Raw genomic sequence first — 55,630 nt, forward strand, 5'->3', positions numbered from 1 at the left:
AGGTTTTTGACTTCAAGCAGCTTCGGGCTGGTCATGTTACTCACCGGAGCTTCGGGTTGAGGGCATCGCGCAGCCAGTCGCCCAGCAGATTGACCGCGAGCACCAGAACAGCGAGGACGATGCCGGGGAAAATGGTAATCCACCATTCGCCGGAAAACAGGAAATCGTTGCCGATGCGGATCAGCGTGCCGAGCGAGGGCTCGGTCGGCGGCAGGCCGACGCCGAGGAAGCTGAGCGTCGCCTCGGTGATGATGGCGAGCGCCAGGTTGATGGTGGCAATCACCAGCACAGGGCCCAGCACGTTGGGCAGCACATGGCGAATGGCGATCAGCGGGCCGGGCAGGCCGATGACGCGCGCCGCCTGCACATACTCCTTGCTCTTCTCCACCAGCACCGAACCGCGCACGGTGCGGGCATACTGCACCCAGTAACTGAGCCCGATGGCGACGACCAGCACGGCCTCGGCGAAATCGGAATGCCGCGCCTGACCCAGAATGCCGCGCGACACACCATCCACCAGCAGGGCGATCAGGATCGCCGGGAAGGACAGCTGCACATCGGCGACCCGCATGATGAAGCTGTCGACCGCGCCGCCGAGATAACCGGCGACAAGGCCGAGCGTGATGCCGACCGTCATGGCAAAGATCACCGCCATGAAGCCGACGACGAGCGAAATGCGCGAGCCATACATGATGGTCGACAGCAGATCGCGGCCCTGGTCGTCGGTACCGAGCAGGTATTTCGCCTCGCCGCCGTCTTCCCAGGCCGGCGGCTTGAAGGCATCCGACAGCTCCAGCGAAGCCAGATCGAAGGGATTATGCGGCGCCAGATACGGCGCGCCGAAAGCGCCGATGATGAAAATCGCCGTGATCAGCGCCGACACCATGACCAGCTTGGAGCGGGTGAAGCTCCAGTAGATGTCGCTGTCAGACGCCTTGCGCCAGAAATCGATGACGCGTGCAGTGGGCAGCATCATTTCGCACCTGCCTTGGCGCCCGAGCTGCGCAGGCGGGGATCAACCACGAAATAGAGGATATCGACGATCAAGTTGATCATCACGAACAGCATGCCGATCGCCACCAGGTAGGCGGCCATGACCGGGATATCGACCGCCTGCACCGACTGCAGGAACAGCAGGCCGACGCCGGGCCAGGAGAACACCGTCTCGGTGATGATGGCAAAGGCGATGATCGAGCCGAGCTGCAGGCCGGTGATGGTGATGACCGGGACCAGGGTATTCTTCAGCGCATGGCCGAAATGCACCGCGCGGTTGGTCAGGCCGCGCGCGCGGGCGAATTTGATGTAGTCGGTACGCAGCACTTCCAGCATCTCCGAACGCACCAGCCGCATGATCAGGGTCATCTGGAACAGGCCGAGAGTGATGGATGGCAGGATGACCGCCTTCCAGCCGCTGACGGTAAGAAAACCGGTGCTCCACATGCCGAGCTTGACCACATCGCCGCGGCCGAAGCTGGGCAGCCAGCCGAGCAGCACGGCGAAGATCAGGATCAGCAGGATGCCGATCAGGAAGGTGGGCAGCGAGATGCCGATCAGCGACACCGTCATCATGCCGCGGCTGAGCCAGTGGCGTGGATACAGGCCTGAGAAAACGCCCATCGGGATGCCGACGCAGAGCGCGACGATCATGGCCACGACACTGAGTTCCAGCGTGGCGGGCAGGCGCTCGAGGATCATCTTGCCGACTGGCTCGGCGGTGCGATAGCTGAGGCCGAACTTGCCCTGCACGGCATTGCCGACGAAGCGAGCGAAACGGACGGGTGTGGGGTCGTCCAACCCCAGGCTCTTGCGCAGTTCAATCCGTTGCTCGGCGGGCAGATCCTGGCCAGCAATGATGGCGACCGGGTCGCCAACGTAGTTGAACATCGCAAAGGCAATGAAGGCCACCGCAAGCATAACAAGCGCGGCCTGCACCAAACGGCGAATGATAAACGCGATCATGGGGGCAATCTGGAAACGGAGGGCGGCCCGAGTGTCTGGCCCGGGCCGCCCATCACCAGTGTATGGCTTACTTCATCTTCACGAAGCGCAGCGGGAAGTAGTTATCCGAGAGCTGGACAAGGTCGACATTGTCCTTGGCAGCCCAGACCACGACCTGCTGATGCAGCGGAATGTAGGCGAAGTCGTCGAGATAGATCTTGGTGGCTTCCTTGATCATCGCGTCGCGCTTGGCCTTGTCGGTTTCCTGCTCGATCTTGTCGGCCAGCGCATCGAACGCCTTGTTCGAATAGCCGCCGGCATTGAACAGGCCCTTGCCCGATGCCTTCGACGGGGTCTGGATGAGCGACTCAAAGACGTTGTGCACGTCGTAAGTGGCGCCCGGCGACCAGCCCAGCATGTAGAAGGAGATCTGCGGCGACTTCTCAATGTCAGAGGCCGTGCGCAGGATCTGGGCGAAGTACTTGGCGCGGGTCTGCGCAACCAGGTTGATCTTGATGCCAACCTTGGCCAGCATCGCCACGGTCGCCTGGCAGATCGCTTCGTCGTTGACGTAGCGGTCGTTCGGGCAATCCATGCGGGTCTCGAAGCCATTCGGATAGCCGGCTTCCGCCAGCAGCTTCTTCGACATTTCCGGATCGAACTTCGGACGCAGATCGGCGGCCTGGTCGTAACCGTTCAGGCCGGTGCCGATCATCAGGGCGCTGGGGCGCGACTGGCCGCGCATGACGGTGCGCTTGATCGCCTCGACGTCGACGGCACGATAGAACGCTTCACGGACCCTCTTGTCCTTGAACGGGTTCTTGCCCTTGACGCTGGTATCCGGCAGTTCGTCGAGCTGCTGGTTGAAGCCCAGGAAGACGATGCGGGTTTCCGGCGCCTCGAGAACCTTGCGGCCCGCGGTACGCTTGATGCGATCGGTATCCTGCGGCGGCACGGTGTAGACCATGTCGACTTCACCTGACAGCAGGGCGGCGATGCGGGTGGCATCGTTGGCAACGCGCTGGAAGATCACCTCGGTGAGGTTATGCTCCGGCTTGTCCCACCAGGTCGGATTCGGCTCCAGGATGGTACGCACATCCGGTTCGCGCAGCTTGAGCTTGAACGGGCCCGTGCCATTCGAGTTGCGGGTGGCGAAGTTCTCTTCGTTCTTCGTCATGTCCGCGGTGAACTGGGCGTTGTTCTTCTCGGCCCAGGACTTCGACATGATGCCGATCTGCGACAGCTTGTCGTTCAGCAGCGGGTCGGGATACTTGGTCTCGATTTCCACAACGGTCTCGCTGACCTTGCGGACTTCCTTCACCGACACGAAGTTGCCGGCAACATTCGAGCCCTTGCCGGCAGCGCGGCCATAGGAGAACACCACGTCATCGGCGACGAAGGGTTCACCACCATGGAACTTCACGCCCTGGCGCAGCGTCCAGCGCCACACGGTCGGGCTCGGCATTTCCACCTTGGTGGCGAGCGCCGGCTCGAGCTTCAGGTTTTTGTCGCGACGGAACAGCCCCTCATACATGTTGAGGTTAAAGCTGAGCAGGAACGTCTCGTTGCGGGCATATGGGTCCATTGAGTTGACGTCACCGTCATTGGCCCACTTGAACGTCTTGGCCGCGGCCGGCTGTGCGCCGAGCAGAGCAACCGTGGCAACTGCTGCGACCAGCGTCGCCTTCAAGAACTTGCTTCTTTGCATCGTCCCCTATTCCTTCTCCCAAACGGTGATATCAGCCCGTATTTTTCAGGCCGTAAGCTGACAAGTCCGCCCCCGCGGTCCTTGCAGCGCTGCCGGATCATAGGCGGCCAGACGTATATACGTCTACACCTGACTGTAAAAACATCATGGCCAAAAAACTGCCCCAGTGCCTGCCGTTAAGGCAGCCGATACTGGGGTGGAACAGCAAGGTTAATCGGACCAATTCCGCGCAGATTGGTCCGTGTTTTTGTTGCTGCCGTCTTGGCGATTCTTGCGTCGGCAACTACTGCAGGCGTCGTGCCAGCGAGACCACGTCCCTGCCCTTCACGATCCGGCGAGCCGGCATCACGATGGTGCAACCTTCGGCCGGCGCGCGGATTTCCTCGGTGCCATCGGTGGCAATCAGGGCACCGCCCGGCAGGTCTTCAAAGCCGATGAAATTGGCGGCGAAATGGAACTGGTCCGTCTTCGCCACTTTCACGTCGGTGACCTCGTAGCGCTTGGCCGGACCTGACTCGGGTTTGTATTGCGCTGCGAGATCGGCGGGGATCAGGCCGTAGAAATCGAGGAAGCGCATGGTGATCGAGATCGCGATCTCGCCGCTGCTGCGCGCAAAATGCTGACCACACTCAACCACTACTGCAAGCGGACTGGCATCGGGCCTGCCGAAAGCATCGTACTGGATCAGCGGTCGGCCGGGATGCTTCACGCCGGGCAGGATCACATGATGCAGGGGCGAGTGCAGGAAGCGCGTCAGCGGGTCGAGCTTGGCATGCGGCTCGTAGATCAGCATCGACGGCACCGCATAGGATGTCGAGTGCAGATCCAGCAGACCATCCGCCTCGGCATAGATATGGCGTAGCGCGCGGGCACGCTTCACATCCACGGTGGCATCCGGTCCTTCCAGCGTGTCGGCATCCCACACACGGTTGAAATCACGCTCGACGTAACGCGATTCAAACGGCTTGGCCGGATCGAAACGGTGATAGGCGTCGATATTGGCAAACGCCACGGTCAGCTTGCCGCGCACGGGCCGGATGCCCTGCTCCAGCAGATGGGTGACCGCGATCATGCCGCAGAATTCATTGCCATGGGTCAGACCATTGATGATCACATGCGGACCGGGACGGCCAGAGTCGAAGGTATGAACATACTCGACGCCGCGATTGCCAACGCGATACTGCGACAGATCCTTTGGCATCACTTCGATGGGCGGCAAATCCTGATGCTGATCCGTCATCACAATCCTCTGTTGAGCAAAATACTGCCGAAGCCATACAGGCCGAAGCCGAGCATGAGCAGTCCGGACAGTCCATTGATCCATTTCAGCCCGCCATTGCCAAGGCGTTGGCGGAATGCGCCGGCCAATCCGGCCAGCGACAGCCACCAGACCGAGGAGCCGGCGAAGACGCCCAGCACCAGCCACGCCGCCATGTCATGCGACAGGCCGAAGGACCCGATACCGAAAAAGGCGAAGATCCCGAGAAAAGCCACGATGGTGATCGGATTGGTCGCGGTCAGGATAAAGGTGGAAACAAAGCAGGCGATCGGCCTTTCGGTATAGCTGCCCGCCACAACCACCGCCGGCGCGGGATGCAGGGCGGCACGCAGCATGCGCCAGGCCATGAACAGCAGGAAAAGGCCGCCGCCGACACGGAACAGCGTTTCATGCGCCTGCAGCCAACCAGAGATCAGGCTGAGGCCGAAAGCGGCAATACAGCCATAGGCGGCGTCGGCAACGGCCGCCCCGAGACCTGACATCAGTCCCGCCACGCGGCCTTGCTGCAGGGTCCGTTGCACGCAGAGCACGCCCACAGGCCCGACCGGCGCAGCGATGATAAAGCCCGCCACAAGGCCCTTGCCCAGCATCAGCAGGGTGTCCCACACCGTGTCCGCACTCCGAAAGCTTGTTCAATCAAAGGCCTGCCGGCGGCGGCAGGCTGCAGAAACCGTCTGCGCCTGTAGCACGCCACCAATAACGGCGCAAACCGCAGCCAAACTTACTGGACCCATAAATATTATGAAAACTGGAACTTATTCAGGGTCCGCTTTCAGGCTATCCGCTGGGGTACAAGGAGTTGCCCCATGAACGCCCCCATGACCCCGCCCCCTGTCAAACCCGCCAGTGCCCGCACCCGGGTGAAGCGCCTGCCCAATCGCGGCCATTACGACACCGCCACCCTGCATGCGGTGCTGGATGCCGGCTATGTCTGCCATATTGCCTTCTCCGACAAGGACAAGCCGATCGTGATTCCCACCGCCTACTGGCGCGAGGGCGATCATCTCTACATTCATGGCTCCACCAAGAGCCGCATGGCGATGGCCCTGGCCAGCGGCATCCCGGCCTGTGTCGCCATCACCCTGCTGGACGGGCTGGTGTTTGCGCGCACGTCCTTCAATCATTCGATGAACTACCGCTCGGTGGTTGCCTTCGGTCAGTTCGAGAAGGTGCCCGACGATCACAAGCTGGCGTCGCTGGAAGCCTTCACCCAACGGATCGCGCCGGGCCGCTGGGCTGAAATCCGCGGCCCGAACAAGCAGGAGTTCAAGGCCACCATGGTGCTGCGCATGCCGCTGACCGAGGCGGCCGTGAAAATCCGCAGCGGCCCACCGAAGGACGACCCGGAGGATATGGGGATTCCGGCCTGGACCGGCGTGATACCCTTCCGCCAGGGCTTCGATGCCCCGCTGCCCGATCCCCAGATGAAAGCCGGCATCACTCTGCCGGGCTATCTCAAGGCTTTCGCCAAACGCTGAGCCGCGGCTTCCAGCTCGGCTTCGGGGAAACCCGCAAAGCCGAGCAGAAACCCGCTGACCGGCCGGCTGATGGCATAGCGCGACAGTGGCGTAACGCGAAGACCGGCAGCATTGGCGGCCAGTGCGGCGGCGCGGTCATCCCGGCCGTCGCGGAGTTCCGCCGCCAGGTGAAGTCCGGCTTCCGAAGCCCGGATATCGAACAGATCGCCGGCATGGCGTTGCAGGGCAGTCAGCAGCGCGGCACGGCGGCGGCGGTAGAGCACGCGCATGCGGCGCACATGCTGGGCCAGATGCCCCTCGGCGATGAAACCGGCCAGCGTGGCCTGGGACCAGGGCGGGGCGAAGCCGTCGGCGGTCGCCTTGAGGCGCAGGAAACCCTCCACCAGCGGTTCCGGCAGCACGACGTAGCCGAGCCGCAGACCGGGAAACAGCACCTTGCTGAAGGTGCCGACATAGAGCACGCGATCGGCGCCATCCAGGCCCTGCAGGGCCTGAAGCGGCGGACCGCTGTAGCGGAACTCGCAGTCGTAGTCGTCCTCAACGATCCACAGGCCGCGTGCCCGCGCCTCGGCCAGCAGGGCCAGGCGGCGGCTGAGCGGCAGGGTCATGCCGAGCGGGAACTGGTGCGAGGGCGTCAGCATCACCAGCTTGGGCGCCGGCTGCAGCCTGGCCAGCGCCGCCGGATCGAACCCCTGCTCGTCGACCGGTACCGGCAGCAGCCGGGCGCCGACACCGGCCAGGGCCTCGCGCATGCCGACATAGCCGGGATCCTCCACCGCCACCGCATCGCCGGGATCGAGCAGCAGGCGGCCGATCAGATCGAGGGCCTGCTGCGCCCCGGAAACGATGGCAATGGTGTCGGGCGTGCAGGCTACGCCCCGCGTCTCGGCCAGATAACCGGCCAGCACCTGCCGCAGCTCGGGCAGCCCCTGTGCCGGACCGGCGCCGAGCAGCCTTTCGCCCGTCCGCCGCAGGCTCTGGTTGGCCAGCCGCCGCCACAGGTCGAGGGGAAATTCATCCAGCGCCAGGGGGCCGGTGGCAAAGGGGCGTGCCGGCGAGGGCTCGCCTTCTGCGTGCAATGCTGCGAAGCGGTCCGACCGGCGGGACAAGGCCGGGGTATGGGCTGCGCGGCCGGCCGGCGGCGGCAGGATGCCCTCGACGGGCAAGTCGCGGGCGACGAACAGTCCGGCGCCCCGGCGGGCTTCCAGATAGCCCTCGGACGCCAGACGCTCCATGGCGACAATCACGGTATTGCGGCCGAGCCCCAGGTCGGCAGCCAACGCCCGGCTGGACGGCAGCCGCTCGCCGGCCGCCAGTTCGCCAGCCAGCACTGCCTGGCGGATAGCGGTATAAAGCTGCTCCTGCAGACTGGAACCGCCCCGTGTCCCATCACCAGCGCGGGCCGGCCGGAACCAGCCAATGAAACGTCCCGCTGCCCGACGCGCCATCAGATCCAATCTTTTAAATTAAAATTATAATTTAAATTATTATTATAATTACATTTTTTATATTCCATTACCAAAAAACTCCAGCTTCAAGGGTGGAGAGCCGGAGTTCCGAACAGCATCTCATGCGCCCACAAGATTAAGCCATAAAGCACTGCTGAAACTAGAATATTGCCCATTCCGACATCCTGCCAGCGCAGTCGCACGCGGCCCTGCAGCACCGCGGCCAGCGGCATGATCGAGGTTCTTTCGATAAACCTTTGCCATTCCTCGCCAAACTGGGCTGCCCGTTTGCGGTCGATCGAATACATCCCGTTCACCGCGGTGACCAGGATCGCGCCGGCCAAGAGCCAGTGGGCCAGGTCACCATTGGCGATCATGTGAGACACCGCCCACAGGCTGAACGCCCAGAGCATCGGATGCCGGGTGATGCGGGTGAAGCCACGCACCGGCAGAGGTCCCTTCAGCACCATGTCGGGGCCCGCCAAGGTGGGGCTGCTGGGTCGCAGGCTGCCAACCAGTAGCAGAAGAGCGATCGGCATCACCAAGAGCGGCGCCAAAGCAACCACAGACGTGGTCGGCCAGAATTCGATATAAGGCGCCTCGCGATAGGTCCAGATCAGCAGACCAAGGCTGCCCGCACTCAAGACCGAGAACAACCCTCGGTAGGCAGGCAAGCCCAGCCGGCTGACCAGCCGGGGCCGCAGTGGGCCGGCCAGGACCAGGTGCAGCAGCACCCAGCCCAGAGCGGCAGCAGCGAGTGCAATCATCACTCATCCTCCCTTTCGCGCTTGATCGCCGCGGCAAGGCGCCGGGCGGTCTGCGCAGCACGGTCCAGGTCCGCCGGCGGCAGTCGGCTTTCAATGTAGCGGCGGTTCCCCCCTGCCTCGGCAATGCCGAATTCCTCGGCCAGCCGCAGGTAGGCCCAGGCCTGCACCGGATCGGCCGGCCGGCCATCACCCTGGAAAGTCATGTCGCCCAGCACAAAGAGTGCCTCGGGGTGGCCCTGGGCGGCGGCCCGTGCGAGCCAGCGCTGAGCGGCTGCAGGGTCGGCCGCACCGCCATCGCCAGCCGACAGCACCCGGGCATACTGGAACTGCGCGTCCGCGTTGCCGCGCTCGGCGCCGGCACCATACCAGCGCCGCGCCGCCACCGGATCGGCCGGCACGCCCTCGCCGGCCTCGAGATAAGCGGCGTATTTGAAGGCGGCGGCGGCATGGCCATTCTCGGCAGCGCGGCGGAACCAGCTGATCGCCGCCGGCAGATCCTTGGGCGTACCCTGCCAGCCCTGTTCCTGCCACAGCGCCCAACGAAACTGCGACGGAGCGTACCCCTGTTCGGCCTGTGCCGAGATCAGCTTGCGGGCGCGCACCGCATCGGCCGGTCGGCCACGACCGCTGGCCAGGTAAGTGGCGAAATTGTTCACCGCGGCACCCTGCCCCGCTGCCGCAGCCTTTTCCCACCAGTCCATCGCGGTCTTCTGGTCAGCCGGGACGCCATCGCCGTTAAACAGCAGGGAGGCCAGCATGTTCTGCGCATCGGCCGATCCGGCCTCGGCGGCAACGCGCAGATAGGGCAGCGCCCCGGGCCGGTCGCGTGGTCCGCCCTCGGCACGATACAGCATGCGCCCCACCATCGCCGCCGCAGGCACATGGCCCATCTGGGCGGCGCGCAACGCGGTCTGCCGGGCCTGCACCAGATCGGGCTGGCCAAGCACGCCATCTTCCTGCAGCTGGGCCAGATTGAACCAGCCATTGGCTTCGCCCAACTCACCAGCACGGGCAAACAGGACAGCCGCCTGCTTCGGGTCGCGCGTCATGCCAGTGCCGGTCAGGTAATAGCGGGCCAGCTCGTTGACGCCTTCGGCCAGGCCGGCATTGGCAGCACGCTGCGCCAGTGCCAGACCCCGTGCCGCCTCGACCTCGTTACGCCCCTCCAAGATCAGATAGGCAAGATAGGCCTGCGCATAAGGAATGCCGCCTGCGGCCGCCTCATCCAGCAGAGCCCGACCGCGCGCCAGGTCGGCCGGCAACAGATCGCCCTCAATCAGGAAACGACCGAGCCGATAGCGGGCATTCATAGCGCCCGCCGCCACGGCGCGTTCCAGCAGGGCCATCGCCTGTGCCTGCTCGGCCGGACGATAGGCGAGGATCAGTTCAGCCAGGTTGGCCCAGGCCGCCGCCTCACCACGCTCGCCGGCCCGGCGCAGCGCCTGTTCCGCCGCCACCGGATCGGCCGGTCCACCGGCGCCCACCGCCTGCATGAAGCCGAGACTGGCCAGCGCGCGGGGATGATCCTGCGCCGCGGCCTTGGCAAACCACGCCCGGGCCGTCGCATCATCCCGCCGTGTACCGATGGAAAACTGGAAGGCGAGGCCAACCTGATACTGCGCCTCGGCCTCACCGGCTTCGGCCCGCTGCAGCAGGGCCGGCAGGCTGTCGACCGGGGCCGCAGAGGGGGCCTGTGGAGCGGAAAAGCGATCGCTGGGCCGCGCCAGAAGCTGAGGAGAAACCACTACGGCCAGGACAGAAACGGACATCGCCAGCAGGCTGGCGCGACGAAACAAACTCAAACGCATGCTCAATGCCTAATATCGAAAAGGGCGCGCCCCTGGGGCGTCAGTTTGCAGACCAGCCAGTCCGGTTTGATCGGGTTTTCAAACCACGGCTCGGCCCAGCCAGCCTTGATGCAGGATTCAATCGTATGGGTGCTGATCTGCTGGCCGTGTTCATCGAACAGCGGCAGCTTGCCGCCGGGCTGACGCAGACCGCGGCGCAGATAGCGCAGCTGTGCATCCGATGGCTTGCCCTGGTTCATGCGGACGAACCGGCTCGTATCGCCCATCGCCCCCTCCTGCTTTGGCCCATCAGCATAGGTTACCCGAGGGCCGGGCAGCAATCGCCCAATCAGGCATTCCACAGGGCGCTCCGGGGCATTTGCGAACGGCTTTCATATGGCTTATGGAGAGCCAGTGACCGACTCCGCCGCGCCAATCCTGGAACATTCGAGGCCAATGCCGCGCCTGCGTGGCCGCCATGGGCTGGTGTGGCTGGTATTTGCCTGCCTGGTCGCCCTGGTCATTGCCGCCCCGGTTTTTGCCATTCTGGTCAACCTCGCCCGGCCCGCAACAGAGGTCTGGCAGCACCTGATTTCCACCGTGCTGCCCGAGATGCTGCTGAACACAGTGCTGCTGATGATCGGGGTCGGGCTGGGCGCCATGGCGGTTGGCACCGGCTGTGCCTGGCTGGTCACCATGACCGAATTTCCCGGCCGGCGTCTGCTGTCCTGGGCGCTGTTCCTGCCACTGGCAATGCCGGCCTATGTGAGCGCTTTCATATACAGCGACCTGCTGCAATTCGCCGGCCCGGTGCAAACCGGCTTGCGGCGGCTGTTCGGCTGGCAGCGCGGCGATTACTGGTTTCCCGATTTCATGTCGCTGCAGGGCGCCATCGCACTCTTCATCTTCAGCTTCTATCCTTACGTCTTCATGCTGGCCCGCGCCGCCTTCCTTGACCAGTCGGTCTGCGTGCTGGAAGTTGGCCGCACGCTTGGCCTGGGGCCATGGGCCCGCTTTCGCCGCATCGCGCTGCCACTGGCGAGACCGATGATCGCCGGCGGTGTCGCCCTGGTGCTGATGGAAACGCTGGCCGATTTCGGTGCCGTCAGCTGGCTCGGCGTTCCTACCTTTACCACCGCGATCTATCGCACCTGGTTCGGCATGGGCGATGTCACTGCCGCGGCACAGCTCGCCGCCATGCTCCTGATCTTCGTGCTTGCCGTCGTCATGCTCGAACGCGCCGGCCGGCAGGCCAAACGCTTCCATCACACCTCGGCACGCACAAGGCCGTTGCCGCTGCGCCCATTGTCGGCACCGACCGCCACGCTCGCGATCCTGGCCTGCGCCCTGCCGATCCTGATCGGCTTTGCCCTGCCCGGCGGCTGGCTGCTGCATCTGGCCCTCAATGAGGGCGATGGCTTCAGTATCAGCCGCCTCGCCGGCTTTGCTGCCAACAGTTTCGTTCTGGCGGGCATCGCCGCGGTGATCCTGATCGCAGTAGCGCTGGGCCTGGCTTATACCCATCGCCTGGTCCCAAGCCGCTTGGGCAACTGGATGATCCGCCTGGCCACCATGGGCTATGCGGTGCCCGGCTCCGTCATTGCCATCGGCGTGGTGCTGCCGCTGGCCGCCGTCGACCATGCCCTGAACGCACTGACTGGTTCCCTGTTCGGCAAGGGCCCCGGACTTCTGCTGAGCGGCACCGTGATCGCCCTGTTCTATGCCTATCTGGTGCGGTTCCTGGCGGTGGCCTTCAATACAGTGGATGGCGGCCTGCACCGAATCAGACCCAGCCTGGATCAGGCCGCCCGGGTACTGGGCGAAACCCCGCTGGGCGTGATCCGCCGGGTCCATGCGCCCCTGCTGCGCGGCAGCCTGCTGACCGCGGCCATGCTGGTTTTCGTCGATGTATTGAAGGAATTGCCGGCCACAATGATCGTGCGACCCTTTGATTTCGATACCCTGGCGGTTCGGGTCTACCAGCTAGCCAGCGACGAACGGCTGGCCGAGGCATCGACCGGCGCCCTGATCATTGTGGCGGTGAGCCTCATTCCCGTAATCTGGCTGCATCATGTGGTGGCACGATCGCGTCCCGGCGAAAGTGAAACCGACGCAGCGTAACCCGCCGGACAGACCGGGCCGGCGGCAGGCAGGATTTTAGGATTATGGCGAATTCAGTCAGCGACATGCTTCTGCAGCAGGCCGGCATCGGCACCAATACCGATCCGGTCGCCGCCGCCAATGCCCTGGCTGGCCAGGGCGACCTCGATGGCGCGCAGCGCATCCTGCAGGATGTGCTGAAGCGTCTGCCCAGTCATGTGGAGGCCTGGTTCCGCCTCGGCCAGATTCATGCCCAGCGCGATGAGTTCAAGCCTGCCGTGCAGGCCTTCAAACGCGTGATCGGTCTGGCGCCAACAGCACCGGAAGGCTACGTGCATCTGGGCAACGCCTATCTGCGTAACGGACGCACCAACCAGGCCCTGCAGGCCTATCGCGATGGTCTGCTGTCAAACCCGACCTATGCCCTGCTGCATTTCAATGTCGGCGTCGCGCTCAAGCAGACCGGCGATCTGGCCGGCGCCATCGAGAGCTATCAGGCCGCGCTGAGCTTCAACCCCTCCTATGCGCAGGCCTATTTCAGCCTGGGCAACGCCTATCGCGAAAACAATCAGCTGCAGGAAGCCGAAGACACCTACCGCCAGGCCCTCGCGCTGCAGCCCAATTATGCGGCGGCGCATGTCAATCTGGCCGGCCTGCTGACGATGCGGGAAGATTACCCCGCCGCAGCCGAAGCAGCCTTTGCCGCACTGCAGCTGTCGCCCGACCAACCCGATGCGCTGCGTACCCTGTCGCTGTCACTGCACAAGATTGGCCGCTATGCCGAGGGCGCCGAGATTGCCGCCCGCGCGCTGGTCGTTTCGCCCAACGACACCATGCTGCAATACCATATGGGCGAGATGCTTTACGGCCTGGTACGCAACGGCGAAACCGCCAAGGCGCGGGAATATGCCGAACGCTGGAAAGCCGCCTTCCCCAATGATTCAGTGGCACAGCATATGGCTGCTGCGGTGCTGGGCGGCCAGGTGCCCGAGCGCGCCGGCGACGGCTATGTGCGCGAGACCTTCGACCGCTTCGCCAACGATTTCGAGAAAGTGCTGGGCGGCCTGGGCTATCGCGTGCCGGAACTGCTCTGCACGGCCATCACGGATCAGTTGGCCGGGCGGACGGGTCTGACCGTGCTCGATGCCGGCTGCGGCACCGGGCTCTGCGCACCGTTCCTGCGGTCGGTATCGAAGACCCTGGTGGGCGTGGATCTCAGCGGCGGCATGCTGGCCAAGGCACAGGAGCGCAAGATTTACGATGCGCTGCATGAGGCTGAACTGGGCGCCTTCCTCGCGGCAACACAGGACCGTTACGACATCATCGTTGCCGCCGACGTCTTCTGTTATTTCGGCGCCCTGGCCCCGAGCTTCACTACGCTGGCCGCCAGGACCGCGCCGCAGGGCCTGTTCGGGTTCACCGTCGAGGCCATGCCGTTTGATGCCGGCAGCAACGATGGCTATCGCCTTGGCCCCACCGGGCGCTACCAGCATGATGCCGGCTACGTGAAGGGCGCACTGCAGCAGGCCGGTTTCACCGTGATCAGCTTCGAAGATACCCATGGCCGCGAGGAAATGGGCCAGCCGGTGCCCTGTTTCATGGTGCTTGCCAAGCATGGCTGATCCGGTCTGAGTGATGCGGGTGCGCTTGCTGTTGCTGGTAGCCATTGGCGCCATGGCGCTGGTTGGCGGCATTGTCATTAATACCCTGCAGCCGGAATGGAGCCGCAAGCCGACCGTGACCGCCAGCCCGCAGACCCCGATCCACTACCGCTACATTCCCAATTACATTCCGGTATCGCCCTACAAGCGCGATATGAACGGACGCTTCCGCGTGGAACTGCAGACCCTGCGCGACCAGGTGATGGCGCTGCATCGCGATGGCCATGAACCGCTCTGCTCGACCCAGATCATGGGCGAGGCGCGCGACATGATGAATTACACCAACAATATCGAAGGCGTTCGCGCGCGGCTGGACGATTTGCGCGCCAGCCTGGCCGATCCGGACCAGGACCACGCCTTCAAGCAGTCGCCGGAGGACGGCTCCTGGGGCGGATGTTACAAGTCGTGGTATCTGCGGCTCGATGCCAGCGTCGATCCGCTGAAGGAGCTGGTCGAGGCCGGCAAGACACCGGAATACCCGCTGCACTTCTTCGAGCCGGTCAACACGCCGGAAAAGATGCGCAAATACCTTGAGGGTCTGCTGGTCTCCGATGTGAAGGCCACCGGCATCGATAACCGCAAGGAACTGAACTACGCCATCACCAGCCTGGCGCAGCTGCTGTTCAAGCCGAAGGTGGCTGCGCTGTTGCCCGCCGGTACGCCGGTGGTGGAACTGGCCACAACCCTGAACGACTTCCTCGACAAGACGGCACAGAATCCCGAAACCGGTTTCTGGGGCGCCTGGTACATGATCGATGGCGAACTGAAAAAGACCAACGATCTCAGCATCACCTTCCATGCCATCAGCTACCGGCCCAACGACCCGCCGCATATGCGCGAACTGGCCGATACGCTGTTTGCCATCCGCACCAGCCGCTATCCGTATGGCTGGCGCGACCAGGGCAAGCAGAACAACCATCATGCCTACGATGTCGCGCGCCTGCTACGCCGCGCCTGGCCCTATATGACGGCCGAGCAGAAGTCGCGTGCCACGGCAGAGCTGACCATCATGGTCGCGCGCTCGCTCAACGTGTCGATCCGGCCGGACGGCCATTTCGATGACGAGCCCTATGCCAGTCCGGCCGAGGCGTATTATTTCGGCGTGTCGTTCCTCGACGAGGTTGGATTCTTCCGCGCCAGCCGTCGGTTCTGGACGCCGCTGGAAGTGAGCGATTCCGAGTCATTGCGCAGCGTGATACGACAGCACTTGCTGAAAATGGATCAGCGCAATGCGATGGTCACCGCCGCCCTACGCAAGCTGAACGCCGAAGACTGAGGCGGTCCGGCATCAGTTGCGCGGTGCAGCCTGCCGCGCAAAATCCTTCACCCGCACATCCAGCGTGTTGAGTCGGCCGTTCATTTCAGCCAGATCCCCGGCAATGATTTCGGTATCGGTTGCCAGTGAGGCCACCATGTTAACCGTCGCCGCCGTCACCTTGTCGATGCTGGTATTGATGGCCTGGAAATCGCCCTGCTGCCCGCGGGCCGCATGCAGTCCGCCGATATAGCCCCCGATCAGGCCGCCGCCGAATGAAAACGACAGCAGTGCGGCGAGCGTGATTACGGTTCGGGTCATGACGGTCCTCCGGAAGAATCGGACCGCAGTTTATCCGATCCCCTGTTCCGTGCCACCGGCAACGGAAAAGGGCGGGGTTTCCCCCGCCCTTCTGTCCGGTGCAGTTTCGGCCAGACCGGTTACTTCCAGCCAGCCCGATCCATCAGCTTCAGCGCATCTTCGTTGTTGCGACCGAAGACGGCGGCATTGATCTGGTCTTCCTTGAACTCCGCCCAAGAGGCGATCACCGGGTGCAGCGGCACATTGGCGATCACCGGGAATTCGTAGTTGCCCTTGGCGAAGTAATTCTGCGCTTCGGCAGAGGCGAGATACTCGAGGAACTTGATCGCATTCGCCTTGTTCGGCGCGTATTTGGCCACGCCGGCACCGCTGACATTCACATGGGTGCCGCGATCGCCCTGGTTGGGGAAGATCACCGCCAGTTTGGCCACCACGGCCTTATCCTCCGGCTTGGCTGAATTCAGCAGGCGCGCGAAATAATAGGTGTTCGACAGCGCTACGTCGCCCTCACCGGCCGCCACCGCCTTGATCTGGTCGGTGTCGCCACCCTTCGGCGCGCGGGCGAAATTCTCCACCACATGCCTGGCCCAGACCTCGGTTGCCGGTGCCCCCAGCGTGGCAATCATCGAGCCGACGATCGACTGGTTGTACACGTTGGTGGACGAGCGGATCAGCAGGCGGCCCTTCCACTTCGGATCGGCCAGATCCTCATAGCGGGTCAGCTCGCCCGACTTCACCTTGTCCTTGTTCACCACGAAGACGCGCGCGCGTTTCGAGAAGCCGAACCAGTATCCCTCGGCTTCGCGCAGATGCGCCGGGATCGCCTTTTCCAGTACGGCCGACTTGGTCGGCTGCAGCAGGCCATTCTGCTGCGCGCGCCAGAGCCGCCCGGCATCCACCGTGATCAGCACGTCGGCCGGGCTCTTGTCGCCTTCGGCGCGCATGCGCTGCAGCAGCTGATCCTCACCGGCTTCGATCCGGTTGATCTTGATGCCGGTCTTCTTGGTGAAGGTCTCGTACAGCGCCTCGTCGGTGTCGTAGTGGCGCGAGGAATACAGATTCACCACCTTGTCCTGGGCCGTGGCAACCTGCGGCAGACCGAACACCGTGCTGGCCGCGAGCGCTCCCAACAGCACCAGGCGGCGCGAAGTTGTGGCGGAAATGGTGGTTTGCCGGCGCATATGATCCTCCAAAACGGGCTCTTGATAATGACTTTCACTCAAATTAGCACCAGCCCAGCCTGGCTGCAAGTGAGAGTAAAACTCACATAAATTTTATCCGCTCATCGCAACCATCAGCTGTCAAACCCGCCATAGACGCCACGGGCAAGCCCTCCAGTCCCGCCCCGACCAGCGCTTGATGGATCCAGGTATGGCCATTACAGGAAAGGATGAGGCCGCAAAAAACGGCTGATCAACCCGGGTGTCATCGCTGTGTTGTCCAAAGTAAATCCCGAGCCACTCGACTATCTTCTGATCCTGCGCGGTATCGCAATCATCGGTGTCTTGCTTGGCCACGCATTTGGCATAGGAGAATACAGTCTCGGAACCTTCATCTCGCAGAGCACTGTGGGGGTATTCATACATGGGAACCAGCATAAGAATTCTATTCTGGACGCACTCTTTGTCCTGACTCCATTGCTGGGTACAAACTTTGTTATTCTGTTCTTTGTGCAGAGTGGCTACCTCATGGGAAAGGTGTTTCACGAGGCCCGCTACGATGTCTCCAAGCATGGCATCGCTGCATTCTACAAGAATCGCTACTATCGGCTGGCGCCTCTTCTGTACTTCAATCTGGCAATATGCATTGGCCTGTATGGCGCTTCAGTCTTGTCGCTAAAAACTCTGCTGGGCGACCTGTTCTTCGTGAATAATTTTACGGGCCGCAGCATCAATCTTGTGACATGGTCACTGTCACACGAAATGCAATATTACCTTGTCGCACCCTTCGTGTTCTGGGCGTTTGGGCATCGACGGTTTGGTCTTCCCTTGTGTCTGGTGGCCATCGCGGCAGCATGGTGGCTCACCTCAACATGGCGGCATGGCGAATACTTCCAGTATGTCTATGCTTTCTTAGCCGGATACGCCGTCAACCTAGTCATCCGACTTCGGTCATTTCAGGTGAATGAAGGCCTAAAGCTGACCGCACTCTTCAGCGGGGCCTTAGTTATTCATCTGTTTTACAATTGGCTTGAATTGAACGGTCAGCGATCCTATGCACAATTCATCGTCGTGATAGCATCCGTCGCCACCGTATACGTGGTCGAATGTCGATCTGAAGACACTCTCGGCGCTCGATATCGTCTCTATCGGCATGCCGCCAGGTTCATGATGCTCACCGGCGCGATTTCATATAGCCTTTATCTTTGGCATTACCCACTCATCATGAGTCGGACTGGGCAATTCGCAGTCTGGACAGAACACATTGCCGAGCGCATTGGTATTGTCACTCACTGGAACAAAGTGCTCCTGTTCCACTCGATTCAATTGGGATTTATCCTGCCTCTAGCCTATGCAATCTCTATCGCCACGTTCACACTTCTGGAGCGAAAATTCCGCCCAAATCTGTACAAAAGCGTTGCCGGAAATTAACCGTCAGACTTTGGCCCTATGTCAAATCTCGACATGCAATATCTTTCTGTCCCACTGACCGAGACGTACCTGCCGGAACTGGCGCTGCTCAGTCTGACGGTGATCTTCTTCGCCAGCATCACGACCCTTACCCTGGCAGGCCGTATTGATGCCAGCAGCGGACAAACCCGCAGGGCTGGCTGCTCGGCGCCGCGATCGCCCTCGGCGGCGGCATCTGGAGCATGCATTTCGTCGCCATGCTCGCCTTCGACATGGACATGCCGGTGCGCTACGCACCCGGCCTCACCATCATTTCATTCCTGGTTGCGGTTCTCGTGGTCGCCTTCGGCCTCACGCTCGTCGCCTTCCGGCCGGGCAAGGTTTACAGCCTGCCTGTGGCGGGCATCATCGCCGGCCTTGGTGTCAGCGCCATGCATTACACCGGCATGGCCGCCGCCAGCTACATCCCCAGCCACGGCGCCCTCACCCCGACCGAAGGCGTGTCGTCGAAGATTCTGGCTGTTGCGGTAGCTTCGGCTTCCTTCGTCATTCTGCTCCTGGCATTGCTGGCCGCGATGTTCGACCAGACCCTGGCCAATCGGGCCCAAGCCGAGGCTCTGCGCCTGCTCAACATGAATGAAAAGCTGGAAGGAAGGGTGGCCGAGCGCGCCAGCACCGCCAAGACCGACTTTCTGGCCAGCAGGAGCCATGAACTGCGCACTCCGCTGAACGCGGTGATCGCGCTGACGGCTCATGCACTGGCGACCGATCGGGAGCGTAGCGTGGATGCCGGCTGCGTCGATTACGACACCAAGCCTGTAGATCTGACGCGCATGCTGGTGAAGATCGAAGCGGCCTTCAAGTCAACCGGGACATAAAAGCCTAATCGGCAGCGACCATGTCGGTGCCGTCGCGGGCTGCTTTCAGGATATTGCGCAGTGCGTCGAGGCTGACCGGCTTCTGCAAAACGCTGACGATATTGAGCCCGCGGCTACGGCCAATCGCAACAGCCGCGCGCGCAAAAGATGGGCTGTGTCCGGTGATGATGTAAATGGCGGCTCGGCTGTGCTCGGCTGCCAGCCAGTTTATCAACTCGATACCGCCTTCCGTCGGCATGACGATATCGAGGCAAACGATGGCTGGCTGCACTGCGTGGTACACATCCTTAAATTCCGCGCCGGAGGTAACGACGGTGACATCGAACCGACCTTGATGGCGACACGCTGCACGAAGTCACCGAATTCACGGTGATCATCGACCACCAGAATGCGGTCTGCCTGTGGCGCTGCATCTGAAGCAGGTGCGTCACTCATACCCCCCAGTTGTTTAGTGAGAATCAGTGTAAGCGCAACCAATTATGGGAAAACTTAGGCTTGGCGTGATAACCGCACAGAGTTACGCGTGAGAAACCCTGTGAATCTCGGTATTTTCATCACCTAAATCAACTTTTCGACGAACCCGGCCAGGGCTTTGAGGGTCGCAGCCGGCTGGTCGCGCTGGGGCGAATGACCACAGCCAGGCAGCAGGAAAGTTTCGACGCCGCCTTTCGCGTGACACGCGATGCTGTCGACCTGTGCCACCGTGCCGTATTCGTCATCCTCGCCCTGGATCACCAGCACGGGCACCATGATGCGCGCGACATAATCTTCGATATTCCAGTGCATGAAAGCCGGATCGAGCCAGGCATCGCACCAGCCACGGAAAGCGCAGTCGACGTTGTCACCGTGATACTTCGCCAATCGTGTACGCAGTTCACCGTCCGCATAGGCTTTGTCAGCCGCGCGGATCGAGGTGACGGAAACCTCTTCGCAGAAACTGTGCGGCGCCAGCACGGCCACGCCAAGCAGGTCGTCATGGGCTTTGGCGCCGGCATAGATCAGGGAGATCGAGGCACCATCGGAATGGCCGACCAGGATATGCTTCTGGATGCCAAGGGCGGCGAGCAACGCCGGCAATCCCGCCTCGCCTTCCTCATGCATGTAGGTGAGCGGTCGTGGCAAGACACAAGGTGACGAACCGCCATAACCGATGCGACTGTAGACCAGCGCCGGCAGGCCGGTTGCCTGTGCCAGCTGATCTGGGAAATCGCGCCACAGCGCAACGCAGCCCAGGCCTTCATGCAGAAAGACCAGCACCGGGAGCGCCGCATCATGTAGCGCCGAGCCGCGATGCCCCACCCAGCGATACTCGATGCGGCCGGCCGGCGTATCGACACCCTGCATGCCGCTTCCGGGCATTTCAGCCGCGCAGTTTGAACCGCTGGATCTTGCCGGTCGCCGTCTTCGGCAATTCGGCAACGAATTCGATCCAGCGTGGATATTTATAGGGTGCCAGACGATCCTTGACGAACATCTGCAACTCACCGACCAGGGCTTCTTCCGCGACGAACTCCGCCCGCAGCACCACATAGGCCTTGGGCTTCACCAGCTCATCCACATCGGCATGGGCCACCACGGCAGCTTCCTGCACCTTGGGATGGCCAAGCAGCGCGGACTCGACCTCGAACGGCGAGACCCAGATGCCACTGACCTTCAGCATGTCGTCGGAACGGCCCGCATACGTGTAATAGCCGTCCTTGTCGCAGATGTATTTGTCGCCGGTGCGCGTCCACGGGCCGTGGAAAGTGTTCAGGCTCTTGGCGCGATTGTTCCAGTAGGCCACCGCGCAGGACGGCCCGCTGACCAGCAACTCGCCGATCTCGCCCGGCGCAACGTCCTGGCCGGTCTCGCCCACCACGCGCAGGTCATAACCCGGCACGGCCTTGCCAGTACTGCCATAGCGCACTTCGCCGGGCCGGTTGGACAGGAAGATATGCAGCATCTCGGTCGAGCCGATGCCGTCGAGAATCTCGACACCAAACAGCTTCTCCCAGCGCTTGCCGATATCCTCCGGGAGCGCCTCACCCGCTGAGACACAGCGGCGCAGCTTCGCCGAACCACTGTCCTTCGTGATCGTGCTGTCGGCCAGGATGCCGCCATACAGCGTCGGCACACCATAGAAGATGCTGCACTGATAATCCTTCAGCCGCTTCATCACTGCCGCCGGGGTCGGCCGCTCGGCCATCAGCACAGCCGTAGCGCCAACATGCAGCGGGAAAGTCATGGCGTTGCCCATGCCATAGGCGAAGAACAGCTTGGCGGCGGAGAAGACCACATCGTCTTCCTGGATGCCGAGCACCTCCTGCGCATAGAGCACGGCGGTGTGTACCAGATCGCCATGCAGATGCATGGTCCCCTTGGGTGCGCCGGTAGAACCGGAAGAGTAGAGCCAGAAGCCGATATCGTCCGGCGTGGTGGCGGCAGGCTCCAGCTGGTCGGACTGCTCATCCAGCAGTCTGGCCAATGGCGTCACCGTCGGCGGCACCTGGCCGGAGATCAGCACATTCTGCAGATAAGGCTGACCGGAAATGATCGGACGGAACCGCTCCATCAGCGCATCCGACACGGCCAGCAGCACGGCACGGCTGTCGCGCAGCATGAAGTCGTAGTCCGGCGTGGTGAGCAAGGTATTCACCGGCACCGGCACAGCGCCGATTTTCATGGCGCCAAAAAACAGCGCCGGAAAATCGATACCATCCAGCAGCGCCAGCAACACACGCTGCTCCGGCTGCACGCCCTGGCTTTTAAGCAGATTGCCGGCGCGGTTCACCCGCGCGGCCAGATCGGCATAGGTGTAGCGGCCCTTGTCGTCGATGAAGGCAATCTTGTCGCCACGGCCCTCGGCGATATGGCGGTCGATGAAATGGGTCGCGGCGTTATACCGCCGCGGCAGCTCGAGAAAGCGCGGCATCGATTCCTCCCGGGAATTTTATAGTGTTCTTGCCGCCCGCCTGAGATCGCGGGCGGGTTATGCAGCCTTGGCCAACGGTTCGACCTGATCGGCCCATTCAATCGCCCAGGCCACGCCATCGTCTTCCGGCAGCGTGCCGCCCGAGGCGTTATGCTGCATGCGTTCGCCCACCATGCTGGCATTCAGGCTGCGCAGGGCATCCTCGAACTGTTTGCCGCCGTGGTTGAAGGTGTCCTGATAGGTAGTGTCACCCAGGCCGATGATACCGACATACTTGCCGCTCAGATCAGGCCGCACCGCCAGCAGGTCGGAATGAAAATCCCGCGCATTGTCGGGCACATCGCCCTGGCCGTAGGTGGAGGTGATGACAAGGAAGGCGCCCGGACGCTGGAACACGTCGGCCTTCAGGTTGTCCATCAGCAGGATATCGACGGCATGGCCCTTGGCTTCCAGGGCCTTTTTGACGTCGCCCGCCACGAGTTCGGCAGTCCCCGTCATGGTGCCGACCAGAATGGATACCTGCATGAAACGCTCCTCAACAGAACCTTGGTAGTGAGGCCGAACTATAACGCATCATCTTCTGGCGCTCCAGAGGAAATTGCACTATAATGCACTTCATGAGTGAAACACGGGATAAAACCGCGCCCGAGGACACCGCCTTCCTGCAGACGGTGGGGGAGCGTGTGCGCAACGCCCGCGCCCGCCGCGGCATGAGCCGCAAGATTTTGGCCAAGGATTCCGGGGTTTCCGAACGCTACCTGGCCCAGCTGGAAGGCGGCGCCGGCAATATCTCGATCCTGCTGCTGCGCCAGATCGCCCGCGCCATGGATCTGCCGATCACCGATTTTCTCGGCGATCGCCCCCCGCTTGGGGTCGACCAGGCGTTGCTGCTGCGGCAGATCGAGGATCTTGCCCCCGAACAGCTACAGGAATTGCAGGCCTTCGTGCGTGACCGCTTTGGCATCGCGCCGAGCATCAAGCGCCATATCGCGCTGATCGGCCTGCGTGGAGCCGGCAAGACCACGCTGGGCATGCAGCTCGCGAATGCCTTTGGCTTGCAGTTCGTCGAAATGGCCAAGGAAATCGAGGTCGAAGCCGGGCTCTCCCTGAACGAGATTTTCGATCTTTACGGCCAGGCGGCCTATCGCCGCTTCGAGCGCCGCGCCCTGGAACGCGTCACCGCCGATCCGGCACCGAAGGTGATCGCCACCGGCGGCAGCCTGCCGTCAGAGCCCGTCACCTACGCGCATCTGCTGTCGCAATGCTTCACCATCTGGCTGAAGGCCTCGCCCGAGGAACATATGGGCCGGGTGGTCGCCCAGGGCGACATGCGGCCGATCACCGGCCAGTCGGAAGCCATGGCCGACCTCAAACGCATCCTGACCCAGCGCGAGGCCCTCTATGCCCGCGCCGATATGAGCTTCGATACCGCCGGCAAATCCGCCAGCCAGGCAGCCGCCGATCTGGCAACCGCTCTGCGGGCCCATCCGGCCTGGCTTGCCCGGGAGGCGGCAGAGTAATCCTGCAAGATAATTCTTGCATCGGCTCGATAATGCATTATAATGCACATCGCAGTCAGGGAGGATTACAATGGCCGAACACCAGACCAATGGCGCCCATGCCCCGGTCGATTTCCGCACCGAACCGAGCCAGTACAAGCACTGGAAACTGAGCTTCGATGGCGCCGTCGCCACCCTGGCGATGGATGTACGCGAAGATGGCGGCCTGCGCCCCGGCTACGAACTGAAGCTGAATTCCTACGATCTCGGCGTCGATATCGAACTGCATGACGCGATCCAGCGCCTGCGCTTCGAGCATCCGGAAGTGAAGTCGGTGATCATCACCTCGGGCAAGGAACGCATCTTCTGCGCCGGTGCCAATATCCGCATGCTCAACCAGTCGGCCCATGGCTGGAAGGTGAATTTCTGCAAATTCACCAACGAGACGCGCAATGGCATTGAAGATGCCACCAACGAATCAAAGCAGACCTACATCGCCGCCGTGAACGGCCCCTGCGCCGGCGGCGGCTATGAACTGGCGCTGGCCGCCGACTACATCCTGATGGCCGATGACGGCAACACCTCGGTGTCGCTGCCGGAAGTGCCGCTGCTGGCCGTGCTGCCAGGCACCGGCGGCCTCACCCGTCTGGTCGACAAGCGCATGGTGCGCCGCGACCGCGCCGACTTCTTCTGCACCATCGAGGAAGGCATCAAGGGCAAGCGCGCCGTTGACTGGCGCCTGGTCGATGAAGTGGTGCCGCGCACCAAGCTGGCTGACACCGTGCGCGAGCGCGCGCAGGAAATGGCGGCGAAGTCTGACCGCCCGGCGAATGCCAAGGGCATCGCGCTGTCAAAGCTGGAGCGCAAGATCGAAGGCGACCGTGTGGCTTACAGCCATGTCGAGGCCAAGATCGACCGCGCCAAGGGCATCGCCGAAATCACCGTGCATGGCCCCAAGGTGGCACCGCCCACGACTGCCGAGGCGATCCAGGCCCAGGGTGACCAGTTCTGGTCGCTGGCCTTCGCCCGCGAGCTGGACGACCTGATCCTGCATCTGCGCACCAACGAAGAGACCGTTGGCATGTGGGTATTCCGCAGCGAGGGCGATGCCGACCTCGTTGCTGCATATGACGCAGCGCTCGAACAGCACAAGGCCAACTGGCTGGTGCGCGAGGTGCGCCTGTTCCTCAAGCGGGTGTTCAAGCGCGTGGATGTCTCTTCGCGCTCGATCTTCGCCCTGATCGAGCCGGGTTCGTGTTTCACTGGTACGCTGCTTGAACTCGTCGTGGCATCCGACCGCTCTTACATGCTGCACGGCCAGATGGAAGGCGATAACCGCCCGCCGGCCACCGTGCGCATGACGCCGATGAATTTCGGCGCCTACCCGATGGGCAACGGCCTGAGCCGCATCGCCAGCCGCAATCTCGACAATCCGTCGCAGGTCGATGAGTTGAAGAAACTGATCGGCAACGACCTGGATGCCGAAGCGGCCGATGAGGCTGGCCTGGTCACCTTCACACCCGACGACATCGACTGGGAAGACGAAGTGCGCATCGCCATCGAGGAACGCGCCGCCTTCTCGCCCGATGCCCTCACCGGCATGGAAGCCAGCCTGCGCTTCGGCGGACCCGAGACGATGGAGACCAAGATCTTCGGTCGTCTGACTGCCTGGCAGAACTGGATTTTCCAGCGTCCCAACGCCGTTGGCGACCAGGGCGCACTCAAGCTCTACGGCACCGGCCAGCGCGCCGCCTACGACCGCAAACGCGTCTAACGGATTTCAGGGAGAAACGGCCATGGCGATCGACTACAATTCCCGCATCCCGAATAACGTCAATCTCAGCGACAACCGCCGCCTGCAGCGCGCGCTGGAAGAGTGGCAGCCGAAATTCCTCGACTGGTGGGGCGATATGGGCCCGGCTGGTTTCCAAGCGCGGGAAGCCTATCTGCGCACGGCGATCAGCGTCGACAGCCAGGGCTGGGCGCATTTCGACTATGTGAAGATGCCTGACTATCGCTGGGGCATTTTCCTCGCCGAGCCCGAAGCCGAACGCAAGGTCAACTTCGGCGACCACAAAGGTGAAGCCGCCTGGCAGGAAGTGCCCGGCGAATATCGCGGTGTGTTGCGCCGTCTGATCGTGACGCAGGGCGACACCGAGCCGGCCTCGGTGGAGCAGCAGCGCCTGCTGGGTCAGACCTGCCCGTCGCTGTATGACATGCGCAACCTGTTCCAGGTCAATGTGGAAGAAGGCCGCCATCTCTGGGCCATGGTCTACCTGCTGGATGCCTATTTCGGCCGCGACGGCCGCGAAGAGGCCGAAGCCCTGCTGCAGCGCCGTTCGGGCGATGACGACAAGCCGCGCATTCTCGGTGCCTTCAACGAGGCAACGCCGGACTGGCTCAGCTTCTTCATGTTCACCTTCTTCACTGATCGCGACGGCAAGTTCCAGCTGGCTTCGCTGGCCGAGAGCGGCTTCGATCCGCTGTCGCGCACCTGCCGCTTCATGCTGACCGAGGAAGCCCACCACATGTTCGTGGGCGAGACCGGCATCAGCCGCGTGATCCAGCGCACCTGCGAAATCATGCGTGACTTCAAGACCGACGATGTGCGCAAGCATGGCGCTATCGACCTGCCGACCCTGCAGAAATACCTGAACTTCCATTTCTCGGTGTCGGTGGATCTGTTCGGCTCGGAAATCTCCACCAATGCCGCAAACTACTACACCATGGGCATCAAGGGTCGCTTTGACGAAACCCGCATCGGTGATGACCACAAACTGACTGATGCCAGCTACAAGGTGCTGGAAGTGCATGGCGACGGTTTCCGCGAAACCGAGGCCTCGGCGCTGACCGCGCTGAACGAACGCCTGCGCGACGACTATGTGGCCGACTGCGCCCGTGGCGTGATGCGCTGGAACCAGGTGATCAAGCGCCATGGCATCGACTTCGAGCTGAAGCTGCCGCACCGCGCCTTCCATCGCCAGATCGGCCAGTTCGCCGAGCTGCGCGTCGATCCGCAGGGTCGCGTCATCAGCCAGGCCGACTGGGACTCCCGGCATCACGACTGGCTGCCGACCGAGGATGACCGCCTGTTCGTCATCAGCCTGATGAAGCCGGTGACCGAGATCGGCAAATATGCCGCCTGGATCGCACCGCCGGCCCGCGGCATCAACAACCAGCCGATCGATTTCGAATATGTCCGCGCCTGAGGCCGGACTTCGTTAAAGAACCAAACGCCTCCCTGTTTGGGTGACTTCTGGGGCGTCCGGACCATCCGGGCGCCCCCTTCTTTTTCGCCGGCGCTTCATTTTTACGGGGCGGCTCCGTATGATCCCGGCCCATGACCGATTCAGCCGCTTACACCCCTGACCGCCCCTTCGCTGCCGCCCGCATCGTCCAATGGGGGGAATGCGACCCCGCCGGCATGGTCTACACCACGCAGTTCCTCGATTATGTGATGGAAACGCTGGAAGCCTTCTGGCGCGATGTGATCGGCTTCAGCTTCCTGCGCCTGCACAAGGAACTGGGCCTGGGCTCGCCCACCGTCAGCACGAAACTGGATTTCCAGCGCGCGCTGAAAGGCGGCGACCCCTTCACGGTCGAATTGCGCGTCGAAAAGCTGAGCCGCGCCACCATCACCTATGACTTCAAGGGCCGGAATGCCGCTGGCGAAGTCTGCTTCACCGGCACGCATGTCTCCTGCATCGTCGATGAGAAAATCCTGAAGTCAGTGGAAATCCCGCCGCATATCCGCGGTCCCATCGAAGCCTATCGCCAGGCAACCACCCCAGCATAAACCGGGACACCGCATATGACCGACACCCATGGCTACACCAAATTCTTCCCGGTCTCCTGGGAAGAGCTGCATCGCCACTGCAAGGCGCTGGCCTGGCGCCTGCTGGATGCGGCACAGAGCAAGGGTGGCCAGTATAAAGGCGTGGTGGCGATCACCCGTGGCGGCCTGGTACCGGCCGCCATCGTGGCGCGCGAGCTGAACGTGCGCGTAATCGAGACGATCTCCTGCTCCACCTATAACGAGCTGGAACGCGGCACCAAGGTGAATATCCTGAAGGAAGCCACCGCCGCCCTGCCCGATCAGGGCGAAGGCTGGCTGATCATCGACGACCTGGTCGATACCGGCATCACCGCGAAAGCCGTGCGCCAACTGCTGCCCAAGGCGCATTTCGCCACCATCTACGCCAAGCCCTCGGGCCGGCCGATGGTGGACAGCTACATCACCGAAGTGAGCCAGGATACCTGGATCCTGTTCCCCTGGGACATGGAAGCGGTGATGTCGAAGCCGATCGTAGAACTGCGCAGCAAGGGTTAAGCCCCTCCCGCTTCCGCAAGCGAAAGCGGCACCGGACTCAGGCGCCGTCTTTCTTCCCGGTCGCCATTACCCACTGTACGGTATCGCGCAGCACCTTGCCCAACGCGTCGTCGAAGGCCTCCACAACAGACAAGATGGCGGCGTTCTTTGCCGTCGCGCGCCGTTCGAAAGTGGCTGAAGCCACGATCTGCTGCTTCGGCTGGGCGATCAGCTTGACCTGCAGCACGATGATCACTTCCGGTGCCGCCTGCCCATCCTTCAGCACGGCCTGGAACTCGCGCAGATCGCTTTTCAGGTTGAAGTCCGAGCGCAGACCGACCGACTGTCGCCCGACGGCAACGATCTTGCCGGTATTCTCGAAGCTTTCCACCAGCAGGGTCTGCACCATGCGCGGTGCCCGTTCGGCCCAGCGCGCCTCGGCGTAATACTTCACCTCGTAAGGATTGGTGTAGATGGCGATCTTGTGGGTATCCAGGCCGCCGGCAGCATAGGGTTCCTCGACCACCAGCTGCCAGTCGGCACGCGGCAGGTCGGGCGGGAAGGTGGTTTTGGGCGACAGGTTATAGAGATTGGATGGCGGCGCCTGCGGGATCAGGCCGCCACAGGCCGCAAGGCCACCTGACAATGGCAGTGCAGCGGCAGCCAGCAGCAGGTTCCGTCTCGTGGTATCGCTCATCGCCGCGGCCCTCCCCCTTCATTGCGGTATTCGGCATCGCGGTTGCCGAACAGCACGGAACTCGGATTGTCCTCCAGCCGCTGCGCCACGCGCGCCAGACTGGCAACCAGGATACGCGTCTCCGACATCAGGCGGCGGAACTCGCCGAAACCGTCGGTCGTCATCGTGTTAAGCGGCGCGCGATTCTCCTCGATGATGCCGCTGACGCCGGCCAGCACCTCGTTCAGCTGCGCCATCGCCTTGCGCGCATCCTGTGCGGCGGCGGTGGCATCGCCTTCCAGCAGTCGATTGGTGGTTTTCAGGGTGGCTTCCGCCTCATTCATCACGCGGTCCAGCTTGCTGGCGATATCCTGCGCGGCCGATGCCGCCTTGGCGATATCGGTGCTGGTCTTGCTGAAACTGTCGACCGCGCCGGCAATCGCATCCTGGCGCGATACCAGGGTTTGCGACAACGCACGCAGGTCGGCAATAAAGCCGCCCAGATTTTGCAGGTTCTCGTCGCTCAGCACCTGGGCGGCGCGGGTGATCAGATCAGGTGCGGCTTCGAACAGTGCCTCGATGGCCGAAGCCTTCGAACGGATGGTCGGGTATTTGGACAGATCCCGGCCCGCCACCACCGGCAGGATCGGTGACTCGCGACTCCCCGGCGTGATCTGCACGAAGGATACGCCGGTAATGCCCTGCAGCTGCAGCGTGGCTTCAGAATCGGCGCGGATCGGCGTATCGGCATCGACCTCGGCCACCACGCGCACCCGGCTGGTATTCTCACGGTCGATCAGGATCTGCGAGACCGAGCCGACCTTGATGCCGTTGAAGCGCACATCGCCGCCGACCCCCAGGCCGGCAACCGATCCATTGAAGAAGATATTGTAGCGCGCGACTTCGCGGTCAACCTCGGACTTCGCCAGCCACAGCACGAAGGCAACGATGGCAACCAGAAAGGCCAGCATGAAGCTGCCGATCAACAGATGGTGTGCCCGGGTTTCCATGTCACATCCTCTCTTCCAAAGTCGCCGTAATGGCAGCGGCCCGGGCCCGTGGCCCGTGGAAATATTCAACCACCCAGGGATGCTTGTCTTTCAGCATGACATCCATCGGTCCGGTCAGCAGTACCTTCTTTTCCGCCAGCACGGCGATACGGTCGCAAATGGCATGCAGCGAGTCGAGATCGTGGGTCACCATGAACACGGTCAGGCCCAGCGCCTGCTGCAGGTCGCGCACCAGCTGATCGAAGGCCGCGGCGCCGATGGGGTCGAGGCCGGCGGTCGGTTCGTCGAAGAACACCACTTCCGGATCAAGCGCCAGGGCGCGCGCCAGACCGGCACGCTTGCGCATGCCGCCTGACAGTTCGGCCGGGTACTTGGAGCCGGCATCGGGCGACAGGCCAACCATGAACAGCTTGGCAGCGGCGATCTCGTCCAGCAAATCCTGCGGCAGGTCGTAGAATTCCTTCAGCGGCACCTGGATATTCTGCGCCACTGTCAGTGACGAAAACAGCGCGCCGTCCTGAAACAGCACGCCAAAGCGCTGGCGGACCTTGCGCAATGCCTCGGGCGAGCCATGGACCATGTCGGTACCCAGCAACTCGATGCTGCCAGCCACGGCTTCGTTCAGCCCTATGATGGTGCGCAGCAGAACAGACTTGCCGGTGCCAGACCCGCCGACCACGCCGATCACCTCACCGCGATAGACATCGAGATCAAGGCCCTGATGCACCACATTGTCGTCGAAGCGGTTGACCAGGCCACGTACACGGATCACGACTTCCTTCTGCTGAGGACTACCCACCATGTTCACACCCCGAGGAAGTTGAACATGATGGAGAACAGCGCGTCGAAGACGATGACCAGGAAAATCGACTGCACCACGGAACGCGTGGTCAGGCGGCCGACACTTTCGGCATCGCGCTTGACCCTCAGTCCCTCGTAGCAGCCGACCAGCGCGATCAGTGCGGCAAAGACCGGCGCCTTCACGATGCCAACCAGGAAGGTGCGCAGCACCACGGCATCATGCAGGCGATGGAAAAACAGATCCGGGCTGATGCCAAGTGCATTCCAGGCCATCAGCGCGCCGCCGACCAGGCCCATGATATCGGCAAAGAAGGTCAGCACCGGTAGAGTCAGCATCAGGGCGAACATGCGCGGCAGCACCAGCACCACCACCGGATCAAGGCCCAGTGTGCGCATGGCGGCGATTTCCTCGTTCACCTTCATGGTGCCGATCTGGGCGGTGAAGGCACTGCCCGACCGGCCGGCGATCAGGATGGCGGTCAGCAGCACGCCCAGTTCGCGCAACACCGAAATGCCGATCAGGTCGACCACGAAAATCTCGGCGCCGAATTTCTGCAACTGGCTGGCGCCCTGATATGCCATCACCATGCCGATCAGGAAGGACAACAGCCCGACGATGGGCAGCGCCTTCAGGCCGGTCTCCTCCATATGATGTACCATGGAGGTGAATCGCATCTGCCGCGGACGAAACGCCATCATCACGGCGGTTTCGGTCACTTCACCGATGAAGCCGGTAAACCGTCGCGCCTCACGCAGGAAGAACATGGTCAGCCAGCCGAGATGCTGCACGGCGCCGGCCACGCCGCTGTCGGTGGCCGGCCATACGGTCACTGCCTCGCCACAGCCCCTGGCATAGTTGAACAGCGAGCGGTGTTCGTGCCGCGGCGCTGGCCAGTCGATGCTGAAGCCCTGATCCTCCAGCTGACGGTACAGCCGCACCAGCAACAGGGCGCCGGCCGTATCGAGCCGGTTGAGGCTGGTGGTGTCCAGACGGGCTTCGCGCGTGCCGCCATCATGCAGATGGCTGCCGGTCAGGCCGGCGGTCGCCAGGCCGCCCAGACGGCCCAGCAGGGTCGCGGCATGGGCCAGCGTCCAGTCGCCGGTCAGGCTGAGCCGCAGCACCGCCCCATCCCGTCCCGCCTGCAATTGCCCCTCGGCCATGCGCCCCCGAACCGAAAACAAGAAAGCTTGCCCAACAGTTAGCAGAAATGACAGTCTCGGAAAACCAATGCCCGATGTCAGATCGGCTACGCTGCCCCGGAAGGTTTCCGGGAGGCTTTTGGGGGGATCATGCCACGCTTTGCCGCCAACCTGAGCTTCCTGTTCCTGGACGAGCCCTTCCTCGACCGCTTTACCGCGGCTGCCGATCAGGGCTTCCAGGCTGTCGAATTCATGTTTCCCTATGAGCATTCCTCTGCGGCCGTCGCCTCGGCCATGCGGGCCGCGGGCATCCAGGTGGCGCTGTTCAACGCACCGCCGGGTGACTGGGCCAATGGCGAACGGGGGCTGGCCTCTCTGCCCAACCGGCGCCAGGACTTCCGTGCCGCGATGGCGCGGGCCTTTGAATATGCCGAAGCGATGAATTGCCCGCGTATCCATGTTGTGGCCGGCGTGGCGCCAGCCGGGGCCGACCGCCGTGCCATGGAAGCCTGTTACATGGACAATCTGGCCTGGGCGGCCGAGCAGGCCTCGGGGCTCGGCCGCATCCTGCTGATCGAACCGATCAACCGGCGCGACGTGCCCGGCTTCTTCCTCAGCGATTTCGATTTCGCCGAAAAGGTGATCGCCGATATCGGTGCGCCGAACCTGCGCCTGCAGTTTGACGTCTATCATGCCCAGATCATCCATGGCGATCTGGTCAAGCGCATCGAGCGGCAGATGCCGTGGATCGACCATGTGCAGATCGCCAATCCGCCGGACCGGCGCGAACCCGGCAATGGCGAGATCGAGTATCGCTACATTTTCGATACCTTCGACCGGCTCGGCTATGACGGCTGGATCGGCTGCGAATACCGCCCGGCTGGCAGCACCGTAGACTCTTTGGGCTGGATCAGGGACTACGGTGTGGTGCCGAAGAAAAAGACCTAATCCTTCAGTCCATCAAGGACGGCAGCCAGAGCACGATGGCGGGGAAGCCGATCAGCAGGCCGACGCGCACCAGATCGGCCAGCACGAAGGGCAGGATACCGCGGATCACGGTGTGCAGTTTCACCTGCCCCACGCCCTGGATGACAAACAAGTTCATGCCCACCGGTGGCACGATCATGCCGATTTCGACAATCGTGACCATGTAGATGCCGAACCAGATCGGGTCGATGCCCAGAGCCTGCACTGCCGGGAAGACGAATGGCAGGGTCAGCAGCATCATGGCCAGATCGTCCATCAGCGCGCCCAGCACCACGTAGAAGATGGTGAGCAGCACCAGGAACATTGTCGGGCTTAAGCCCAGCGCCTGGATCTGGCTGACGACGAATTGCGGCGCGTTGGTGATCTCAAGGAAGAAGTTGAACAGGCCGGCACCGATCAGGATCAGGAAGATCATGGCACTGGTCGCCGCTGTCTCGCGCAAGGAGTCCTTAAAACGGCCCAGGGTCATGGTGCGGCCAGCAAGCGCGAAAATCAGCGCGCCGACCGCACCGACCGAAGCGGCTTCGTTGGGCGAGAACACACCGATGAACATGCCACCGATGACGATCACGAACAGCAGGAAAACCGGCCAGACGTTTTTGAGCGTGCGGCCACGCTGCGGCCAGGGCATGCGTTCGCCCGCCGGGCCGCTGGCCGGATTAAGCCGCGTGGTTGCGGTGATGGCCAGCATATAGAGCGCCGTGCCCAACAGGCCCGGCAGCAGGGCGGCGACATACAGCTTGCCGAGCGACTGTTCGGTGAGCAGCGCATAGATCAACAGGATGATCGAGGGCGGAATCAGGATGCCAAGCGTGCCGCCGGCGGCCACGGTGGCAGTGGCGAGACTGTCGGCGTAGCCGCGCCGGCGCATTTCCGGCAGCGCGACACGGCACATGGTGGCGGCCGTGGCAATCGCCGAGCCGCAGATCGAGCCGAAAGCCGCGCAGGCACCGATGGTGGCCAGCGCCAGGCCGCCACGATAATGGCCGAGGAAGGCATAGGCGGCGTCATACAACTGGCGCGACAGACCGGCATAGGTGGCAAATACCCCCATCATGACGAACAGCGGCACGGTGGAGAGGCTGTAGGGGATCACCGACTCAAACGGCGACGAACCCATCACATAGGCCAATCCGTCCCAGCCCTGCAGCCACAGGAAGCCAAGGGCGCCAACCACGCCCATCGCCACCGCGACCGGCACCTGGATAAGCATCAGGCCAAGAACAAGGGCAAAGCCGATCACGCCGAAGAGCGTTGCATCCATCACAGCACCTCGCCTTTCGGCGCAGCGGGCGCAATGTCCCGGCCCGTGATGGCGACGGCGAGGTGCCGCAACACAATCAGAGCAATCAGCAGGGTGGCAAAGAACGAGCCGGCCAGCAGCGGATACCAGAACCAGATCATCGGCAATGCAATGGTCTGCGACTTGTCGCCCATCAGGGCCACGGTATTGGCCTGGCCGATGCCAAACCAGCCGATCGCCCACATCAGCGCGCCGCCAAGCAAAGCGGCGAAAGCCCGGCACAGGGCCTGTATCCGCAGCGGCAACCAGCCGATGCCGATATCGATCGAGACATGGCTGTCGGTCATGAAGCCATAGGGGATCGTCAGGAAGGCGCAGGCCACGATCATCAGCTGGGTGATATCGACGGTGCCGAGGATGCCCTGGCCGCCGAAATTGCGCATCACGATATCGAGACAGGTGAACAGGCCGGCGACCAGCGCACAGAAGGCACCGAGTTTTCCGGCCCAGGCGGCGGCCTGCTCGGCGATACGGTAAAGGGCAATCATCGCTTCAGACCCGCGAAGAAAAATGCCCTGCCGCCATCGATACTGGCGGCAGGGCGATCAGATATACGATCCCAACCGGATCAGCGCTTGCCTTCGTATTTGGCGATCCGTTGCTGCATTTCAGCGAAGATGGCGCGGGCATCCTTGACCCCGGCCCCTTCCAGATCGGTCAGCAGCTTTTCGGTGGTGGGCTTCAGCGTATCGCGCCAGCGGGTGCGTTCGGCATCCGACAGCGAGGTCATCGCATTGCCCTTCTTGTTCGCAGCCTCCAGACCCGGCGCATCCCACTGGTTCCACCAGTCGCCGAACTTCTCGGTCAGCGCACTGCCTGTCGTATCGTCGATCGCTTTTTTCACATCCGCCGGCAGACTGTCGTATTTGCGCTTGTTGATGATGAAATAGAAGCTCGCCGTGTAGGACCGCGCGTCGAGATGGAACTTGGTCACTTCAAACAGCCGGAAGGAATTGATCGGATCCCAGGGGAATACCGCGCCGTCGATCACGCCGCGCTGCAGGTTTTCATACACCTCGCCCGGCGGCAGGCCGACCGGCGTTGCACCCAGTTGCTGCAACATGGCGTTGATCTGCGGACTGGGCGAGCGGATGCGCAGGCCCTTGAGATCGTCCATGGTCTTGACCTGCTTCGATCCGGTGTGGATAAGACCGGCGTTGTGCGCGTGCAAGCCAAGTACCTTCACGGTGTCGGGGAATTCCTGCGCGAAATGCTTCGGATACATTTCCCACAATGTGCGGCTGGCCGCGTTGGCGGTCTCGACCAGGAAGGGGAACTCGACGATGCCCATGCGGCTGAAGCGGCCGGCGGGCACGCCCCGCAGGCCATGTGCGATATCGACCACGCCACTGACCGCCTGCTCGAGCTGACGTGCCGGGTTGCCGAAGGCGCTGCCGGCGGGAAATACCGTCAGTTTCACCTTGCCGTTGGTCCGCTTGGCCAGATCCTCGCCCCAGGGTACGAACCAGTCACGATGCATGCCGTGACCCGGCGGCAGAAAATGACTGAGCTTGAGTTCGATCTCCTGCGCCGCCACCGGCGATGCTGCAGTTGCGAACAGAAAAGCGGTCATAATGGCGGGCGCCGCTTTACCCATGAAACGAGTCAGCTTGACTGTCACGGATCGTCCTCCCAGACGGTTGTTATCAATTTTTCTACTGTTGCGCAGGATAGTTACAACTGTAACTAAGGTCAAGGCAGGCCCGCTTGCACCTGTCGGGGTTACTGGCTGAATACGTAGACGTGCCAGCAGCTTGCGGCCTATTGTTGCGCCCGGCAGCAGTTCGGTGGGTGGGGCTCACCGCGTGAAAGAAGGGTTTGATGGCGCGTCTGGTCACAGTGGCTGGCCTGGCCCTGGTATTGGGCATTCTGATCGGCATCGGTGCGGTCTCTCTGGATCGCGCCGCCAATGCCCCGGAGGCGCGCGCGATCAAGGAGCCCGATGTCGCACAGGGCAGCAACACCGCTGTAGTCGAGGCGCCGGGCGCACGCGTTGTGATCAAACTGGCCAGTGCCGCCCCCACATCGGCGCCGCAGATCGGCACCATGGCCGTGACCACAGCAGAAAAGTTGGCGACCGCGTCTGACGGCAATATCGAGATCAAGCTGTTCGAGCCCAATGCGCTGGCGCCGAATGCCGAGCTGTTCGACAAGGTTGCTGACGGCACGATCGATGCCGTGTGGTCGTCGCCGAACTTCTTCGCTGAACGTGATTCCGTTTTCTGGCTGTTCTCCACCGTGCCCTTCGGTCCCTCTGCCGGCGAGTATCTCGCATGGCTGTCCTATGGCGGTGGCCAGGATCTGATGGACAGCAGCTTTGCCCGCTTCAATATCAAGCCCATCGTCTGCACCGTGCTGCCGCCGGAATCCGGCGGCTGGTTCCGCCGCGAGATCACCTCGGTGAATGACCTCAAGGGTCTGCGCATGCGCTTCATGGGCATTGGCGCCAAGGTGATGCGCCGGCTTGGCGTCGATACCGTGACACTGAGTGGCGGCGACACCTTCTTCGCCCTGCAGAGCGGCAATATCGATGCGGCCGAATTCTCGCTGCCCTTCATCGACCTGCGCTATGGCCTCGACAAGGCCGCAAACAATTACTACTTCCCCGGCTGGCACCAGCAGAGTTCACTGATCACTCTGATGATCAACATGAAGGTGTGGGACGGCCTGACCGAGGCACAGCGGGCCACGATCATGAATGTCTGTGGCGACAATATCCGTGAAAGCCTGGCCGAGGGTGAAGTGCAGCAGGTGCAGGCGCTGCAGGAAATCCGCCAGCGGGGCGTCAATGTGCGCACCCTGCCTGTGCCAGTGATGGACGCACTGAAGGCGTCATGGATCCAGGTGGTAAAAGAAGAAAGCGCCGCCAACCCGGAATTCAAGAAAGTGTGGGAGTCCTACCACACTTTCCGCAAGTCCTACGCAGAATGGCGCGGCCTGGGCTACCTGCCCTGATCGTTCAGGCGCCGATGGAACGGCGTAATTGCCGTACCTGACGTTCCACCGAGATATCGATAGATGCCGTCACTTCCAGGCTGCGGTCTTCAAGCGCATCGCCGCGCGGATTGGCGCGACCGCGCGCCTCCACCGCGTCATCCCGGCGGCGGATCAGCTCGATGATTTCCGGCTGGAACAGGCGCAGCAGACCATTCAGCCAGCGATTCACATTGGATGAGGGCCACGCATGGCGCAGATGGAAACGGTCGAGCATGGCAATGACATCGCGTGCCGCGAACCAGGTTTCGTCAGTCACCCAGCGATTGACCGTGAACAGTCGGATCGGCTGGCCATAATGATCCATCGCTACGCCAACGATATGGGCCAGGGCCTGATCGCCGCGCGGCCAGTGTTCACCCAGCTTCTCCCTGGGTGAACAACGGCCGACGCCGGTTTTCAGATATTTGGCCGGCTCGAAAGCCTCGCCGAGAAATTGCGGGCGCTGAAAGACATGGAAGTGACCATGCTCACGGTCTTCGTTGCGGTGGGCATGGTAGTAATATTGTGCGCCGGTTTGCGGATCGAACACGTCGCCGGCCGGATAGTGCTGCTGCTCGAAGAAATCTTCCTCGCCATGCAGAAGTTCGGCCACCAGGTTGCTGCGTTTGCCTGCAAGATCCTGCTGGATCTTCAGCACATCGCTGCCCGCTGCCACCATAGCCTGCAGACGAGCCCGACCCAGATTCGCCATCATATTCATGCAACACGTCCCCAACCACTCAGGCGGGGCAGACTACGCAGCCGGCTGTTAAGCGGTGGTAAATGCGACAAGCCGCCACGCTTGTTCTTGCGAGTCGCTATGCTATTTTTTTCTCAGGCAGGTTTTCCGGCCCCATCCGAATCGCCAGCAGCCGTTTCCCAGCACTATCAAAAGACCCATTGAGGAGCCCCCGATGTCGCGAGTCCTTTTGTCCGCTCTCGCCGTTCTCACCCTGAGCCTCGGCATGACCAGCGCCCAGGCGGCCGGCAATCCCGAGGAAGGTAAGAAAGCCTTCGCCAAATGCCGCGCCTGCCACCAGCTTGAAGCTGGCAAGAATACCGTCGGCCCCAGCCTGAAGGGTGTGTTCGGCCGCAAGTCGGGCACCGTCGAAGGCTTCAAGTATTCCGATGCCATGAAGGCCAAGGCCGTGACCTGGGATGAGGCCACGATCGCCGCGTATATAACTGATCCCAAGGGCTATATCCCGGGCAACAAGATGGTCTTCCCCGGCATCAAGAAGGAAAGCGAGATCGCCGACCTGATCGCCTATCTGAAAGACGCCACCAAGTAAGCTGATCTGCCGCGTTCCAGAGCCTCCCATGATGGGAGGCTCTTTTATTTCACGAGCATATCTGTGTAATTCATATAACACATAGTGTGACGTCAATTACATTGCATTCCACAGTCCAGAAACCTATATTATCTTTATGTCCACCGCGACCGCACACACCGCCAGCAATACCACCCCGACTTCGGTTTCCGCCGAAACGGTGCGGGACTGGCTCGCCAATGGCGAAGCCCTGCTGATCGATGTGCGTGAACCCGACGAATATGCCGATGAGCATATCGAGGGGGCAGTATTGCTGCCGCTGTCCAGCCTGGATGCCGGCCAGCTGCCGGCCGTCAATGGCAAGCGCCGCGTGCTGCAGTGCCTGACCGGCAAGCGCTCGGGCATTGCCTTACAGAAACTGGCCGACCAGGGCGTGACCGATCTGCTGCATCTCGATGGCGGCCTGCTGGCCTACAAGAAGGCCGGCGGCGCCACGATCGAGGCCGACGAGGCCGTCGCAGCTTAAGCTGCCGCGCCTTTTTCCGTTCCCATCTGTTGGTTAAGGTCGTCCTGCAGAGATGGAGGACACGATGCCCGTGCATGGCCCCGACGTGGTGCTGAACGCCCCCGCCTATATCCACGAAAGCGCGCAGATTTACGGCAAGGTGCGGCTCGAAAAAGGCAGCTCGGTCTGGATCAACGTCGCCATGCGTGCCGAGAATTACGAGATCGTGGTCGGCGCCTATACCAATATCCAGGATTTCTCGATGCTGCATGTGGGCAGCCAGAGCGGTACCTATATCGGCGCCCATGGCTCGATCACCCATCACTGCACGATCCACGGCTGCACCATCGGCGACAACTGCCTGATCGGCATCGGGTCGACCATCATGGATGGCTGCGTGATAGGGAATAACTGCATCATCGGCGGCCACACCTTCCTCAAGGAAGGCACCGTGATCCCGGATAATTCGGTGGTGGTCGGCAGCCCCGGCAAGGTGATCAAGACGCAGAACAACTATGTGCGCTGTCGCCTCAACGCCTGGCTCTATTACCGCAACGCGCTGGCCTATCGCCAGGGCCAGTATCGGGACTGGGATCAGGCCGACATGGCCAAGGCCGTGGGCGACGAGATCGCCCGCCTGACCGAAGAACTAAAGGCCCTGGAAGCGGCCGGCCAAGCATAAAAACTATCCTGGCCCGAATTCCGCCCTTTTTGCGGCGCAGGAATCCTGCCAAGGCGCCGTATAGAGCTACAGACAATAACGGTATGAGCAGGACATTTGCATGTTCGCCTCCCTCGCCCTGCCACGCCTCGAAGCCGGGGTGCCCGGACTTTTGGGCGGTGAACGCGTGAGCGACGTCGATACGGCCCTGATGCACCGGGTCGCGCGTGGCGACCATGCGGCCTATCGTCTGCTGGTCGACAAATACCTGCGTCATGCGGTGACCGTGGCTTATCGCGTGCTGTTCAATCGCGGCGATGCCGAGGAAGTGGCGCAGGAAGCCTTCCTGCGCGTCTGGCAGCATGCCGCACGCTGGCGCGCCGATGGCGGTGCCAGCTTCAAGACCTGGCTCAACCGCGTGGTGGTCAACCTGTGCATCGACCGCAAGCGCAAGCCAACCATGGCCGTGCTGGATGACCAGCCCGAACCGGTCGACGAGGACCGTGCTACGCCCTATGAGGCACGGCTGGCCAGCGAAACCAGCGACCGCGTAGCGCTGGCCCTGCAGAAGCTGCCGGAACGCCAGCGTGCCGCCATCCTGCTCTGTTTCTGGGAAGGCGAAAGCAATATCGAAGCCGCCAGGGCGCTGGGTGTCACTGTAGGCGCCCTGGAGTCCCTGCTGATCCGCGCGAAGCGCAGCTTGCGCGATGATCTGAGTCCCGCCCTGGGTGCAAACCCGGCTGGCATGAAGGAGTGAAGCCATGACTCTCGAGCGTTTTATCGATCTGCTCGACGCCTATGGCGCCGATCTCGATCTCTGGCCCCAGTCTGAGCAATCTGCGGCCACCGCACTGCTGGCCGCATTGCCCGAGGCCCGCGAGGCCCAGCGCCGCGCGGCCACGGCCGATGCCCTGCTGTTCAATGCAGCGCTTCCAATGATCGAACCGAGCGATGCCCTGCGCCAGCGCGTGCTGGCCCAGGTTGCCATGCTGCCGGCGGCGAGCCCGGCATCCAACTGGCGCGGCCAGGTGCTGGAAGCGCTCGCGCTGCTCTTCCCCACTGGCCGTAGCCTGCCGCAATTCGCTGCGCTGGCCCTCGCCGTCGCCATCGGCATCAGCGCCGGCTTTGCCAATATCGGTTTTGCCGATGCGCAGGAAAGCGACCTGGTCAGCGTGCAGATCGCCAGTGCCACACCGCTGCTCAGCGAGGATTGAGAGTTATCATGGTCGATCCGGTTGCCCCCACCCCTACCCCGAAGTCGAAGCTCAATCGCTGGCTTGCCATCGGCCTGATCGCCTCGGTGGCGCTAAACCTGGGTTTTGCCAGCTTCGGTGCGGTGCGTTTCTTCAAATATCGCGAGATGGCCGAGAAACGCGGCGCACAGATCGAAGATCAGTTCGCCCGCCGCCTGCCCGACAATGCGGCCCGGGCGTTTCGGCAGGCTTTCGAGGAAGGCCGCAAGGGCGGTGCTATTTCGCACAACCAGATGCGCCGCGATCTCGGCGCCGCACTGAGCGCGGAGCCCTACGACCGCGCGCGCCTTGCCGCCGTACTGGGTGAACACCGCCAGCGGCTGGATCAGATGCAGCAGGGTCTGCAGGCCGGCCTGCTGGCAGCCGCCGATGCCATGACACCGGAACAGCGTCGCGAATACGCCGAACGCATGCTGCGCCGCGGCCCGCCCGGTGGACCCATGGGAGGTCCGCCACATATGCGCGGTGACATGCCGCCGCCCCCGCCACCCCGTAACTGAGGCTCTGCGCCGTTTGCCCGGCGCCCTTGTCTCTGGGCAGCAGGCTGTTTAGCGTGGGCGCTTTCCCGGAAAGCCACTGGGGGCGTCCATGCTCAATGTTGTCATCACCGGCGGTGCCGGTTTCATCGGCCAGAAACTTGCTGCCGAACTGCTGAAGCGCGGCACCCTGATCGGGCCGAGTGGCAAGCCGGAACCGATTGCGCAGATCACGCTGTTTGATGTCGTGAAGGCCAGCGGGCCGGAGGATTCGCGCATCATCGCGGTTGCCGGCGATATCGGCGACCATGGCGACGTGCTGAAGCTGATCGGCCACAACACCCATTCGGTCTTCCATCTTGCTGCCATCGTCTCCTCGGGCGCCGAGGCGGATTTCGAAGGCGGCTACCGCGTCAATCTGGAAGGCACCCGCCATATCCTGGAAGCCTCCCGGGCGATCCCCACACATACTCCGCGCCTGGTGTTTGCCTCCTCCGTCGCCGTCTACGGCGGCGACGATCTGCCCAAGACCGTGACCGACCAGACCGCCCAGCGGCCGACCACGTCCTACGGCGTGCAGAAGCTGAGTGGCGAGTTGCTGATCAACGACTATAGCCGCAAGGGCTTCGTCGATGGCCGCAGCATCCGGTTGCCCACCATCATGGTGCGGCCGGGCAAACCGAACAAAGCCGCCTCCACCTGGGCCAGCTCGATGATCCGCGAGCCGCTCTCGGGCGTCGATGCGATCTGCCCGGTGCGCCCCGACTCACCGATGGCCTGCCTGTCGCCACGCCGCACCGTGGATGCCTTCATCCGCGCCCATGACCTGCCGGCAGAAAGCTTCGGCAAGGACCGTGCCCTGCTGCTCAGCGGCATCCGCGTCACCGCCGGCGAGATGGCCGCCGCCGTCGAACGCGCCACCCCGGCCCTGAAAGGCGCCAACCGCAAGATCGGTACCATCCACTGGACACCGGATGCGGCAATCCAGAAGATCGTCGATGGCTGGCCCGGTGCCACCGCATCCGAACGTGCGAAAGCCATGGGCTTCACCGTCGATGCCGGTATCGACGAGATCGTGCAGTCCTTCATCGCCGACGATCTCGACAACCAGATCAAGAGCCTGCAGTCCAACTAAAAACAAAGAGTATCCCCATGACCAAGCCCTCCCCCGAAGCCCTGGCAATGATCAAGCAGCTGATCGAGATGCCGACCGTCAGCCGCGATTCCAATCTCGATCTGATTCACTGGATCCGTGACCACCTGAAATCACTCGGCGTCGATGCCACGCTGGTGCATGATGCCACCGGCAAGAAAGCCAACCTCTATGCCACCCTGGGGCCACAGGACAAACCGGGCATCGTTCTGTCGGGCCATACCGACGTCGTGCCGATCGACGGCCAGGAATGGGATACTGATCCCTTCAAGGTGACCGAGAAGGGCGGCAAGCTTTATGGCCGCGGCACCTCGGACATGAAAAGCTTCGTTGCCATCGCGTTGTCCTATGCGCCGAAATTCCTGGCGCAGAAACTGGATACACCGATCCACTATGCCTTCACCTATGACGAGGAAGTGGGCTGTCTCGGTGCCAAGCGCCTGATTGAAGTGCTGCGCGACATGCCGATAAAGCCCAAGGCATGCATCGTGGGCGAACCGACCGAGATGCAGGTGATCGCCCAGCACAAAGGCAAGAAAAGCTGGCGCGTCGATGTGCGCGGTTTTGAATGCCATTCCTCGCTGACCCATATGGGTGCCAATGCAGTGGAGGCAGCCGCCGAGCTGATCGCCTTCATCAAGTCGCTGGCCCGCAACAAGCGCGACAATGGCCCCTTCGATTCCGAATTCGCTCCGCCCTACACCTCGCTGCATACCGGCACGGTGAATGGCGGTACCGCGCTCAACATCGTGCCGAAGGACTGCAGCTTCCTGTGGGAGATCCGTTATCTGCCGCAGGACGATGTCGATGCGCTGTTCGCCGAAGTCGTCGCCTATGCAAAGAACAAGCTGGAGCCGGAGCTGAAGGCGATTGATCCGGCCTGTGGCTTCACCTTCACGCAGATTTCCGAATTCCCCGGCCTCGCCACCGACGACCGCGGCGGCGTGGTGGAACTGGCCAAGGCACTGACCGGCGCCAACCGCGTGCAGAAGGTGTCCTTCGGCACCGAAGCAGGTCTGTTCTCCGAGCTGGGTATTCCTACCATTGTGTGTGGCCCCGGCTCGATCGAACAGGCGCATAAACCCAATGAGTTCATCGACCTGGCCCAGATCGGCCTGTGCGAGGCCTTCATGGATCGACTGCTGCAGCGGGTGAAGGCTGGCGCTGCCGCTCTTCCGGTCTGAGTCTGGCGTCATCACAGGCAGTTATAATCCTGCCTAAATCCGCAGCAGGGACATCAATACTGCAAGGCTGCTTTGTGACCGGCGCCATGGTGCGGCGCAATATTTCCTGATAGACAGCGCGCCTCGTCCGGCAGCAGAGGCCGTCTATGTCCATGCGTTCAGCCCGTTTCGCCACCATGACACCGCACGCCAATCAGGATGCGGTGCAGGCAGCGTTGGCCCAGGCGCGCCACCCGATCGTGCGCGACTTCCTGACCTATTATGCCGGGATTCATCCGGCCGATGCCCTGCCGTCGCGCAACGCCTTCGATCCGATGGCGATTCCCCGCCTGCTGCCGCATCTGGTGCTGGCCGAAGTGGAGCACCAGGCCGATGGCCGGCCGGCCCGGTTTCGCATCAAGGTGGCCGGCGAAGAAGTGGTCGCCGCCCTGCGCATGCCGCTGATCGGCCGCTATATGGACGAGATCGCCAATACATCGGAACCGACAGCGCGCTTTCCCATCGAGAGCCGCCACAGCGTCGTGGAAACCGGCTGCATGATCTATCGCCGCGGTAAGCCTAGGCTGCGATTCCCGCTCGATTATGCCGAAGTCGAATATGCGCATTGCCCGCTGGCCGAAGATGGCGTTACCGTCGACCACATCATGACGGTCAATCATTATCAGGCCCTGGAGCCGGTCCTCCGCTGAGCAATATCGCGCCGCATCCCAATCTTGCTGCCATAGACGCCGCGCTCGCCGCGGCGAAAAGTCCGGTCACCCGCGACTTCCTGCAGCATATGCGCGAGATCCACCCGTCTGATCGGCTGCCTTCGCGTGCCGCCTTCGACCCGATGCGGGTGCCGCATCTGCTGAGTCACCTGGTGCTGGTTCAGGTCGAGCGTCCGTCTGCCGGGGCGATGAGATTCCTGGTTCGGGTTGCCGGTGAATCCGTCTTGCGCGCTGCACCCGTACCGCTGATGAACCGGTATATCGAGAGCAGCGTGAACCTGATCAAGGACGCACGGGACGACAGTGAGTCACGCATCGTCGACGTGCGGCGCCAGGTGGCGGAAACCGGCTGCATGCAGCACTGGTGCGGGCGGGTCAATATCCCCTTCCGCCTCAACTTCGGTGACGTGGAATATGCCCATTGTCCACTGGCGGAAGACGGCACCACGGTGGACCGTATCCTCTCGGCCCTCTTCTACCACGGCGCACCGGACACCTGATCAGGCCGCCGGATCGAGCACACGCGACGAAATCCCGGCACGTGCCTGGCGGCAGAGCATATGAATGAAGCCGAGCTTGCCGATGGCCGCCGGGCTCAGCACAAAGGGATACAGATCCTGTTGGCCCATTGAGCGATTGAGGCTGTTGACCGCAAAGGTGACCGGCAGGAAAGCATCAATCAGCTGTTCGATACTGTCGGCCCGGTAAGGATCGAAATCGACTTGCACGCCCAGTTCGTCTCCCCGGCTGATGCGCGGTTTGACCCGCAGGCCGAACGCGCTCGCCGTCTCCAGCGTATCGACGATATGCATGTAATGCGCCCAGGTCTCGGCGAAGTCCTCCCAGGGATGCACCGATGCATAGGCACTGACATACCCGTCCTGCCAGCCGGAACCGGGGCCATTGTCATAATGACGCTGCAATGCTTCGCCATAATCCTGTTGCTCGTCGCCGAACAGGGCGCGAAAGCCACTCATGGCATCGCTGGTGTCGCCGGCGCGACGCACCAGCCGCTCCCAGTAGTAATGCCCGACCTCATGGCGGAAATGACCGAGCAGGGTGCGGTAGGGCTCATGCATCGCGACGCGGATCTTCTCACGCTTGGCATCGTCGGCTTCGATCAGATTGATCGTGATCAGGCCGTTATCATGGCCGGTGATGATCCTTGGGGCTGACGGATCAGGCGGGTCGGCGAGGAAATCGAAGGCCAGTCCCTCTTCTACATCCTCATCACGCGTTTCATGCGGCAGCCCAAGCCGCAGCAGGCCATGAAACAAGCGGTGCTTGGCACTTTCGATACGGCGCCAGTTGGCCAGGTTTGCCGGTACCGACAAATCCGGCACGGTGCGATTATGGGCACAGGCCACGCAATAGGGTTCAGGATCGGGCACCTGCCCCTCGGCCTCGGCCGGCACCAGCCAGTTGCAGGCTTCGTGGTCGGCATTGCTGCAGAAACGGTAATGCAACTCAGGCGCCGCCAGCGCCTGCCACACCGCGCTGCCATCGCTGCGCGTCACCGGCTCCAGCGCACTGAGCACCAGGGCGTCGGACAGAAAACCGAGCCGCCGCCCGCAGCTTTCACAATGGGTGTTTTCAAAATAGAGCGGCTGACCGCAGCCCAGACATTCGAACAGGCGCATGAGAATCTCGTTGAATCGGGTCGCGTTCATCGCCCGCAGGTTTGAAGACGATCCGGCCGCGCATTGGTTCCGGAAAAAACCGCGGAACCCTCCGGCCCCGGACAAGTTCTGTACAGGACCCAAAAAGGAGTGCACATCATGGCGCCGCACAAGCCAATGCCAAAACCGAGCGACGAACAGATGCGCGAAGCGCGCCACAGCGATCAAAGCCAGGCGGAAAAGCAGGAAGATCTGGACATAGCGCTGCGGGACAGCTTCCCCGCCAGCGATCCGGTGGCGTTAACCCAGCCGACCACCGCCACGGCATCGCTGGACAGCGACAAGTCGGCCAAAGCGGGTGATCGAACCCGTGACAAGCTGCTGCAGAAGCATGATCGTGTGAATCTGAGCGATGATGACGAGGTCAAATACTGGACCGAGCGCCTTGGTGTTTCGAAAACCGCATTGAGCGAGGCCGTGCGCGAGGCCGGTTTCTTCCCGGCCGATGTGGCGCATCACCTCGGCAAGACGCTGTAAGCTACTTCGGCTCCCAGCGTGTCGCCTTCACCAGCAGGCCGGTGCTGACGCCGTAAACCACCATGGCAGCACCGGCCAGGGCGAACAGTGTCCAGACTTCGGCCCCACTCATCGTGAGCCACCAGCCGCCCAGCGCCACCATCACAAGCCGGATGGTGCCGCCCACCACCGGGCCAAGCACCTTGCCTGAGCCCTGCGAGGCGAAATAGAGGCACAGGCCGAAACCGAAGAACGGGAAACCGGCGCCGGCGGCGATCAGATACTGCCGCGCCGCCGCAATCACCGCGGCATCATCGGTGAACAACCGCGACCACAGATCGGGCGCGACGATAACGATCAGGCCGATCACGGCCAGCGCCACGGCGGCAACACTGCCGGCCATCCAGGCGACATGGCGCGCGCGCGCCACCTGCCCGGCACCGATCGCCATGCCGACCATCGGCACGCTGGCAACGCCAACAGAGAAGGCAATCGGGATCAGCAGGAACTCCAGGCGCGCGCCGATGCCATAGCCGGCCAGTGCAACCGTGCCGAAACGCGCCACCAGCCCGGTGAAAATCAGCACGGTCAGCACAGTCTGCAGCGAGGAAACGCAGGCCAGGGCGCCAACCCGGAGGATATCGAGGAACAGCGGCTTCTGGGCGACAAAGCCCACGGTGCTGAGCCGCAGGCGGGCACGATGGCTGCGCAGATAGACGAACAGCACCAATGTGCCAAGACCGAAAGCAAACACCTGGCCGAGCGCCACGCCAACAATGCCGAAACCCGGGATCGGTCCAAGGCCGAGACCCAGCACGCCACCGATGGCGATCTGCGCCACCGCGGCAGCGAGCCCGAGCACGGAGGGCACGTTCATGTTGCCGGTGCCGCGCAGCACCGAGGACAGCGTGTTGAATAGCCAGACGGCAATGGCGCCGCTGAACACCGTGTTGGAATACAGCACCGCCAGCTCCAGCGCCGCGCCACGCCCGCCGAGCAGGTGGTAGATCGCCGGACCCAGCAGCCAGAAGAACGCCGTGAAACAGGCGGCAGCCACCACGGCAATGATGATGGCATGCAGCGCCAGCGTATTGGCACGCTGCAGATCATTGGCCCCGAGTGCGCGGGCAATGGCCGAAGACACGCCGCCGCCCATGGCGCCCGCCGACATCATCTGCATCAGCATCACCATCGGAAAGGCCAACGCCATGGCGGCCAGCGATTCCACGCCCAGCAGGCCGACATAGGCGGTCTCGGCAATCGCGGCGAGCGCCGTGGCCAGCATCGCCACCGTGGTCGGCGCACTGAGTTTCAGCAACGTCGGCAGGATCGGCGCGGTGAGCAGCCTCTCACGCCCTGTCGCCGCGGCGACAGGCTTGCGGATGGTCTGGTCATTCATGTCAGGCCGCCTTTTCGATCGCGTTGAGCCGCAGATGCAGGCTCTGCCGTGCCGCATTCAAAATACTGTCGGACAGGGTCTGGTCCGCGACGGCGCGCGCCATGGCGACCGCACCTGCCATCTGCGTCAGCATGGCCAGCGCAAAACCCTGCGCATCGAAACCCTCGCGCTGCGGCAGGTGGCGCATATAGCGCGCGACAATACCTTCGATACCGGTGTCGAATGCGGCACGCGCAGACTTGTTCAGCCGCGCCAGGTCACCGCTCAGCGCCGCAACCGCACAGCCGTTGCCCGGATTGTCGCGATGCGCTGACGACAGATAAGAATCGATCCACAGCCGCAAGGCATCGATGCCGGTCGCCGCGCCGACGCGGCTTGCAAAGCGCGCACTGCCATCGGCGAACATGCCGCGGATCGCCTCGGTCACCAGATCGTCCTTCGACTCGAAATGCGCATAAAAGCCGCCATGGGTCAGGCCGGCAGCACGCATGATCTCGGCAACGCCGACACCCGCCGGGCCATGGGCGCGCATGGCCCTGGCGGCCTGCCGCAGGATCTTCTCGCGGGTCGCCTGTTTGCGCTCTGTTGGCATGGTGGCTGGGGGCATCGGCAATCCAAAATATGATGACCATCATATTTAGCGGCCGGAACCCCAAAGTAAAGCTTGCCGAATTCTGTGCTGATTCAGCCGGTTAGGTCATGCTAGGGTGTGGCCATGAGCGACCGTCACCGTCCCAGAATCGCGATCACCTACTGCACCCAGTGCCAGTGGCTGCTGCGCGCCGCCTGGATGCAGCAGGAACTGCTCTCCACCTTCACCGAGGATCTGGCAGAGGTGGCGCTGATCCCGGCCAGCGGCGGCACATTCGTCATCGCCTATGACGGCAACACGATCTGGGACCGCAAGCGCGATGGCGGTTTTCCGGATGTAAAGACGCTGAAGCAGCTGGTGCGCGACCGCCTCGATCCGGCACGCGACCTTGGCCATATCGATCGCTGACCGACCCATCGGTCTGTATGGCTCCAAATTTTCTGCCAGCGATTGCCGATCCCCTGCTTTGCGTATTGAATGGTTACCCAGTTCGTTGGTGAGCAGCACCGGAAGACAGTATGCAAACCTTTGCGCAGCTGCCACGCATCACACTCGATATTTCGCAGGGAACCGTCGATGCGATTCCCGATGAGCGATTGAGGGAGCTGGCGCACTATTGGTTTGCGCGCCGCCATGGCAATCAGGTGCCCAGCCGCGCCGATATCGACCCGCTCGATTTCCCCGCCCTGCTGCCCAACATCATGCTGCTGGATCGTGTCACCACGCCTGAGGGCGATCGCTTCCGCTTCCGCCTGTCCGGCACCGATATCGCGCTCTATACCGGCCGCGAACTGACCGGCAAATTCCTCGATGAGGTATTGCCGGCGACCTACCACGAGTATGTCGACCTGCTGAACCGCACCGTGTTGAAGACACAGTTGCCGATCTACACCTCCAGCCTCTATCACGACGAAGGCAATTTCGTGAATGGCATCACCTATCGCGTGGTGATGCCGCTGCGCAGCAGCAGCCTGCAGCCGGATCGCATTTTTGTCTGCCAGTTCTGGCAGCGCCGCGAAGACCGCGGCAGCTGGACCGGAAACTGGCTCAGTGCGCAGCCGGAAATCCGCGTGCTGCAGCCGCCACAGGCAGCAACAGATATCGCCTGAAACCCGGCAATTCGCGCCGCAAGGCCGTCATTGCCCGGCAGAAAATTCCGATTAATCCGCGTTTACCAAACTGCGCAACATTGTGATTTTGCTGTAATCCGCAACATCCTGTTACACGCGGCGGCCTGCAACCTCTGGCATGTCACTTGCTTCTTCCCTCGCAGAAAACGGGGAAGACGCGCACCAGCGCTCTGATCTCGATGAGCCCATCCGCCAGAAGGTGGAACAGACCATCAGCGCGCAGACCGGCAAAAACATCGGTGGCATCGCCAACCTAATGGTGTGAACCAACCATGAGCTCGATTTCATCCAGCTATTTCACCAATCCCTATTACGGCATCAACCAGGCCAGCGGTACGAAGCCGACCGAAGTTGCCAAGAATAAGGAAGACGTTGCCGCGGCCGGCGCCTCCGCCGTCTCGGCTGCACCGTTGAATGTCGGCGACGTCACGCAGGAATTCCTCGATTTCGCCAAGCTGTCGGTGCCCGAGCGCATCCGCAAGCAGTTCCTTGAAAGCCGGGGGCTGGACGAAAAGTCGCTGGCATCCTTGAGCGAGGAAGACCGCAAGAAGATCGAGGACGAGTTCCGCGATCTTCTGGAACGCAAAATGAAAGAGGGCATGAATATGGGCAGCAAGACCACTGGCCTCGTCGCCAATATCGTGGTCTGAGCCGCCTAGTTCAGGGTTTTCTTCAGCGTCAGTGCCGCTGCGGCTGCACCGAGCATGGCCGCGGCAGCGGCCACGCTGAACGCAGCGGCATAGTCCACGCCGCCGGAAACGGCGCCGAGCAGCGCGATACCGATGGCGAAGCCGGCCTGGCGCAAGGTTGTCGCCATCGCCGATGCCATGCCGGCGCGGTCTGGCGGCGCCAGCGCCACCAGTGCGCCCGAGACCTGCGAATTGGCCAGCCCCGCCCCGCTCGCCATCAGCAGCATGGCGCCCAGCGCAAACCAGAGCGTCGCCGTCTGCAGCACGGCAAGGACCAGCAGCACCAGGCCGCTGCCGAGCAGCAGCATGCCGCCCGTGAAATTCGCCTGCCAGCCATAGCGCTGCGTCGCCCAGACACCGACCGGCGGCAGGGCCAGCATCGGCACTGTCGCCGCCAGCATGGCCAGTCCGGCCTGCTCCATGCCGAGACCAAAAGCGGCCTGCAGATAGAGCGGCAGATAGATCAGCACGGCCCAGTAGCCCGCCGACAATGACAGCAGCAGGCAGCCGATGCCGATGGCTTCCCGCCGGCGAAACAGCATCGGGTCCAGCATTGGTTTTGCGCGGCGCTTCTGTTGCCACACCAGCACGATACCCAGCAGCAGGCCCGCAATCGTCGCCGCCCAGCGCCAGCGCAAATCGCCATCGCTGTGCAGCAGCGCCTGTACCGGCAGGGCAATCGCCAGCGTCAGCAGCAGCACCCCCGGCAGATCGAGCGCGCGGCCTTCCTCGTCGCGCGATTCTGCAATCACGCGGCGCACCGCCCAGTCGCAAAGGATGCAGATCGGCAGGTTGATCAGGAAGACCCAGCGCCAGCCAAAGCCGGCGGCAACAAAGCCGCCCAGCGTGGGGCCCAGCGCCATCGCCGCGCCGCTGGTAACGCCGATGATGCCAAAGGCACGCGCACGGGCAGCCGTGTTCGAGATGGGATAGGCCAGCGAAATCGCCGCCAGGCCGCCGGTGATATAGAAGGCTGCGCACAAGCCCTGCAGCGCACGGGCAAACCACAGTGTCGGCCCGTCCCAGGTCAAACCGCAGAGCAGCGAAGCGAGCGCGAAGCCGGCATTGCCGAGCAGCAGCATGCGGCGGCGGCCGAACCGGTCGGCCAGTGCACCGGCCGCGAACAACGAGCCGGCAAAGGCCAGGCTGTAGGCATCCATCACCCAGGCGGTGGCACTGATCGAGAAGCCGAGTTCGTCGCGTATGGCCGGCAGCACCACGGCAACGACGGTGACATCGAAGTTGGCCAGGCTGACCGACAGCGCCAGGATCCAAGCAACGGCCATCGGATGACGAAAACCAAAACGTGCCGAGTGAGTATGGGCGAGAGCGGACATGACGCTGGCATCGCATGCCGGCGCGCGCTGCACCAACGACATCGCTTCACAGTATCATGAATTTCATTCATAATAGGGTCATGCGCCCCCTGCCGCCCTTCGACTCCCTGGTCGCCTTCGATGCCGTGCTGCGCCATGGCAGCATGACGGCGGCGGCCAGCGAGCTGGGCATCACCCAGAGTGCGGTGAGCCATCGCCTGCGCCGGCTGGAGGCTTTCATCGGTACGTCTTTGCTGCTGCGGCGTCGCGCCGGCCTGTCGCCGACCCCGGCGGGTACGGCGCTGGCCGAAGGGCTGGGCGATGTGTTTGACAGCATGGCCGGCCTGCGCGACCGCTGCCGCGCCACCACGGCGCCGGCACGCCTGCGCGTCGGCATCAGCGCGGCACTGGCCCAGCTCTGGCTGGTGCGCCGCCTGCCGGCCTTTGCCCGGCGCCATCCCGGCATCGATGTCGAACTGGTGATTTTCACCAGCAAGGCGCAGGCCGAGGCCCGTTCCGGCGATATCGATATCCGCGTGCTGTGGAAGAAGCCGGATGAGGCGCGCAACACCAGCACCCAGCGCCTGCTGTTCCGCGAGCAGGTCTTCCCGGTCTGCGCCCCATCTGTGCTGGCCAAACCCCTGCGCGATCCCAAGGCCATCGCCAGCCTGCCGCTGCTGTACAAGGCGGTCGAGGAAGGCCAGACCCCGGAATGGGAATGGAGCACCTGGTTCAAACGCCTTGGCATCGCCGGCAAGCCGAAAACCAGCCTGCGCTTTGGCGATATCGGCACCGCGATTTCAGCCGCCCTAGAAGGCGCCGGCGTGGTGCTGGCGCGATCCCTGCTGGTGCATGATGCCCTGGGCGATGGCCGGCTGATCCGGCCGCTGGGTCCACAGTGGCAAATGCCCGCGGAAAAGGCCCATGTGGTGCGCTGGCCGGCGGCGCTATCGGGCGACCTGCGGGTACGGGCCTTTGCCGCCTGGCTGGCAACCGAAGCCGAGAAAACCGTGGCCGAGGGGGCACCGGCCGCCCCACCTGCAGCTAAGCTACCGATTCGGCAGCGTTAATTACTGGGCGGAGTGCCGACATGGCAGCCCTGCGCCAGCGTCATTGCGACGCAACAAATCTATCCTTGTAACAATCCGTCCCGGGCCGTATATACCCGCCCAACCCTAGCCGAAACCCAAAGGAATCGCGCCCGGCCAGCCCATGCTTGGGAATGACCGGGCCTTTCGTGTAAGCCGCATGGATATTCGCAATATCGCCATCATCGCCCACGTCGACCATGGCAAGACCACGCTCGTCGACGCCCTGCTGCGCCAGTCCGGCTCGTTCCGCGAGAACCAGCAGGTCGCCGAGCGCGTCATGGACAGCAACGACCTGGAGCGCGAGCGCGGCATCACCATTCTCGCCAAGTGCACCTCGGTCGAGTGGCACGGCACCCGCGTGAACATCGTCGACACCCCCGGCCACGCCGATTTTGGCGGTGAAGTCGAACGCATCCTCTCGATGGTGGATGGCGTGGTGTTGCTGGTGGACGCCGCCGAAGGTCCGCTGCCGCAGACCAAATTCGTGCTCGGCAAGGCGCTCGGCCTCGGCATGCGCCCGATCGTGGTCATCAACAAGGTCGACCGCCAGGACGCCCGTCCGGTGGAAGTCCATTCCGAAGTCTTCGACCTGTTCGCCGCGCTGGACGCCACCGAAGAGCAGCTCGACTTCCCCTGCATGTTTGCTTCGGGCCGCTCCGGCTGGGCCGATGACAGCCTGGAAGGCCCGCGCAAGGATCTCGCCCCGCTGTTCGATCTCGTCGTGCGCCATGTGCCGGCGCCGACCGCCGAGCAGAATGCGCCCTTCAAGATGCTGGTCACCACGCTGGAAGCCGACAACTTCCTCGGCCGCATCCTCACCGGCCGCATCTATTCGGGTAAGCTGAAGGTCAATACCCCGATCCATTCGCTGCGCGCTGATGGCAGCGAGATCGAGGTGGGCCGCGTCACCAAGCTGCTGGCCTTCCGCGGCATCGAACGCGTGCCGGTGGATGAAGCTGATGCCGGCGACATCGTCGCTATTGCCGGCCTGACCACCACCACGGTCGCCGACACCATCTGCGAACCCTCCGTCACCGAACCGGTGCCGGCCAACCCGATCGATCCGCCGACGCTGGCGATGACCTTCTCGGTGAACAACTCCCCGTTCGCCGGCAAGGAAGGCAGCAAGGTGCAGAGCCGCGTGATCCGCGACCGCCTGCTGCGTGAAGCCGAAGGCAACGTTGCCATCCATATCCGCGAAACCGAGGAGAAGGACGCCTTCCAGGTCGCCGGCCGTGGCGAACTGCAGCTCGGCGTGCTGGTCGAAGTGATGCGCCGCGAGGGCTTCGAGCTGTCGATCAGCCGCCCGCGCGTGCTGTTCCAGAAGGACGAAGACGGCAATCTGCTCGAGCCGATCGAGGAAGTGCATGTCGACGTCGACGATGCCTATACCGGCGTCGTGGTGGAGAAGATGTCCCTGCGCAAGGCCGAGCTGCGCGACATGCGCCCCTCGGGCGGCGGCAAGACCCGCATCACCTTCCATGCCCCCTCGCGCGGCCTGATCGGCTATCACGGTGAGTTCCTCACCGACACGCGCGGCACCGGCATCATGAACAAGCTGTTCCACGGCTACGGCCCGCATCGCGGCCCGATCCCGGGCCGCCGCAACGGCGTTCTGATTGCCAACGGCACCGGCGAAACCGTGGCCTATGCGCTGTGGTATATCGAAGAGCGCGGCACGCTGTTCGTCGATCCGGGCACGCCGGTCTACGAGGGCATGATCATCGGCGAGAACAGCCGCGACAACGACCTCGAAGTCAATCCGATGAAGGCCAAGCAGCTGACCAACATGCGTGCGTCGGGCAAGGACGAGGCCGTGCGCCTCACCCCGCCGCGCAAGATGACGCTGGAACAGGCGATCAGCTACATCGGCGATGACGAGCTGGTGGAAGTGACGCCGAAGAGCGTGCGAATCCGCAAGAAGCTGCTGGACCCGAACGACCGCAAGCGCGCCTCCCGCGCCGCCGACGTCGCCGCCTGAGCACAGCACTCCATTCCATGATCTGAAAAGGCCGGGTTTCCACCCGGCCTTTTTGCTGCTGCGGGACTGCAAATCCCTCCGCAAGCGGTTGAACTGCCGTGGTTTTTTGCGACAGAAACTGCAAATCAACGTTTATTGCAGTTCAGCAAATACAACTACAGACAGATATTCTCTTGATGATTGATTGCCATTTTGGCTAAATACTATCTCAGATAGTCGGCCTCCCCGCCCGCGTCTGCTGCAATATTCAGAGAGATCGCGATGACAAAACCGGCCCTGAACCTGCAAAGCCTCCGCTTCCTGGTGGCCGACGGCAACAGCTACTTCCAGACCATCCTCTACGGCATCCTGCATGCGCTGGGCGCCCAGCATATCGCTGTTACCGGTACCGGTGACGAAGCCCTGGCCCGCAGCCGCAGCGACGTCACCGACCTGCTGATCTGCGACTGGAGCCTGCCCGAAGTCGATGGCTTCGATCTGGTGCGACGCATCCGCACCGACAGCCACAATCCCAATCGCTATACGCCGGTGATCGTGCTGACCAGCCATGCCCAGGCCCATACGGTGGAGCGCGCCCGCGATTGCGGCGCCAATTTCGTGCTGGCCAAGCCGATCTCGCCCAAGTTGCTGTATGATCGTCTGCTGTGGATCGCCGAAGATCCGCGCCCCTTCGTGATGGCACCCGGCGGCTATAACGGTCCCGATCGCCGCTTCAAGAAGGATGGCGCCTCCTCGGTCGAGGTGGAGCGCCGCGGCAGGCCGCATGCTGCCGCCGCATCCCCGGTTACAGCACCGTCGCTGGGCCCAGCCGTGGCGGCGATGACCCTGCACTGAGGCCGGGATCGCCATGAGCGACAGCCAGGACAAAACCGAACCGGTCGCAGCCGATACCGCCAAGGCCGAGGTGCAGATCGTCAAGATCAAGTCGCGCTTTGCCATGCTGGCGCTGCGCGATGGCGGCAAATCCGCCGCGGCCCTGATCGGTGCTGCCGATGCTTTCCTGCAGACAGAACGTAACCGCTACCATGCCTGGGTGAGCGATGCCCTGCAGGCGCTGGATGTCACGCTCGACCAGCTGCCCGGCAGTATCCCCGAGGCACTGCAGGCGGCTTATGGCCAGGCCATGCAGATCCGCGACCTGGGCGGTACCTTTGGCGCACCACTGGTGACCGAGGCCGCCGACAGTCTCTGCGAGTTGCTCTATCGCCTGTACAGCGCCGAGCTGTACAGCCATGAAGCCATTGCCATGCATCAGTCGACCTTGCGCCTGATCTGCGCGGCC

The 55,630-nt window shown here is 62.8% G+C and carries 58 protein-coding genes and 1 pseudogene (1 of these 59 cut by a window edge); 32 read left to right on the forward strand and 27 right to left on the reverse strand.

What is annotated here, in order from left to right; all coding sequences use genetic code 11:
• Positions 1 to 40 precede the first annotated feature (40 nt).
• From AAG821_RS05730 to AAG821_RS05750, 5 genes are all read right to left on the reverse strand, one after another.
• Positions 41 to 976, reverse strand: a complete 936-nt coding sequence (locus AAG821_RS05730) for an ABC transporter permease (protein WP_341894599.1) — start codon at positions 974 to 976, stop codon at positions 41 to 43.
• Positions 973 to 1,959 carry an ABC transporter permease gene (locus AAG821_RS05735; RefSeq protein WP_341911748.1) on the reverse strand — a complete coding sequence of 329 codons (987 nt, stop codon included), beginning with the start codon at positions 1,957 to 1,959 and terminating at the stop codon, positions 973 to 975. Before AAG821_RS05735 ends, AAG821_RS05730 begins: the two co-directional genes overlap by 4 nt.
• Before the next feature lie 67 nt (positions 1,960 to 2,026).
• Positions 2,027 to 3,646: an ABC transporter substrate-binding protein gene (locus AAG821_RS05740; RefSeq protein WP_341911750.1), complete on the reverse strand. Its 1,620-nt coding sequence runs from the start codon at positions 3,644 to 3,646 to the stop codon at positions 2,027 to 2,029.
• Between the two features lie 283 nt (positions 3,647 to 3,929).
• Positions 3,930 to 4,886, reverse strand: a complete 957-nt coding sequence (locus AAG821_RS05745; RefSeq protein ID WP_341911752.1) for a succinylglutamate desuccinylase/aspartoacylase family protein — start codon at positions 4,884 to 4,886, stop codon at positions 3,930 to 3,932.
• Entirely contained in the window at positions 4,886 to 5,533 is a 648-nt protein-coding gene (locus tag AAG821_RS05750; protein ID WP_341911755.1) for a LysE family translocator, read from the reverse strand. Before AAG821_RS05750 ends, AAG821_RS05745 begins: the two co-directional genes overlap by 1 nt.
• A 210-nt stretch (positions 5,534 to 5,743) precedes the next feature.
• Here AAG821_RS05750 and AAG821_RS05755 point away from each other — a divergent pair, with 210 nt between their 5' ends.
• A complete protein-coding gene (locus tag AAG821_RS05755; protein ID WP_341911756.1) occupies positions 5,744 to 6,403 on the forward strand; it encodes a pyridoxamine 5'-phosphate oxidase family protein in 660 nt (219 codons plus the stop codon).
• Here the strand turns inward: AAG821_RS05755 and AAG821_RS05760 are convergent.
• The 4 genes from AAG821_RS05760 to AAG821_RS05775 form a co-directional block, all read right to left on the reverse strand.
• Positions 6,376 to 7,851: a PLP-dependent aminotransferase family protein gene (locus AAG821_RS05760; protein WP_341911757.1), complete on the reverse strand. Its 1,476-nt coding sequence runs from the start codon at positions 7,849 to 7,851 to the stop codon at positions 6,376 to 6,378. The genes AAG821_RS05755 and AAG821_RS05760 overlap by 28 nt on opposite strands.
• Positions 7,852 to 7,937: 86 nt before the next feature.
• Entirely contained in the window at positions 7,938 to 8,618 is a 681-nt protein-coding gene (locus tag AAG821_RS05765) for an NnrU family protein (protein ID WP_341911758.1), read from the reverse strand.
• Complete coding sequence (locus AAG821_RS05770; protein WP_341911760.1) at positions 8,618 to 10,426, reverse strand: tetratricopeptide repeat protein; 1,809 nt, start codon at positions 10,424 to 10,426, stop codon at positions 8,618 to 8,620. Before AAG821_RS05770 ends, AAG821_RS05765 begins: the two co-directional genes overlap by 1 nt.
• Before the next feature lie 2 nt (positions 10,427 to 10,428).
• A complete protein-coding gene (locus AAG821_RS05775; protein ID WP_341911762.1) occupies positions 10,429 to 10,692 on the reverse strand; it encodes a hypothetical protein in 264 nt (87 codons plus the stop codon).
• Between the two features lie 127 nt (positions 10,693 to 10,819).
• On the opposite strand from AAG821_RS05775, the gene AAG821_RS05780 reads away from it, so the two are divergent.
• The 3 genes from AAG821_RS05780 to AAG821_RS05790 are packed head-to-tail and all read left to right on the forward strand — an operon-like array spanning position 10,820 to position 15,442.
• Positions 10,820 to 12,526 carry an iron ABC transporter permease gene (locus AAG821_RS05780; RefSeq protein ID WP_341911764.1) on the forward strand — a complete coding sequence of 569 codons (1,707 nt, stop codon included), beginning with the start codon at positions 10,820 to 10,822 and terminating at the stop codon, positions 12,524 to 12,526.
• A 44-nt stretch (positions 12,527 to 12,570) separates the two neighbouring features.
• The gene (locus AAG821_RS05785) at positions 12,571 to 14,127 is read left to right on the forward strand and encodes a tetratricopeptide repeat protein (RefSeq protein WP_341911766.1); all 1,557 of its coding nucleotides are present in this window, start codon (positions 12,571 to 12,573) and stop codon (positions 14,125 to 14,127) included.
• 25 nt (positions 14,128 to 14,152) lie between these two features.
• Entirely contained in the window at positions 14,153 to 15,442 is a 1,290-nt protein-coding gene (locus AAG821_RS05790; protein WP_341911767.1) for a hypothetical protein, read from the forward strand.
• Between the two features lie 12 nt (positions 15,443 to 15,454).
• On the opposite strand, the gene AAG821_RS05795 is transcribed toward AAG821_RS05790, so the two are convergent.
• Both AAG821_RS05795 and AAG821_RS05800 read right to left on the reverse strand, forming a co-directional pair.
• Positions 15,455 to 15,742: a hypothetical protein gene (locus AAG821_RS05795; protein ID WP_341911768.1), complete on the reverse strand. Its 288-nt coding sequence runs from the start codon at positions 15,740 to 15,742 to the stop codon at positions 15,455 to 15,457.
• Between the two features lie 119 nt (positions 15,743 to 15,861).
• The gene (locus tag AAG821_RS05800; protein WP_341911769.1) at positions 15,862 to 16,923 is read right to left on the reverse strand and encodes a Fe(3+) ABC transporter substrate-binding protein; all 1,062 of its coding nucleotides are present in this window, start codon (positions 16,921 to 16,923) and stop codon (positions 15,862 to 15,864) included.
• Positions 16,924 to 17,175: 252 nt separating this feature from the next.
• On the opposite strand from AAG821_RS05800, the gene AAG821_RS05805 reads away from it, so the two are divergent.
• Both AAG821_RS05805 and AAG821_RS05810 read left to right on the forward strand, forming a co-directional pair.
• Positions 17,176 to 18,333, forward strand: a complete 1,158-nt coding sequence (locus AAG821_RS05805) for an acyltransferase (protein ID WP_341911770.1) — start codon at positions 17,176 to 17,178, stop codon at positions 18,331 to 18,333.
• Positions 18,334 to 18,545: 212 nt separating this feature from the next.
• Positions 18,546 to 19,190 carry an MHYT domain-containing protein gene (locus AAG821_RS05810; RefSeq protein WP_341911887.1) on the forward strand — a complete coding sequence of 215 codons (645 nt, stop codon included), beginning with the start codon at positions 18,546 to 18,548 and terminating at the stop codon, positions 19,188 to 19,190.
• A gap of 4 nt (positions 19,191 to 19,194) precedes the next feature.
• Here AAG821_RS05810 and AAG821_RS05815 read toward each other — a convergent pair.
• The 4 genes and pseudogenes from AAG821_RS05815 to AAG821_RS05830 all read right to left on the reverse strand — a co-directional run.
• Positions 19,195 to 19,527: pseudogene (locus tag AAG821_RS05815) on the reverse strand (response regulator); the annotation flags it as partial.
• A 221-nt stretch (positions 19,528 to 19,748) separates the two neighbouring features.
• Positions 19,749 to 20,534, reverse strand: a complete 786-nt coding sequence (locus tag AAG821_RS05820; protein ID WP_341911771.1) for an alpha/beta hydrolase — start codon at positions 20,532 to 20,534, stop codon at positions 19,749 to 19,751.
• 16 nt (positions 20,535 to 20,550) lie between these two features.
• On the reverse strand, positions 20,551 to 22,101 hold the full coding sequence (locus tag AAG821_RS05825; RefSeq protein ID WP_341911773.1) for a benzoate-CoA ligase family protein: 1,551 nt from the start codon (positions 22,099 to 22,101) through the stop codon (positions 20,551 to 20,553).
• Positions 22,102 to 22,158: 57 nt separating this feature from the next.
• Complete coding sequence (locus tag AAG821_RS05830; protein ID WP_341911774.1) at positions 22,159 to 22,626, reverse strand: flavodoxin domain-containing protein; 468 nt, start codon at positions 22,624 to 22,626, stop codon at positions 22,159 to 22,161.
• Between the two features lie 92 nt (positions 22,627 to 22,718).
• Here AAG821_RS05830 and AAG821_RS05835 point away from each other — a divergent pair, with 92 nt between their 5' ends.
• The 5 genes from AAG821_RS05835 to gpt all read left to right on the forward strand — a co-directional run bounded on the left by AAG821_RS05835 (position 22,719) and on the right by gpt (position 27,930).
• Positions 22,719 to 23,621 (forward strand): helix-turn-helix transcriptional regulator, encoded by a 903-nt coding sequence (locus AAG821_RS05835; protein WP_341911775.1) that lies wholly within the window; start codon positions 22,719 to 22,721, stop codon positions 23,619 to 23,621.
• 70 nt (positions 23,622 to 23,691) lie between these two features.
• A complete protein-coding gene (boxC, locus tag AAG821_RS05840; RefSeq protein WP_341911777.1) occupies positions 23,692 to 25,374 on the forward strand; it encodes a 2,3-epoxybenzoyl-CoA dihydrolase in 1,683 nt (560 codons plus the stop codon).
• Positions 25,375 to 25,396: 22 nt separating this feature from the next.
• Entirely contained in the window at positions 25,397 to 26,809 is a 1,413-nt protein-coding gene (boxB, locus tag AAG821_RS05845; protein WP_341911779.1) for a benzoyl-CoA 2,3-epoxidase subunit BoxB, read from the forward strand.
• Between the two features lie 131 nt (positions 26,810 to 26,940).
• A complete protein-coding gene (locus AAG821_RS05850; protein WP_341911781.1) occupies positions 26,941 to 27,396 on the forward strand; it encodes a thioesterase family protein in 456 nt (151 codons plus the stop codon).
• A 15-nt stretch (positions 27,397 to 27,411) separates the two neighbouring features.
• Positions 27,412 to 27,930 (forward strand): xanthine phosphoribosyltransferase, encoded by a 519-nt coding sequence (gene gpt, locus AAG821_RS05855; protein ID WP_341911783.1) that lies wholly within the window; start codon positions 27,412 to 27,414, stop codon positions 27,928 to 27,930.
• A 37-nt stretch (positions 27,931 to 27,967) separates the two neighbouring features.
• Here the strand turns inward: gpt and AAG821_RS05860 are convergent, their stop codons facing one another.
• The 4 genes from AAG821_RS05860 to AAG821_RS05875 are packed head-to-tail and all read right to left on the reverse strand — an operon-like array spanning position 27,968 to position 31,518.
• The gene (locus AAG821_RS05860) at positions 27,968 to 28,606 is read right to left on the reverse strand and encodes an ABC-type transport auxiliary lipoprotein family protein (RefSeq protein WP_341911785.1); all 639 of its coding nucleotides are present in this window, start codon (positions 28,604 to 28,606) and stop codon (positions 27,968 to 27,970) included.
• Positions 28,603 to 29,595 (reverse strand): MlaD family protein, encoded by a 993-nt coding sequence (locus AAG821_RS05865; RefSeq protein ID WP_341911787.1) that lies wholly within the window; start codon positions 29,593 to 29,595, stop codon positions 28,603 to 28,605. The genes AAG821_RS05860 and AAG821_RS05865 overlap by 4 nt, the downstream gene beginning before the upstream one ends.
• A 1-nt stretch (position 29,596) precedes the next feature.
• A complete protein-coding gene (locus tag AAG821_RS05870; RefSeq protein ID WP_341911789.1) occupies positions 29,597 to 30,397 on the reverse strand; it encodes an ABC transporter ATP-binding protein in 801 nt (266 codons plus the stop codon).
• Between the two features lie 2 nt (positions 30,398 to 30,399).
• On the reverse strand, positions 30,400 to 31,518 hold the full coding sequence (locus tag AAG821_RS05875; RefSeq protein WP_341911791.1) for an MlaE family lipid ABC transporter permease subunit: 1,119 nt from the start codon (positions 31,516 to 31,518) through the stop codon (positions 30,400 to 30,402).
• A gap of 168 nt (positions 31,519 to 31,686) precedes the next feature.
• On the opposite strand from AAG821_RS05875, the gene otnI reads away from it, so the two are divergent.
• A complete protein-coding gene (otnI, locus tag AAG821_RS05880) occupies positions 31,687 to 32,484 on the forward strand; it encodes a 2-oxo-tetronate isomerase (RefSeq protein ID WP_341911794.1) in 798 nt (265 codons plus the stop codon).
• A 4-nt stretch (positions 32,485 to 32,488) separates the two neighbouring features.
• Here otnI and AAG821_RS05885 read toward each other — a convergent pair whose 3' ends face one another.
• From AAG821_RS05885 to AAG821_RS05895, 3 genes are all read right to left on the reverse strand, one after another.
• Positions 32,489 to 33,787 (reverse strand): TRAP transporter large permease, encoded by a 1,299-nt coding sequence (locus AAG821_RS05885; protein ID WP_341911796.1) that lies wholly within the window; start codon positions 33,785 to 33,787, stop codon positions 32,489 to 32,491.
• Positions 33,787 to 34,314: a TRAP transporter small permease gene (locus AAG821_RS05890; protein WP_341911799.1), complete on the reverse strand. Its 528-nt coding sequence runs from the start codon at positions 34,312 to 34,314 to the stop codon at positions 33,787 to 33,789. Before AAG821_RS05890 ends, AAG821_RS05885 begins: the two co-directional genes overlap by 1 nt.
• Positions 34,315 to 34,394: 80 nt before the next feature.
• Positions 34,395 to 35,399 carry a TRAP transporter substrate-binding protein gene (locus AAG821_RS05895; protein ID WP_341911800.1) on the reverse strand — a complete coding sequence of 335 codons (1,005 nt, stop codon included), beginning with the start codon at positions 35,397 to 35,399 and terminating at the stop codon, positions 34,395 to 34,397.
• Between the two features lie 248 nt (positions 35,400 to 35,647).
• On the opposite strand from AAG821_RS05895, the gene AAG821_RS05900 reads away from it, so the two are divergent.
• Entirely contained in the window at positions 35,648 to 36,781 is a 1,134-nt protein-coding gene (locus AAG821_RS05900) for a TRAP transporter substrate-binding protein (RefSeq protein ID WP_341911802.1), read from the forward strand.
• 4 nt (positions 36,782 to 36,785) lie between these two features.
• Here the strand turns inward: AAG821_RS05900 and AAG821_RS05905 are convergent, their stop codons facing one another.
• The gene (locus tag AAG821_RS05905) at positions 36,786 to 37,523 is read right to left on the reverse strand and encodes a hypothetical protein (RefSeq protein WP_341911804.1); all 738 of its coding nucleotides are present in this window, start codon (positions 37,521 to 37,523) and stop codon (positions 36,786 to 36,788) included.
• Positions 37,524 to 37,716: 193 nt separating this feature from the next.
• On the opposite strand from AAG821_RS05905, the gene AAG821_RS05910 reads away from it, so the two are divergent.
• The 10 genes from AAG821_RS05910 (at position 37,717) to AAG821_RS05955 (ending at position 44,515) form a co-directional block, all read left to right on the forward strand.
• The gene (locus tag AAG821_RS05910; RefSeq protein ID WP_341911806.1) at positions 37,717 to 38,094 is read left to right on the forward strand and encodes a cytochrome c family protein; all 378 of its coding nucleotides are present in this window, start codon (positions 37,717 to 37,719) and stop codon (positions 38,092 to 38,094) included.
• Positions 38,095 to 38,230: 136 nt separating this feature from the next.
• Complete coding sequence (locus AAG821_RS05915) at positions 38,231 to 38,599, forward strand: rhodanese-like domain-containing protein (protein ID WP_341911808.1); 369 nt, start codon at positions 38,231 to 38,233, stop codon at positions 38,597 to 38,599.
• A gap of 64 nt (positions 38,600 to 38,663) precedes the next feature.
• Positions 38,664 to 39,260: a gamma carbonic anhydrase family protein gene (locus AAG821_RS05920; RefSeq protein WP_341911810.1), complete on the forward strand. Its 597-nt coding sequence runs from the start codon at positions 38,664 to 38,666 to the stop codon at positions 39,258 to 39,260.
• A gap of 100 nt (positions 39,261 to 39,360) precedes the next feature.
• Positions 39,361 to 39,996 (forward strand): RNA polymerase sigma factor, encoded by a 636-nt coding sequence (locus tag AAG821_RS05925; protein ID WP_341911812.1) that lies wholly within the window; start codon positions 39,361 to 39,363, stop codon positions 39,994 to 39,996.
• Between the two features lie 4 nt (positions 39,997 to 40,000).
• The gene (locus AAG821_RS05930) at positions 40,001 to 40,453 is read left to right on the forward strand and encodes a hypothetical protein (RefSeq protein ID WP_341911814.1); all 453 of its coding nucleotides are present in this window, start codon (positions 40,001 to 40,003) and stop codon (positions 40,451 to 40,453) included.
• Positions 40,454 to 40,461: 8 nt separating this feature from the next.
• Positions 40,462 to 40,992: a periplasmic heavy metal sensor gene (locus tag AAG821_RS05935; RefSeq protein WP_341911815.1), complete on the forward strand. Its 531-nt coding sequence runs from the start codon at positions 40,462 to 40,464 to the stop codon at positions 40,990 to 40,992.
• Positions 40,993 to 41,080: 88 nt separating this feature from the next.
• Entirely contained in the window at positions 41,081 to 42,103 is a 1,023-nt protein-coding gene (gene denD / locus AAG821_RS05940) for a D-erythronate dehydrogenase (RefSeq protein ID WP_341911817.1), read from the forward strand.
• 17 nt (positions 42,104 to 42,120) lie between these two features.
• On the forward strand, positions 42,121 to 43,305 hold the full coding sequence (gene argE / locus AAG821_RS05945; protein ID WP_341911819.1) for an acetylornithine deacetylase: 1,185 nt from the start codon (positions 42,121 to 42,123) through the stop codon (positions 43,303 to 43,305).
• A 146-nt stretch (positions 43,306 to 43,451) separates the two neighbouring features.
• The gene (locus AAG821_RS05950; protein WP_341911822.1) at positions 43,452 to 43,994 is read left to right on the forward strand and encodes a hypothetical protein; all 543 of its coding nucleotides are present in this window, start codon (positions 43,452 to 43,454) and stop codon (positions 43,992 to 43,994) included.
• A gap of 89 nt (positions 43,995 to 44,083) precedes the next feature.
• Positions 44,084 to 44,515, forward strand: a complete 432-nt coding sequence (locus tag AAG821_RS05955) for a hypothetical protein (RefSeq protein WP_341911824.1) — start codon at positions 44,084 to 44,086, stop codon at positions 44,513 to 44,515.
• Here AAG821_RS05955 and AAG821_RS05960 read toward each other — a convergent pair whose 3' ends face one another.
• Complete coding sequence (locus AAG821_RS05960) at positions 44,516 to 45,655, reverse strand: putative zinc-binding peptidase (RefSeq protein ID WP_341911826.1); 1,140 nt, start codon at positions 45,653 to 45,655, stop codon at positions 44,516 to 44,518.
• Between the two features lie 138 nt (positions 45,656 to 45,793).
• On the opposite strand from AAG821_RS05960, the gene AAG821_RS05965 reads away from it, so the two are divergent.
• On the forward strand, positions 45,794 to 46,171 hold the full coding sequence (locus AAG821_RS05965) for a DUF3606 domain-containing protein (protein ID WP_341911828.1): 378 nt from the start codon (positions 45,794 to 45,796) through the stop codon (positions 46,169 to 46,171).
• Between the two features lies 1 nt (position 46,172).
• Here AAG821_RS05965 and AAG821_RS05970 read toward each other — a convergent pair whose 3' ends face one another.
• Together AAG821_RS05970 and AAG821_RS05975 are read right to left on the reverse strand one after the other, a co-directional pair.
• Positions 46,173 to 47,549: an MATE family efflux transporter gene (locus tag AAG821_RS05970; RefSeq protein ID WP_341911830.1), complete on the reverse strand. Its 1,377-nt coding sequence runs from the start codon at positions 47,547 to 47,549 to the stop codon at positions 46,173 to 46,175.
• Position 47,550: 1 nt separating this feature from the next.
• Positions 47,551 to 48,156, reverse strand: coding sequence for a TetR/AcrR family transcriptional regulator (locus AAG821_RS05975; protein ID WP_341911832.1), 606 nt, complete (start codon positions 48,154 to 48,156; stop codon positions 47,551 to 47,553).
• A gap of 108 nt (positions 48,157 to 48,264) precedes the next feature.
• Here AAG821_RS05975 and AAG821_RS05980 point away from each other — a divergent pair, with 108 nt between their 5' ends.
• The 4 genes from AAG821_RS05980 to AAG821_RS05995 all read left to right on the forward strand — a co-directional run bounded on the left by AAG821_RS05980 (position 48,265) and on the right by AAG821_RS05995 (position 49,921).
• A complete protein-coding gene (locus AAG821_RS05980) occupies positions 48,265 to 48,549 on the forward strand; it encodes a SelT/SelW/SelH family protein (protein WP_341911834.1) in 285 nt (94 codons plus the stop codon).
• Positions 48,550 to 48,659: 110 nt separating this feature from the next.
• On the forward strand, positions 48,660 to 49,250 hold the full coding sequence (locus tag AAG821_RS05985; protein ID WP_341911836.1) for a PAS domain-containing protein: 591 nt from the start codon (positions 48,660 to 48,662) through the stop codon (positions 49,248 to 49,250).
• 139 nt (positions 49,251 to 49,389) lie between these two features.
• A complete protein-coding gene (locus AAG821_RS05990) occupies positions 49,390 to 49,536 on the forward strand; it encodes a hypothetical protein (protein ID WP_341911838.1) in 147 nt (48 codons plus the stop codon).
• Between the two features lie 7 nt (positions 49,537 to 49,543).
• Positions 49,544 to 49,921: a hypothetical protein gene (locus AAG821_RS05995; protein ID WP_341911840.1), complete on the forward strand. Its 378-nt coding sequence runs from the start codon at positions 49,544 to 49,546 to the stop codon at positions 49,919 to 49,921.
• Positions 49,922 to 49,926: 5 nt separating this feature from the next.
• On the opposite strand, the gene AAG821_RS06000 is transcribed toward AAG821_RS05995, so the two are convergent.
• Entirely contained in the window at positions 49,927 to 51,246 is a 1,320-nt protein-coding gene (locus AAG821_RS06000; RefSeq protein WP_341911842.1) for an MFS transporter, read from the reverse strand.
• Positions 51,247 to 51,377: 131 nt separating this feature from the next.
• Here AAG821_RS06000 and AAG821_RS06005 point away from each other — a divergent pair, with 131 nt between their 5' ends.
• From AAG821_RS06005 to AAG821_RS06020, 4 genes are all read left to right on the forward strand, one after another.
• On the forward strand, positions 51,378 to 52,346 hold the full coding sequence (locus AAG821_RS06005; protein ID WP_341911844.1) for a LysR substrate-binding domain-containing protein: 969 nt from the start codon (positions 51,378 to 51,380) through the stop codon (positions 52,344 to 52,346).
• A 178-nt stretch (positions 52,347 to 52,524) separates the two neighbouring features.
• Positions 52,525 to 54,348, forward strand: a complete 1,824-nt coding sequence (gene typA / locus AAG821_RS06010) for a translational GTPase TypA (RefSeq protein WP_341911846.1) — start codon at positions 52,525 to 52,527, stop codon at positions 54,346 to 54,348.
• 261 nt (positions 54,349 to 54,609) lie between these two features.
• Positions 54,610 to 55,182: a response regulator gene (locus AAG821_RS06015; protein WP_341911847.1), complete on the forward strand. Its 573-nt coding sequence runs from the start codon at positions 54,610 to 54,612 to the stop codon at positions 55,180 to 55,182.
• Positions 55,183 to 55,195: 13 nt separating this feature from the next.
• Positions 55,196 to 55,630: the 5' portion of a hypothetical protein gene (locus AAG821_RS06020; protein WP_341911849.1), read on the forward strand. The gene runs 141 nt beyond the window's last position; 435 of the gene's 576 nt are visible here — the first part of the coding sequence; the start codon lies at positions 55,196 to 55,198; its stop codon lies off the right edge, out of view.

Origin of the sequence: Ferrovibrio terrae (assembly GCF_943372915.1) — a bacterium.
GTDB classification, from domain to species: domain Bacteria; phylum Pseudomonadota; class Alphaproteobacteria; order Ferrovibrionales; family Ferrovibrionaceae; genus Ferrovibrio; species Ferrovibrio terrae_A.

Coding starts and splice junctions, on each gene's coding strand:
- AAG821_RS05975 (WP_341911832.1), bottom strand. CDS start 48,156: ATGCCCCCAGCCACCATGCCAACAGAGCGCAAACAGGCGACCCGCGAG.
- argE (WP_341911819.1), top strand. CDS start 42,121: ATGACCAAGCCCTCCCCCGAAGCCCTGGCAATGATCAAGCAGCTGATC.
- AAG821_RS05970 (WP_341911830.1), bottom strand. CDS start 47,549: ATGAATGACCAGACCATCCGCAAGCCTGTCGCCGCGGCGACAGGGCGT.
- gpt (WP_341911783.1), top strand. CDS start 27,412: ATGACCGACACCCATGGCTACACCAAATTCTTCCCGGTCTCCTGGGAA.
- AAG821_RS05795 (WP_341911768.1), bottom strand. CDS start 15,742: ATGACCCGAACCGTAATCACGCTCGCCGCACTGCTGTCGTTTTCATTC.
- AAG821_RS05930 (WP_341911814.1), top strand. CDS start 40,001: ATGACTCTCGAGCGTTTTATCGATCTGCTCGACGCCTATGGCGCCGAT.
- AAG821_RS05740 (WP_341911750.1), bottom strand. CDS start 3,646: ATGCAAAGAAGCAAGTTCTTGAAGGCGACGCTGGTCGCAGCAGTTGCC.
- AAG821_RS05730 (WP_341894599.1), bottom strand. CDS start 976: ATGATGCTGCCCACTGCACGCGTCATCGATTTCTGGCGCAAGGCGTCT.
- AAG821_RS05755 (WP_341911756.1), top strand. CDS start 5,744: ATGACCCCGCCCCCTGTCAAACCCGCCAGTGCCCGCACCCGGGTGAAG.
- AAG821_RS05860 (WP_341911785.1), bottom strand. CDS start 28,606: ATGAGCGATACCACGAGACGGAACCTGCTGCTGGCTGCCGCTGCACTG.
- AAG821_RS05985 (WP_341911836.1), top strand. CDS start 48,660: ATGCAAACCTTTGCGCAGCTGCCACGCATCACACTCGATATTTCGCAG.
- AAG821_RS05950 (WP_341911822.1), top strand. CDS start 43,452: ATGTCCATGCGTTCAGCCCGTTTCGCCACCATGACACCGCACGCCAAT.
- AAG821_RS06000 (WP_341911842.1), bottom strand. CDS start 51,246: ATGGCCGTTGCTTGGATCCTGGCGCTGTCGGTCAGCCTGGCCAACTTC.
- AAG821_RS05890 (WP_341911799.1), bottom strand. CDS start 34,314: ATGATTGCCCTTTACCGTATCGCCGAGCAGGCCGCCGCCTGGGCCGGA.
- AAG821_RS05905 (WP_341911804.1), bottom strand. CDS start 37,523: ATGAATATGATGGCGAATCTGGGTCGGGCTCGTCTGCAGGCTATGGTG.
- AAG821_RS06005 (WP_341911844.1), top strand. CDS start 51,378: ATGCGCCCCCTGCCGCCCTTCGACTCCCTGGTCGCCTTCGATGCCGTG.
- AAG821_RS05825 (WP_341911773.1), bottom strand. CDS start 22,101: ATGCCGCGCTTTCTCGAGCTGCCGCGGCGGTATAACGCCGCGACCCAT.
- AAG821_RS05735 (WP_341911748.1), bottom strand. CDS start 1,959: ATGATCGCGTTTATCATTCGCCGTTTGGTGCAGGCCGCGCTTGTTATG.
- AAG821_RS05850 (WP_341911781.1), top strand. CDS start 26,941: ATGACCGATTCAGCCGCTTACACCCCTGACCGCCCCTTCGCTGCCGCC.
- AAG821_RS05925 (WP_341911812.1), top strand. CDS start 39,361: ATGTTCGCCTCCCTCGCCCTGCCACGCCTCGAAGCCGGGGTGCCCGGA.
- AAG821_RS05820 (WP_341911771.1), bottom strand. CDS start 20,534: ATGCAGGGTGTCGATACGCCGGCCGGCCGCATCGAGTATCGCTGGGTG.
- AAG821_RS05990 (WP_341911838.1), top strand. CDS start 49,390: ATGTCACTTGCTTCTTCCCTCGCAGAAAACGGGGAAGACGCGCACCAG.
- AAG821_RS05835 (WP_341911775.1), top strand. CDS start 22,719: ATGAGTGAAACACGGGATAAAACCGCGCCCGAGGACACCGCCTTCCTG.
- AAG821_RS05760 (WP_341911757.1), bottom strand. CDS start 7,851: ATGGCGCGTCGGGCAGCGGGACGTTTCATTGGCTGGTTCCGGCCGGCC.
- AAG821_RS05865 (WP_341911787.1), bottom strand. CDS start 29,595: ATGGAAACCCGGGCACACCATCTGTTGATCGGCAGCTTCATGCTGGCC.
- AAG821_RS05885 (WP_341911796.1), bottom strand. CDS start 33,787: ATGGATGCAACGCTCTTCGGCGTGATCGGCTTTGCCCTTGTTCTTGGC.
- AAG821_RS06015 (WP_341911847.1), top strand. CDS start 54,610: ATGACAAAACCGGCCCTGAACCTGCAAAGCCTCCGCTTCCTGGTGGCC.
- AAG821_RS05915 (WP_341911808.1), top strand. CDS start 38,231: ATGTCCACCGCGACCGCACACACCGCCAGCAATACCACCCCGACTTCG.
- AAG821_RS05830 (WP_341911774.1), bottom strand. CDS start 22,626: ATGCAGGTATCCATTCTGGTCGGCACCATGACGGGGACTGCCGAACTC.
- AAG821_RS05980 (WP_341911834.1), top strand. CDS start 48,265: ATGAGCGACCGTCACCGTCCCAGAATCGCGATCACCTACTGCACCCAG.
- AAG821_RS05920 (WP_341911810.1), top strand. CDS start 38,664: ATGCCCGTGCATGGCCCCGACGTGGTGCTGAACGCCCCCGCCTATATC.
- AAG821_RS05995 (WP_341911840.1), top strand. CDS start 49,544: ATGAGCTCGATTTCATCCAGCTATTTCACCAATCCCTATTACGGCATC.
- boxB (WP_341911779.1), top strand. CDS start 25,397: ATGGCGATCGACTACAATTCCCGCATCCCGAATAACGTCAATCTCAGC.
- AAG821_RS05765 (WP_341911758.1), bottom strand. CDS start 8,618: ATGATTGCACTCGCTGCTGCCGCTCTGGGCTGGGTGCTGCTGCACCTG.
- AAG821_RS05745 (WP_341911752.1), bottom strand. CDS start 4,886: ATGACGGATCAGCATCAGGATTTGCCGCCCATCGAAGTGATGCCAAAG.
- AAG821_RS05955 (WP_341911824.1), top strand. CDS start 44,084: ATGCGCGAGATCCACCCGTCTGATCGGCTGCCTTCGCGTGCCGCCTTC.
- typA (WP_341911846.1), top strand. CDS start 52,525: ATGGATATTCGCAATATCGCCATCATCGCCCACGTCGACCATGGCAAG.
- AAG821_RS05870 (WP_341911789.1), bottom strand. CDS start 30,397: ATGGTGGGTAGTCCTCAGCAGAAGGAAGTCGTGATCCGTGTACGTGGC.
- AAG821_RS05935 (WP_341911815.1), top strand. CDS start 40,462: ATGGTCGATCCGGTTGCCCCCACCCCTACCCCGAAGTCGAAGCTCAAT.
- AAG821_RS05770 (WP_341911760.1), bottom strand. CDS start 10,426: ATGCGTTTGAGTTTGTTTCGTCGCGCCAGCCTGCTGGCGATGTCCGTT.
- AAG821_RS05785 (WP_341911766.1), top strand. CDS start 12,571: ATGGCGAATTCAGTCAGCGACATGCTTCTGCAGCAGGCCGGCATCGGC.
- boxC (WP_341911777.1), top strand. CDS start 23,692: ATGGCCGAACACCAGACCAATGGCGCCCATGCCCCGGTCGATTTCCGC.
- AAG821_RS05775 (WP_341911762.1), bottom strand. CDS start 10,692: ATGGGCGATACGAGCCGGTTCGTCCGCATGAACCAGGGCAAGCCATCG.
- AAG821_RS05800 (WP_341911769.1), bottom strand. CDS start 16,923: ATGCGCCGGCAAACCACCATTTCCGCCACAACTTCGCGCCGCCTGGTG.
- AAG821_RS05965 (WP_341911828.1), top strand. CDS start 45,794: ATGGCGCCGCACAAGCCAATGCCAAAACCGAGCGACGAACAGATGCGC.
- AAG821_RS05910 (WP_341911806.1), top strand. CDS start 37,717: ATGTCGCGAGTCCTTTTGTCCGCTCTCGCCGTTCTCACCCTGAGCCTC.
- denD (WP_341911817.1), top strand. CDS start 41,081: ATGCTCAATGTTGTCATCACCGGCGGTGCCGGTTTCATCGGCCAGAAA.
- otnI (WP_341911794.1), top strand. CDS start 31,687: ATGCCACGCTTTGCCGCCAACCTGAGCTTCCTGTTCCTGGACGAGCCC.
- AAG821_RS05960 (WP_341911826.1), bottom strand. CDS start 45,655: ATGCGCCTGTTCGAATGTCTGGGCTGCGGTCAGCCGCTCTATTTTGAA.
- AAG821_RS05895 (WP_341911800.1), bottom strand. CDS start 35,399: ATGACCGCTTTTCTGTTCGCAACTGCAGCATCGCCGGTGGCGGCGCAG.
- AAG821_RS05900 (WP_341911802.1), top strand. CDS start 35,648: ATGGCGCGTCTGGTCACAGTGGCTGGCCTGGCCCTGGTATTGGGCATT.